The sequence below is a fragment of the Pseudomonas sp. IT-P218 genome, from assembly GCF_949767605.1.
Lineage (GTDB): Bacteria > Pseudomonadota > Gammaproteobacteria > Pseudomonadales > Pseudomonadaceae > Aquipseudomonas > Aquipseudomonas putida_AE.
In genome coordinates this window covers 1-43,809 of record NZ_CATKQQ010000017.1, presented here as the reverse complement: position 1 = coordinate 43,809, position 43,809 = coordinate 1, and the positions used below count along the sequence as shown (strand labels likewise).

The 43,809-nt window shown below is 58.9% G+C and carries 42 protein-coding genes and 4 pseudogenes; 20 read left to right on the top strand and 26 right to left on the bottom strand.

The window, feature by feature from the left end; all coding sequences use genetic code 11:
- Positions 1-278 precede the first annotated feature (278 nt).
- Positions 279-1,727 (top strand): MFS transporter, encoded by a 1,449-nt coding sequence (locus ACM6I6_RS13415; protein ID WP_414920027.1) that lies wholly within the window; start codon positions 279-281, stop codon positions 1,725-1,727.
- A gap of 6 nt (positions 1,728-1,733) precedes the next feature.
- On the opposite strand, the gene ACM6I6_RS13410 is transcribed toward ACM6I6_RS13415, so the two are convergent.
- The 6 genes and pseudogenes from ACM6I6_RS13410 to ACM6I6_RS13385 form a co-directional block, all read right to left on the bottom strand.
- Positions 1,734-2,660, bottom strand: coding sequence for a transporter (locus tag ACM6I6_RS13410; RefSeq protein WP_414920026.1), 927 nt, complete (start codon positions 2,658-2,660; stop codon positions 1,734-1,736).
- A 205-nt stretch (positions 2,661-2,865) separates the two neighbouring features.
- Positions 2,866-3,012: pseudogene (locus ACM6I6_RS13405) on the bottom strand (helix-turn-helix domain-containing protein); the annotation flags it as partial.
- A gap of 2 nt (positions 3,013-3,014) precedes the next feature.
- The gene (locus ACM6I6_RS13400) at positions 3,015-3,383 is read right to left on the bottom strand and encodes a DUF86 domain-containing protein (RefSeq protein ID WP_323607663.1); all 369 of its coding nucleotides are present in this window, start codon (positions 3,381-3,383) and stop codon (positions 3,015-3,017) included.
- Positions 3,380-3,670, bottom strand: a complete 291-nt coding sequence (locus ACM6I6_RS13395; protein ID WP_323607664.1) for a nucleotidyltransferase family protein — start codon at positions 3,668-3,670, stop codon at positions 3,380-3,382. The genes ACM6I6_RS13400 and ACM6I6_RS13395 overlap by 4 nt, the downstream gene beginning before the upstream one ends.
- A gap of 253 nt (positions 3,671-3,923) precedes the next feature.
- Entirely contained in the window at positions 3,924-5,276 is a 1,353-nt protein-coding gene (gene gudD / locus ACM6I6_RS13390) for a glucarate dehydratase (RefSeq protein WP_414920025.1), read from the bottom strand.
- A gap of 42 nt (positions 5,277-5,318) precedes the next feature.
- On the bottom strand, positions 5,319-6,686 hold the full coding sequence (locus ACM6I6_RS13385) for an MFS transporter (protein WP_274076365.1): 1,368 nt from the start codon (positions 6,684-6,686) through the stop codon (positions 5,319-5,321).
- 398 nt (positions 6,687-7,084) lie between these two features.
- Here ACM6I6_RS13385 and ACM6I6_RS13380 point away from each other — a divergent pair, with 398 nt between their 5' ends.
- Positions 7,085-7,795 (top strand): FadR/GntR family transcriptional regulator, encoded by a 711-nt coding sequence (locus ACM6I6_RS13380; protein WP_274076466.1) that lies wholly within the window; start codon positions 7,085-7,087, stop codon positions 7,793-7,795.
- A gap of 173 nt (positions 7,796-7,968) precedes the next feature.
- Here the strand turns inward: ACM6I6_RS13380 and ACM6I6_RS13375 are convergent, their stop codons facing one another.
- The 3 genes from ACM6I6_RS13375 to ACM6I6_RS13365 all read right to left on the bottom strand — a co-directional run bounded on the left by ACM6I6_RS13375 (position 7,969) and on the right by ACM6I6_RS13365 (position 11,220).
- On the bottom strand, positions 7,969-9,264 hold the full coding sequence (locus ACM6I6_RS13375; RefSeq protein ID WP_414920024.1) for an OprD family porin: 1,296 nt from the start codon (positions 9,262-9,264) through the stop codon (positions 7,969-7,971).
- 129 nt (positions 9,265-9,393) lie between these two features.
- Positions 9,394-9,849: a type II 3-dehydroquinate dehydratase gene (locus ACM6I6_RS13370; protein WP_323607667.1), complete on the bottom strand. Its 456-nt coding sequence runs from the start codon at positions 9,847-9,849 to the stop codon at positions 9,394-9,396.
- Positions 9,850-9,864: 15 nt separating this feature from the next.
- Positions 9,865-11,220 (bottom strand): MFS transporter, encoded by a 1,356-nt coding sequence (locus ACM6I6_RS13365; protein WP_274076368.1) that lies wholly within the window; start codon positions 11,218-11,220, stop codon positions 9,865-9,867.
- Between the two features lie 158 nt (positions 11,221-11,378).
- Between ACM6I6_RS13365 and ACM6I6_RS13360 the strand changes: the two genes are divergently transcribed.
- Entirely contained in the window at positions 11,379-12,263 is an 885-nt protein-coding gene (locus tag ACM6I6_RS13360) for a LysR family transcriptional regulator (RefSeq protein ID WP_274076369.1), read from the top strand.
- A 36-nt stretch (positions 12,264-12,299) separates the two neighbouring features.
- Here ACM6I6_RS13360 and pcaG read toward each other — a convergent pair whose 3' ends face one another.
- The 3 genes from pcaG to pcaQ all read right to left on the bottom strand — a co-directional run bounded on the left by pcaG (position 12,300) and on the right by pcaQ (position 14,685).
- Positions 12,300-12,902, bottom strand: a complete 603-nt coding sequence (pcaG, locus tag ACM6I6_RS13355; protein WP_414920023.1) for a protocatechuate 3,4-dioxygenase subunit alpha — start codon at positions 12,900-12,902, stop codon at positions 12,300-12,302.
- Positions 12,903-12,914: 12 nt separating this feature from the next.
- Positions 12,915-13,634 carry a protocatechuate 3,4-dioxygenase subunit beta gene (pcaH, locus tag ACM6I6_RS13350; RefSeq protein ID WP_414920022.1) on the bottom strand — a complete coding sequence of 240 codons (720 nt, stop codon included), beginning with the start codon at positions 13,632-13,634 and terminating at the stop codon, positions 12,915-12,917.
- A gap of 121 nt (positions 13,635-13,755) precedes the next feature.
- Complete coding sequence (pcaQ, locus tag ACM6I6_RS13345; RefSeq protein WP_274076372.1) at positions 13,756-14,685, bottom strand: pca operon transcription factor PcaQ; 930 nt, start codon at positions 14,683-14,685, stop codon at positions 13,756-13,758.
- Positions 14,686-14,885: 200 nt separating this feature from the next.
- Between pcaQ and ACM6I6_RS13340 the strand changes: the two genes are divergently transcribed.
- The gene (locus tag ACM6I6_RS13340; protein WP_274076373.1) at positions 14,886-15,788 is read left to right on the top strand and encodes a universal stress protein; all 903 of its coding nucleotides are present in this window, start codon (positions 14,886-14,888) and stop codon (positions 15,786-15,788) included.
- Between the two features lie 85 nt (positions 15,789-15,873).
- Here the strand turns inward: ACM6I6_RS13340 and ACM6I6_RS13335 are convergent.
- Together ACM6I6_RS13335 and ACM6I6_RS13330 are read right to left on the bottom strand one after the other, a co-directional pair.
- Positions 15,874-15,966: pseudogene (locus ACM6I6_RS13335) on the bottom strand (hypothetical protein); the annotation flags it as partial.
- A gap of 33 nt (positions 15,967-15,999) precedes the next feature.
- Positions 16,000-17,337 (bottom strand): MFS transporter, encoded by a 1,338-nt coding sequence (locus tag ACM6I6_RS13330; RefSeq protein WP_406591132.1) that lies wholly within the window; start codon positions 17,335-17,337, stop codon positions 16,000-16,002.
- Between the two features lie 245 nt (positions 17,338-17,582).
- Between ACM6I6_RS13330 and ACM6I6_RS13325 the strand changes: the two genes are divergently transcribed.
- On the top strand, positions 17,583-18,641 hold the full coding sequence (locus ACM6I6_RS13325; protein WP_414920021.1) for a Rieske 2Fe-2S domain-containing protein: 1,059 nt from the start codon (positions 17,583-17,585) through the stop codon (positions 18,639-18,641).
- Positions 18,642-18,715: 74 nt separating this feature from the next.
- Complete coding sequence (locus ACM6I6_RS13320) at positions 18,716-19,666, top strand: PDR/VanB family oxidoreductase (RefSeq protein ID WP_414920020.1); 951 nt, start codon at positions 18,716-18,718, stop codon at positions 19,664-19,666.
- A 9-nt stretch (positions 19,667-19,675) separates the two neighbouring features.
- Here the strand turns inward: ACM6I6_RS13320 and ACM6I6_RS13315 are convergent, their stop codons facing one another.
- The 3 genes from ACM6I6_RS13315 to ACM6I6_RS13305 form a co-directional block, all read right to left on the bottom strand.
- Positions 19,676-20,389, bottom strand: coding sequence for a GntR family transcriptional regulator (locus tag ACM6I6_RS13315; RefSeq protein WP_274076467.1), 714 nt, complete (start codon positions 20,387-20,389; stop codon positions 19,676-19,678).
- An 84-nt stretch (positions 20,390-20,473) separates the two neighbouring features.
- The gene (locus ACM6I6_RS13310; RefSeq protein WP_274076468.1) at positions 20,474-21,664 is read right to left on the bottom strand and encodes an OprD family porin; all 1,191 of its coding nucleotides are present in this window, start codon (positions 21,662-21,664) and stop codon (positions 20,474-20,476) included.
- 126 nt (positions 21,665-21,790) lie between these two features.
- Positions 21,791-23,125 carry an MFS transporter gene (locus tag ACM6I6_RS13305; protein WP_274076392.1) on the bottom strand — a complete coding sequence of 445 codons (1,335 nt, stop codon included), beginning with the start codon at positions 23,123-23,125 and terminating at the stop codon, positions 21,791-21,793.
- Between the two features lie 358 nt (positions 23,126-23,483).
- Between ACM6I6_RS13305 and ACM6I6_RS13300 the strand changes: the two are divergent.
- Positions 23,484-23,675, top strand: a pseudogene (locus ACM6I6_RS13300) (MFS transporter); the annotation flags it as partial.
- On the opposite strand, the gene ACM6I6_RS13295 reads toward ACM6I6_RS13300, so the two are convergent.
- Genes ACM6I6_RS13295 through ACM6I6_RS13285 form a run of 3 tightly spaced genes read right to left on the bottom strand, consistent with a single transcriptional unit; the run spans position 23,675 to position 24,718 of the window.
- Complete coding sequence (locus ACM6I6_RS13295; RefSeq protein ID WP_274076393.1) at positions 23,675-23,857, bottom strand: DUF1289 domain-containing protein; 183 nt, start codon at positions 23,855-23,857, stop codon at positions 23,675-23,677. The pseudogene ACM6I6_RS13300 and the gene ACM6I6_RS13295 sit on opposite strands and share 1 nt — an antisense overlap.
- A 2-nt stretch (positions 23,858-23,859) precedes the next feature.
- The gene (locus tag ACM6I6_RS13290) at positions 23,860-24,231 is read right to left on the bottom strand and encodes a hypothetical protein (RefSeq protein ID WP_323607684.1); all 372 of its coding nucleotides are present in this window, start codon (positions 24,229-24,231) and stop codon (positions 23,860-23,862) included.
- Positions 24,232-24,271: 40 nt separating this feature from the next.
- Complete coding sequence (locus ACM6I6_RS13285) at positions 24,272-24,718, bottom strand: NUDIX hydrolase (RefSeq protein ID WP_323607688.1); 447 nt, start codon at positions 24,716-24,718, stop codon at positions 24,272-24,274.
- 154 nt (positions 24,719-24,872) lie between these two features.
- Here ACM6I6_RS13285 and ACM6I6_RS13280 point away from each other — a divergent pair, with 154 nt between their 5' ends.
- A complete protein-coding gene (locus ACM6I6_RS13280) occupies positions 24,873-25,325 on the top strand; it encodes a VOC family protein (protein ID WP_323607689.1) in 453 nt (150 codons plus the stop codon).
- A 56-nt stretch (positions 25,326-25,381) separates the two neighbouring features.
- Here ACM6I6_RS13280 and ACM6I6_RS13275 read toward each other — a convergent pair whose 3' ends face one another.
- On the bottom strand, positions 25,382-26,092 hold the full coding sequence (locus ACM6I6_RS13275; protein WP_414920019.1) for an ArsR/SmtB family transcription factor: 711 nt from the start codon (positions 26,090-26,092) through the stop codon (positions 25,382-25,384).
- A gap of 73 nt (positions 26,093-26,165) precedes the next feature.
- Between ACM6I6_RS13275 and ACM6I6_RS13270 the strand changes: the two genes are divergently transcribed.
- The 3 genes from ACM6I6_RS13270 (at position 26,166) to ACM6I6_RS13260 (ending at position 30,054) form a co-directional block, all read left to right on the top strand.
- Positions 26,166-27,326, top strand: a complete 1,161-nt coding sequence (locus ACM6I6_RS13270; protein ID WP_414920018.1) for a cytochrome P450 — start codon at positions 26,166-26,168, stop codon at positions 27,324-27,326.
- Positions 27,323-27,676 carry an antibiotic biosynthesis monooxygenase gene (locus ACM6I6_RS13265; protein ID WP_323607691.1) on the top strand — a complete coding sequence of 118 codons (354 nt, stop codon included), beginning with the start codon at positions 27,323-27,325 and terminating at the stop codon, positions 27,674-27,676. Before ACM6I6_RS13270 ends, ACM6I6_RS13265 begins: the two co-directional genes overlap by 4 nt.
- A gap of 458 nt (positions 27,677-28,134) precedes the next feature.
- Positions 28,135-30,054, top strand: a complete 1,920-nt coding sequence (locus ACM6I6_RS13260; RefSeq protein ID WP_414920017.1) for a tyrosine-protein phosphatase — start codon at positions 28,135-28,137, stop codon at positions 30,052-30,054.
- Between the two features lie 45 nt (positions 30,055-30,099).
- On the opposite strand, the gene ACM6I6_RS13255 is transcribed toward ACM6I6_RS13260, so the two are convergent.
- The gene (locus ACM6I6_RS13255; protein ID WP_414920028.1) at positions 30,100-31,041 is read right to left on the bottom strand and encodes a helix-turn-helix transcriptional regulator; all 942 of its coding nucleotides are present in this window, start codon (positions 31,039-31,041) and stop codon (positions 30,100-30,102) included.
- A 258-nt stretch (positions 31,042-31,299) separates the two neighbouring features.
- On the opposite strand from ACM6I6_RS13255, the gene ACM6I6_RS13250 reads away from it, so the two are divergent.
- Positions 31,300-32,514, top strand: a complete 1,215-nt coding sequence (locus tag ACM6I6_RS13250; RefSeq protein WP_414920016.1) for an aldose 1-epimerase family protein — start codon at positions 31,300-31,302, stop codon at positions 32,512-32,514.
- 4 nt (positions 32,515-32,518) lie between these two features.
- Here the strand turns inward: ACM6I6_RS13250 and ACM6I6_RS13245 are convergent.
- Positions 32,519-32,629, bottom strand: a pseudogene (locus ACM6I6_RS13245) (hypothetical protein); the annotation flags it as partial.
- A 252-nt stretch (positions 32,630-32,881) separates the two neighbouring features.
- Between ACM6I6_RS13245 and ACM6I6_RS13240 the strand changes: the two are divergent.
- From ACM6I6_RS13240 to hydA, 7 genes are all read left to right on the top strand, one after another.
- Positions 32,882-33,658 carry a transporter substrate-binding domain-containing protein gene (locus tag ACM6I6_RS13240; protein ID WP_414920015.1) on the top strand — a complete coding sequence of 259 codons (777 nt, stop codon included), beginning with the start codon at positions 32,882-32,884 and terminating at the stop codon, positions 33,656-33,658.
- Positions 33,659-33,722: 64 nt separating this feature from the next.
- Positions 33,723-34,400, top strand: coding sequence for an amino acid ABC transporter permease (locus ACM6I6_RS13235; RefSeq protein WP_027923846.1), 678 nt, complete (start codon positions 33,723-33,725; stop codon positions 34,398-34,400).
- Positions 34,397-35,131 (top strand): amino acid ABC transporter ATP-binding protein, encoded by a 735-nt coding sequence (locus ACM6I6_RS13230; protein ID WP_274076403.1) that lies wholly within the window; start codon positions 34,397-34,399, stop codon positions 35,129-35,131. Before ACM6I6_RS13235 ends, ACM6I6_RS13230 begins: the two co-directional genes overlap by 4 nt.
- A gap of 20 nt (positions 35,132-35,151) precedes the next feature.
- Positions 35,152-36,387 (top strand): cysteine desulfurase-like protein, encoded by a 1,236-nt coding sequence (locus ACM6I6_RS13225; protein ID WP_408600306.1) that lies wholly within the window; start codon positions 35,152-35,154, stop codon positions 36,385-36,387.
- Positions 36,388-36,423: 36 nt separating this feature from the next.
- The gene (locus tag ACM6I6_RS13220) at positions 36,424-37,293 is read left to right on the top strand and encodes a MurR/RpiR family transcriptional regulator (protein ID WP_274076405.1); all 870 of its coding nucleotides are present in this window, start codon (positions 36,424-36,426) and stop codon (positions 37,291-37,293) included.
- A 54-nt stretch (positions 37,294-37,347) separates the two neighbouring features.
- Positions 37,348-38,244 carry an allantoinase PuuE gene (locus ACM6I6_RS13215; protein ID WP_274076406.1) on the top strand — a complete coding sequence of 299 codons (897 nt, stop codon included), beginning with the start codon at positions 37,348-37,350 and terminating at the stop codon, positions 38,242-38,244.
- 51 nt (positions 38,245-38,295) lie between these two features.
- Entirely contained in the window at positions 38,296-39,732 is a 1,437-nt protein-coding gene (hydA, locus tag ACM6I6_RS13210; protein WP_414920014.1) for a dihydropyrimidinase, read from the top strand.
- 50 nt (positions 39,733-39,782) lie between these two features.
- On the opposite strand, the gene ACM6I6_RS13205 is transcribed toward hydA, so the two are convergent.
- The 3 genes from ACM6I6_RS13205 to ACM6I6_RS13195 all read right to left on the bottom strand — a co-directional run bounded on the left by ACM6I6_RS13205 (position 39,783) and on the right by ACM6I6_RS13195 (position 41,796).
- On the bottom strand, positions 39,783-40,160 hold the full coding sequence (locus tag ACM6I6_RS13205; protein WP_323607696.1) for a c-type cytochrome: 378 nt from the start codon (positions 40,158-40,160) through the stop codon (positions 39,783-39,785).
- A 352-nt stretch (positions 40,161-40,512) separates the two neighbouring features.
- Positions 40,513-40,899: a cupin domain-containing protein gene (locus ACM6I6_RS13200; protein ID WP_274076409.1), complete on the bottom strand. Its 387-nt coding sequence runs from the start codon at positions 40,897-40,899 to the stop codon at positions 40,513-40,515.
- Between the two features lie 72 nt (positions 40,900-40,971).
- A complete protein-coding gene (locus tag ACM6I6_RS13195; protein WP_274076410.1) occupies positions 40,972-41,796 on the bottom strand; it encodes an AraC family transcriptional regulator in 825 nt (274 codons plus the stop codon).
- Between the two features lie 258 nt (positions 41,797-42,054).
- Here ACM6I6_RS13195 and ACM6I6_RS13190 point away from each other — a divergent pair, with 258 nt between their 5' ends.
- Complete coding sequence (locus ACM6I6_RS13190) at positions 42,055-43,569, top strand: diguanylate cyclase (RefSeq protein ID WP_414920013.1); 1,515 nt, start codon at positions 42,055-42,057, stop codon at positions 43,567-43,569.
- Positions 43,570-43,809: the final 240 nt, after the last annotated feature.

The window sequence follows — 43,809 nt, the reverse complement described above, 5'->3', positions numbered from 1 at the left end:
TTGTCAGGCGAGGAAGATGTCGGCTGTGCGGGCCTCTTCGCTGGCAAGCCAGCTCCTACAGGTTGTTGGGTGTTGCCGGGAATTGCGTCTGGCGGTGATCACCTTGTAGGAGCTGGCTTGCCAGCGAAGGCGGTTTGTCAGGCGAGGAAGATGTCGGCTGTGCCGGCCTCTTCGCTGGCAAGCCAGCTCCTACAGGTTTGTTGGGTGTGAATGTTGAACTCCCGATCCTGGGGCTGACTCCTAATTCACAACACACTGCACATGACCCAGTTGTGGCGATGACCCACCAACAAGCCGGCGCGATATTCCAAACCGATCTTCCAGCCCGCCTGGACCGCTTGCCGTGGGGCCGCTTTCACACCCTGCTGGTGGTCGCGCTGGGCATCACCTGGTTGCTCGACGGCCTGGAAGTGACCCTGGCCGGCTCGGTGTCCGGCGCGCTGAAAAACAGCCCCGACCTGCGCATGAGCAACTTCGATATTGGCCTGGCCGGTGGCATCTATATAGCCGGCGCCGTGGTCGGTGCCTTGCTGTTCGGCTGGCTGACCGATCGCCTCGGGCGGCGCAAACTGTTCTTCATGACGTTATGGCTGTATGTCGGCGCCACGGCGGCCACGGCGTTTTCCTTCAATCTGGAAAGCTTCCTGCTGTTGCGCTTCCTCACCGGCATGGGGATTGGCGGCGAATACACGGCAATCAATTCGACGATCCAGGAATTCACCCCGGCACGCTATCGCGGCTGGGTCGACCTGATCATCAACGGCACCTTCTGGTTAGGCGCAGCCCTGGGCGCCGGCGGGGCCATTGTCCTGCTCGACCCGCAGGTGGTCGGCGGCGACCTGGGCTGGCGCCTGTGCTTCGGCATCGGTGCCGCGCTGGGCCTGGTGATCCTGGTGATGCGCCTGTGGCTGCCGGAAAGCCCGCGCTGGCTGGTGATCCATGGTCGGCACGATGAGGCGCGACAGATCGTCGAAGGCATCGAAGCGCGTCTGCGCGAAGAAGGCCATGAACTGCCGGCCGTGACCGCTCAACCCCTGCGCCTGCACGCGCGGGACCATACGCCGCTGGCGGAGATCTTCCATACCCTGTTCGTCAGCTTCAGGCGCAGGGCGCTGGTGGGGATGACCCTGATGGCTGCGCAGGCGTTCTTCTACAACGCGATCTTCTTCACCTATGCGCTGGTGCTGACCGATTTTTACCAGGTGCCCGCCGAGCAGGTTGGTTGGTACGTATTGCCCCTGGCACTGGGCAATTTCTGCGGGCCGCTGCTGTTGGGGCGACTGTTCGACGTGATCGGCCGACGGGTGATGATCAGCTTCACCTACGCGACGTCCGGGATCCTGCTAGCGCTCAGTGGTTATGCCTTCGAGCAGGGCTGGCTGGATGTCACCCAGCAAGCCGCGGCATGGATGGTGATCTTCTTTTTCGCCTCGGCAGCGGCCAGTTCGGCCTACCTGACCGTGGCAGAAACCTTCCCCCTGGAAATCCGCGCCTTGGCCATCGCTGTGTTCTACGCGTTTGGCACTGGCCTGGGCGGCATCATCGGGCCGATGCTGTTTGGCCAACTGATCCAGACCCAGCAACGCGGCAGTCTGTTGATCGGTTATCTGATCGGCGCGGCGTTGATGTGTGTGGCGGCGCTGGTGCAAGGGGTTTGGGGCGTGGCGGCGGAGCGGCGGGCGTTGGAGCAGGTGGCCCGGCCGTTGTCCCAGGCTGCGGACCCATGAACAGAATCAAAGCCCACCGCCGAAGCGATACTGCCAGATCATGCCAACAGCATCGAATTCGCTGCCGGTGCGGGTATATCCGCCATTACTTGCATTGAGCTTGATCGAATGGTTGCGGTTCAACGGCAGCGTGAGGGTGCACCCGTAGCGGGAGTTTTCCTGATAATCGTGGTTACTGACCCCATCAACCGAGCTTTTACCACCTTCGAACCAGGTCGCATCCAGCGAAGCCCAGACACCGTTGTCAAATGCATAGATAAGATGCCCCTGTACCTGGTAGATCGGGTCCTGGGACAGTACGCGGTCGCCGAGTAATTGGTCATTGTCGGTGAAAAACGTGCCCGCGCCCGACAGTTCCAAGGTCACTTGCCCCACACGCTTGGAAACCCCGAGTTCAGGCTTGAACGACCAGCGATTGTTGCCCAGGTTAATCAGCCTGCTGTCGTCGTATTGGCCCAGTGGCGCCGTGACCGCCAGGCTGGCGCCGATGATCACATCCTGTTGGTAGCTGGGGAACTCGGCCAGGGACATCGCCGGGGCACCATATAGGTTGACCGAAAAACGAAACCTGGGGTCGATCAACCCGGTGACATCACGCTTCCTGGGCTCACCGGCAAGCAGCGCAGAGCCGGTCAATTTCGCCTCGGGCACGACGACATCGAACTTCCCCGAACGACCCCAGACGTCCAGGGACCGGGCAAAGGCGAACACGACCGTCTCGATCTTGAGCTTGGCATCTTCCAGCGGAATCGAGGGATTGGCCGTCACGTTGCCATGCAGATCGCTGTAGCCGAGGAGCAAAAAATTGATACCGACCGGCGTATTGGCATAGGACCTGGGCTCGAGATCCTCTGCCACTGCACCGGTGGCGAGCATGGCGAGCGAAGCGGATGTGAACCGAATCAACCTGACGACGTAGAGAGTGTGTTTCATCCACATTCGCTCGCTTGCTGTGAGGACCTCCGGGGTTCTATGAGTTGTAGCGCATCTGCATATGTTTGGCACATACAGCGGCCACCAGCACTGCACGGTCGCACTTGCAGTTTGATCGTATATCCCAGGTCGATCGGTGCCTGGGCATTCCGTTTATTGGATGGGAGGTAATAGCGAATCGGGATAGAATCTGGAAGAAGACCGATTACTGCAAGGGGTCGTCAAAGAACGCGGAATTTAGAGTACGCTCAGCGTGCGCAGTGGCGGGTACCCAGCGATGCAGCGTAGGAACGGACACGCCATGTTTCTTGGACACGTCCTTGTTCGGAACGCCACTTGCCAGCAAATTTTTATTTAAATGTTGCTTTTGTTGTCTGCGTCTTCGAGAACGCTGGGGAGCTGCGTCAACAATTCCGGCAACGCGGTTTTAACCGTCTCCCATACGACATCCAGGTTGATATCGAAGTACCCGTGAGCAATACGGTTGCGCATCCCACGCATGCTGCGCCATGGCACTTGCGAGTGTTCTAGAATGAACTCTGCGTAACCATCCATTACCTTTGTCGCCGCCTCTCCTATGATGATGAGGCTCATAATGATGGCTTGTTGCGTACGCTTGTCTTCAAGGAACTCGACTTTGTCCAAACCCTCTATGAAGCCACAGGCATCCACTGCGGCCTGTTGCATATGTCCGAGGTAATCAACCAGGCGATTCTCATTCATACTGGCTTGGCCTCTGCGAGGACCTGGCCTCGAAACTTCGACGGCAAATCGCTGGGAGTCAACAAATCAACATGGATGCCAAGCAGTGACTCCAATTCAACTTGTAAGCCACCCAGGTCAAACAGTGTTGCGCCGGGTAATGCATCGACCAGTAGGTCGAGGTCACTGCCATCCAGATCGGTACCGCGCAGCACCGACCCGAAGATACGTGGATTAGTCACGCGAAAGCGGCTCACCATTTCTCGGACGGCACTTCGCTTTAGGTCAAGCGCGAGTGAAGGGCGCATAGGGGCTTTTCCTTATCGAAACTCAATGAAGGCTAGGGGATCGAGAATAGTGTTTCAACAACTATTTTCGAGAACCTCAAGCCTTGGTTTCGGCGTGCCACTTGCGTCGTGGATTGGCCTCACGGAAACCCATGATTATATGAACGAGGAATCCGTATGCCGCGCCGCCCCGATCCTTTGCGCCCACTGAGCGCGCCGCTTGGTTAATGAACGATGCAGGGGAGGGACACTGCTGGTGCCCCCCCCCCATGAATCAGCGCACCAGGCAAGGCTGCTTGTTGTTGAAGCTCCACCCAGGCATCAGGAACTGCATGGCGACGCTGTCGTCCCGGGCGCCGAGGCCCATGCCTTTGTAGAGTTCGTGCGCCTTGGCCACGGCGTCCATGTCGATGTCCACGCCCAGGCCATGCCGGGTCGGAACCTTGACGTAGCCACCTTCGATTTTCAGCGGCTCTCGGGTCAGGCGCTGGCCGTCCTGCCAGATCCAGTGCGTGTCGATCGCGGTGATCTCTCCCGGTGCGGCGGCGGCAACTTGGGTGAACATGGCCAGGGAGATATCGAAGTGGTTGTTGGAATGAGAACCCCAGGTCAGGCCCCAGTCGTGACACATCTGGGCGACACGGACCGAGCCCTGCATCGTCCAGAAATGCGGATCGGCAAGCGGGATATCGACCGATTGCAGTTGAATGGCATGGCCCATTTCGCGCCAGTCGGTGGCGATCATGTTGGTGGCGGTCTTCAGGCCCGTGGCACGGCGGAATTCGGCCATGACCTCGCGGCCCGAGTAGCCGTTTTCCGCACCGCACGGGTCTTCGGCATAGGCGAGGGCGTGGTGCTGGTCCCGGCACAGGCGGATGGCTTCCTTGAGCGACCAGGCGCCATTGGGGTCAAGGGTAATGCGGGCGTCAGGAAAACGTTCGGCCAGCGCGGTGACCGCTTCGATTTCTTCATCGCCGCGCAGCACACCGCCCTTGAGCTTGAAGTCGTTGAAGCCGTATCGGGCCTTTGCGGCTTCGGCAAGGCGCACGACCGCTTCGGCGCTCATCGCTTTCTCATGGCGTAGCCGCAACCACTCGTCTTCAGCGTCGGATTCGTTGCGGTAGGCCAGGTCCGTGACAGTGCGGTCGCCGATGTAGAACAGGTAGCCGAGCATTTTCACTGCATCGCGTTGCTGCCCTTCGCCCAGCAATGCAGCCACCGGAACCTCGAGGAACTGACCCAGCAGGTCGAGCAGCGCGGCTTCCATCGCGGTCACCGCGTGAATGGTGATGCGCAGGTCGAAGGTCTGCAGGCCGCGACCCGCCGCATCACGGGAAGCAAAGGTGCTGCGCATCTGATTGAGGATGCGTTGGTACTGGCCGATGGGCTGGCCGATCACCAGGCTGCGAGCGTCTTCCAGGGTTTCGCGGATGCGTTCGCCGCCCGGTACTTCGCCCACGCCGGTGTGACCGGCACTGTCCTTGAGAATGACAATGTTGCGGGTGAAGAACGGCCCGTGGGCACCGCTCAGGTTGAGCAACATGCTGTCGTGCCCCGCGACGGGTACGACCTGAAAACTGGTGACGACAGGGGACTGGGTGGTGTTGGCAGTCTGTTCAGCGTTCATGGCAAATTCCTGCGTAATAAGGTCGGTCAGCGATCAATGGGTTCAGTGAGCTTTGCTCAGGGTCGCACCCGTTGCAGCGGCGTTTGGCGGCGTCAGCAGGGACGATGCTTTCGGCGAAGTCCTGGCGAAGAACACCAGGATCGCGGCGAGTACCGAAGTGCCGGCCAGCCCATAGAGGCCGCCCTGGATCGACCCGGTTGTCTGTTCCAGGAAGCCGAAGGTCGTGGGGGCGACGAAACCACCCAGGTTGCCAATCGAGTTGATCAGCGCGATGACGGCGGCGGCGATGCGGGCATCCAGGTAGCCCTGGGGGATTGGCCAGAACAGCGAAGACGCTGACTTGAAGCCGATTGCCGCGAAACAGATGGCGACGAAAGCGAAGATCGGCCCGCCGGTGGTGGACAGGAACATGCCAGCCGCTGCAATCAGCAGGGCAGTGGCGACCCATGCTTGCTGGAACTTGAACTTGCTCGACAGGGCGGCAAACGAGTACATGGCGATGATCGAGATCAACCAGGGAATCGAGTTGAAAAACCCGACCTGCACATCGCTCAGGTCGCCCATTTTCTTGATGATGCTGGGCAGCCAGAAGGTCGCTGCGTAGATCGTCAATTGAATGCAGAAGTACAAGGCGCAAAACAGCAGGATCTGACGATCCTTGAGGAGCTTGCCAATGGTCGGTTTCACGGTGGTCAGCGCTTCACGCTCGCGTTGCTCCTGATCGATGGCACCGACCAGTGCGTCTTGCTCTTCACGGGTCATCCACTTGGCATCATGAGGTTTGGAGTCAAGCCAGAACCAGACGAAAAAGCCCAAAAATACCGAGGCCAGGCCTTCGATGGCGAACATCCATTGCCAGCCGTGAAAACCGAAACCTTCGATCTGCAGCAGGGCACCCGACAGCGGGCCTGAAATCAGCGAGGCAACGGCCGAGCCACTGAGGAAGATGGCGATGGCCTTGCCGCGCTCGACGCCTGGCAACCAGCGGGTGAAGTAATAGATCACGCCAGGGAAGAAGCCTGCTTCGGCGACGCCCAGCAGAAAACGCAGGATGTAGAAGTGGGTTTCGTTCTGGATGAAGGCCATCAGCGTGGCGACGATGCCCCAGGTGAACATGATGCGGGTCAGCCAGATACGGGCACCGACTTTTTGCAGCAGCATGTTGGAAGGTACTTCGAACAGCGCATAGCCAATGAAGAACAGGCCTGCTCCCAGGCCATAGGCGGCAGCGCCTATACCGAGGTCATGTTCCATGTGGGTGCGCACGAAACCGATATTGACCCGGTCGATGTAGTTGAGGATGAACATGATCACGAACAGCGGGAGTACATGCCTCTTCACTTTGCTCACGGCGCGCGCGAGAACCGAATCACTTTCTGGAACCACAGATGCATTGCTTGAATTGTTCACAATTCAAATCTCCCACTGATTATTTTTATGCGGGTTTTAGCGTCACACCGGCGGCTTGTTGGGATCTTTGATGCGCCTTGTGTTGATAGACATCATACAAGTGGATTTTCTACTTCGCAATGCGAGGGTTTGCGTTTTTGTCGTCGTACTGCGCGATGAGAAATAGCTTACTGTGCATTTTGACTAGTATTGGCTAGTGTTTATGCCATGAATTGAGTTTGTGCGGTGAGGTTTTTTACGTCGATCAGAGGAGAAGGCTGTCACTCGGTTTTCGGTTGATAGGTGTGTTGTCATACAAGCTAGGGCCGTGTTGGCCCAACGAAGTACGTGCACAGTTCGCCAGGGAGTCACGGGTGGGTGTTAAGCTCTCAAGAGCGAAATTCTGTGGACTCAAATCTATGCAAATTGAAAGCGGAACCCCTGTCCGTAGACGATCCGCCAACCTGGCCCAGGGTGTGGTCGAAGCACTGACCCAGCGTATTTTGCTCGGACAATTGAAACCGGGCGAAAAGCTGCCCTCGGAATCCACCATCGTTCTCGAGCATGGCGTAAGCCGCACCGTTGTCCGGGAGGCGATCTCCAAGCTGCAAGCTTCGGGGTTGGTCGAGACACGACACGGCATCGGCACGTTTGTGCTGGAGCAGCAATCGCAGCCAGGGCTACGCCTGCATGTGGATACGGTCGCCAGTGTCAGGAGCATGCTGGAGTTGAGGCTGGGCCTGGAAGTGCAGGCTGTTGCGCTGGCGGCTGTTCGTCGAACTGACGATCAGCTCGCTCGCATGCGCCAGGCCTTGACTGATTACCAGGCTTCGCTGGCTAACAACGACAGTTGCGTCGAGGAGGACAAGCGCTTTCACCAGATCATTGCCGAAGCCACCGGCAATACTTTTTTCACGGAAATCATGCAGCACCTGGGCAACGCCATGATTCCTCGTAACCAGGTGAAGGTCGACGAGCGTGGAAGCGCTGACTTTTCACAATTGGGGCATCTGGCGAGTCTGGAGCACGAAGCGATTTTCAACGCGATCAAGCGCCAGGATCCCGATGCAGCTCGGGCTGCGATGGTGCTGCACTTGACCAATAGTCGGGATCGGTTTTCGGGAAACTGAAAAATTGTTGCGCCAGATGGCGAAATTCAGCACGGCGTTCAGGTCCGTGCCAGCGGCTGAATGACGGCTTCCCGGCAAAGGTGGGATTCTGACCGCAAAGGTGAAAGGGGATCAGACAGCTGCGTGCGGTCCATAGCGTTTCGGATGCACGCAGCTTGCTCAACTCGACAGCACTACAGCAACGAAATCGGGTAGCTGATAAACAGTCGGTTTTCGTCAAACTCATTGGTGCTGAACGTTTTGCGAATGCTGGAGTTTCGCCATTTCACGGTCAGGTTTTTCAAGGCACCCGACTGCACGACGTAAGCCAGTTCCGATTCCCGGCCCCATTCCTTGCCATCGGTTATAGCGCCCGAGTGCACGTTGTCGCCACTCAAGTAACGATTCATCAGGGTCAGGCCAGGGACGCCGACCGTGACGAAGTTGAAATCGTGACGGACCTGCCAGGAGCGCTCCTGGGCGTTATCGAAACTGGAGTTGTAGCTGTCGTTGGCCAAGGTACCGCCGCTGGCACCGTTGACCCGCATCCACGCGGTATCGCCGGTGAGCTTTTGCAGGCCGACGTAAAACGTATTGCCGCCCAGTTTTGCCGAGAACAGGCCGAAGGCGGTCTTGTTGTCCATGTCGCCAGCCAGATGGGCACCGTCTTCCTTGCCGGTGAAAAAGCCCATGTTGGCGCCGAGCGTCCAGTCGCCCACGGGTTGGCTGTGGCTCAGGCTGAAGTACTGTTGCTGATAGATGTCCTTGAGTTCGTCGTACCAGAGCCCAACGGTCGTGCGCTTGTCGTTGAAGGTGTATTCACCGCCACCGAAGTTGAATCGATCGGAGGTGAACGCCGCTTTGCCGTTCATGGACATGTCTTCCATGCTCGCATCATTGCGCGGGCTGTTCTGTCTGATCTGACCGCCATACAACGTCAGCCCGCCGATTTCCTGGGAGGTGACCTGCGCGCCACGAAAGGTCTGCGGCAACGAACGACCATCATCGGAACGCAGGATCGGCAGGGTGCTGGCCCATTCGCCGACTTTTACCACCGTTTTTGAAACCTTGGCCTTGGCGGCAACCCCCAGCCGTCCGAAGTTGTCAGCGGGGCGCCCATCATCATGAACCGGCAAAAGCTGAGTGCCGGAGGTGCCTTTGCCGCCGTCGAGCTTCTGCGAATAAAGCCCCAGCACATCAACGCCGAACCCTACCGGCCCAGGGGTGTAGCCGGAGCGTGCATCGAGGATAAAGTTTTGCGTCCATTCCTCCGCCTTGTTCTGCGGTGCGGCACTGTTCGGGTAGGCGGGATTGACGAAGTTGCGATTGATGTAGGCATTGCGCAGATTGAGCGTGGCAGTCGAGCCTTCGATGAATCCGCTGTTTTCATCGGCGTGAGCGACAGTCGCCGAGCCGGCACTGAGTGCCAGGGCCAGGCCGATCAAAGAGTAAGGTGCGGGCACGTTGCGGCTGAAACGGGTGTGGCGCATGGGGGATGTCTCGCGGTGAATTATTATTTTTTTCAGGGTTTTTTGCAGTTGGCGACTGAATTTCAGGCGCAAGCGGCCCTGGCAACAATCTGCCAAGGGACCGCCGTGTGAGCGTCTGGGGAAGGGGTGTCAGTGGTTGGCAACCTGACGACGCAGCAAGTCGTCAATGGCCCGGATGGCGAGGGGATATCCATCGGCGCCCATGCCGCAGATCACCGCATTGACCACACCCGACATGATCGAGTGGCGATGCAGTTCGTCCCGTGCATGGATGTTCGACAGGTGCAGCTCAATCAGTGGTGCGTCGAGCAACTTCAGCGCATCCAGGACCGGAATCGAGTGAAACGAAAGGCCGGCCGGGTTGATGATCACGGCAGCGCCTTGCTCGAAGGCCTCTTGAATCCAGTCGACCATTACGCCTTCGTGGTTGGTCTGGCGAAAGTCGATGACCAGATCAAGCTCTTCGGCCAGCCTCTCACTGCGTTGGCGGATTTGTTCGAGCGTGGTGTGGCCGTAGATGTGCGGCTCACGACGACCCAGCAGGTTGAGGTTTGGGCCGTTGAGGATGAAGACGGTGCGGTTCATGGTCGTCCTGCTGCGTTATTTGGAAAGAATGGCGGTAGCGCGAGTGTCGATCTCGTCGTCTTTGGCGACAGCGTTCAGGTCGATGCCGCGGGTTTCCGGGCCGATGACGATCATGGCCAGCGAGATCAGGTTAATCACCGCACACAGCGTCACCAGAGGCCATGGCGAGTTGTTCGACTGGCTCATCAGATAGACCGCGATCATTGGCATAGGGCCGCCGATCACCAGGTTGGCGCCGGTGTAGGCCAGAGCCGAGCCGGAGTAGCGCACCTGGGTCGGGAAGGCTTCGGCGAAGGCCACCGGCTGGATGCCGCTCTGGAACTGGGTGAAGCCCAGGAACAGCCCCATGATTGCCATGATGGCGGGAACGTTCAGTGTGTTGAGGATCGGGAAGTACACGAACAGGATCAGCAAGGTCATGCACGAACCAAATGCCAACGCCTTTTTACGGCCCCAGCGATCGGACAGATAACCACCGGCCAGCGCACCGAAAATCGCACACATGTTAGCCACCATCAGCGACATGAAGCCTGTCGACTGGCTGAAGCCCAGATGCTTGGTCAGGTAGCTGAGGGAGAAAATCACGATCAGGTAGAACAGTGCAGCGGGCGAGCAGAAGAAAAACATCAGGCGCAGGATGGTTTTGTAATGGCTGCCCAGTGCGGATTTGAGCGGGCTCTTTTCCTGTTTGACCGGGGTCTTTTTCAACGCGACGAAGGCCGGGGTTTCATCGACTTTCAGGCGGATGAAGATCGCGACCACCACCAGTACGAAGCTCATGAGGAAGGGAATTCGCCAGCCAAAGCTTTCGAACTGCTCGCTTGAAAGCGTCGCCGCCAGGCCCATCAACACGCCGTTGGCCAATATCTGACTGAGCGGTGAGCACAGGCCGAGCATGCCGGAATAGCGGCCGCGGCGATCGGGGGTGGCGTGTTCCAGCGCCATCAGTTGCGCACCGGTGGACTCCCCACCCAGCGCGAAGCCCTGGATGATCCGCAGCAACACCAGCAGGATCGGCGCCCAGATGCCAACCTGACCGTAGGTGGGCAACAGGCCCATCAATACCGACGCCAGGCCCATCATGCTCACGGTGGCCAACATCAGGTTGCGCCGGCCCAGTTTGTCACCGAGGTAGCCGCAGGTAATGGCGCCCAATGGCCGAGCGGCCAGGCCGACACCGAAGGTTGCCAGCGACGCGAGCAGGCCGGCTGTCGGCTCCATGGCCGGGAAAAACAGCTTGGGCAGGATCGTCGCCGACACCGCGCCATACAGCGTGAAGTCAAACCATTCCAGGGCGGTGCCGATCGTTGCGGCGGTCACCGCTTTGCGAGGCATGCGCGAATCATGAGTCTCTTGATGGGGTGTGCTCATAAAGGTGCTCGTCATTGTTTTTATGGTGTCGGGATACCCATACGATTTCGATGCAGCTGCAAGGAATCGTCGAAGTGAGTAGACGTTAGCGCATCCCGCTTGCAAAATAATTATCGAAATCACGATAAATAGATAAGTCAGCCTTATGGGTAGCGATTATGGAACTGCGTCACCTGAAAGCCTTTGTGATCGCCGCCGACCTGCAGCACTTCAGCCGCGCGGCTGAACAACTGGGTATCGCGCAACCGGCCCTGAGCCAATTGATGCGCACGCTTGAGGCGGAGTTGGGGTTGGCATTGTTCCGGCGGGAAAACCGCGGCGTGGCGTTGACCGCTGCCGGCGAGGCGTTCCTGCCCCATGCCCGGCAGTCCATCGAGGCCAGCGAGCTGGCGATTGCCGCCGCCCGGCGTGCCCGGCGCGGTGAAGTCGGCGAAATCAATATCGGTTATCACTCGGCCCTGTTCGAGGCCAATTTGCCGCAATTGCTGCGCCATTACTTCAGCACGTTTCCCGAAGTCAAAGTGTCCCTGGTGGACGCCGGTATTCGCGCGCAGTTCGACATGTTGCTCGACCACAAGCTTGACCTGGCCTTTGCCAGGGTGTTCAAGGATCACCTGCCGGACCGGCTGCGCACCCATCACTTCAGCCAATCCAGGCTCGTCCTGCTGATCCCGGACAACCATGAACTGGCGGACAGTTTTACCGGTGAACTGGCGACACTGCGGCATGAGAAGTTCGTGTTCTTGCAGGACAGCGCCGGCATTGGCCTGACCTCCCACACGCTCCAGGCCTGCCGGCAAAACCAGCTGCACCCCGAGAACATCATGCATGTGCCATCGCTGATGAGCATTCCCGGGCTGGTGGCCGCGGGTATCGGCCTGAGCATCGTGCCCGAAACAATGACCCGGCTGACCATGCCCGGCATACGGATCGTGCCCCTGGCGCAACCGGAAATGGTCAGTGAACTGTCGCTGATTTCACGGATTGATGAACGATCGAGCGCGGTTTTGCATTTTATCGAAGAGGCCCATGGGTGGGGGTGACCTTTCCCATGGGGCGGTGTTCACTGTCATGCGTCGTCAGAAGTCGAAGAACACGGTTTCCGCTTCGCCTTGGACATGGATATCGAAGCGGTACGCCAGCTGGCCATCGACCGTGCAGCGCCGGGCGATCAGGGATTCGCGCCGATGGGGTTGTTCGATCAGGTTCAGCACGGGATCCACGGCATTCGCCTCGGGTTCGTCGTCGAAGTACAGTCGGGTCTGCAAGTGAATGTTGATGCCCCGGGCAAACAGCGCCACGTTGACATGCGCAGCCATGACCACGCCCGAGGCGTTTTTCACCACGCCAGGCTTCACGGTCTTGATCGTCCATTCACCGACATCGGTCGTCGCGGTGCGGCCAAAACAATTGAAGGGTTTTTCCAGGTCGAAAGCGCTGTCGTAGACGCCTTCGTGATTGGCCTGCCAGCACTCCAGGAAGGCGTCGCGAATCAGGTGGCCATTGCCGTCATACACGTGGCCCAGCAATAAAATGTGCTCACCTGGCGCGCCGGGTCTGGCCATTTCATTCCAGATTTCCTGCTCACGCGGCGCGTTGCCGGCAGCTTCCAGCGCCAGGCCGATATGGACATAGGGGCCGGCGGTTTGCGACGGGGTTTCAGGCAGCAGTTGAACGGGCATGTGCAGGCCTCCTCAGCAGTTTTCGAAGTGGGTCTTGCGCTGACCGCGCAGGACGATATCAAAACGATAAGCCAGGCAATCCATGGGATTGGCCATGCCCATGTCCAGCCGGGCGATCAGACTCTGCACCGCGTCCTGATTGGCGATCGACTTGACGATCGGGCACATGGGGATCAGCGGATCACCTTCGAAATACAGCTGGGTAATCAGGCGCGTGGCAATCGACGGGCCACTGATGGAGACATGGATATGCGCAGGGCGCCAGTCGTTGGGGCCGTTGCGCCATGGGTAGGGGCCGGGTTTGACGGTGCGGAAGCTGTAGTTGCCATCGCGGTCGGTCAACGCTCGGCCAACGCCGCCGAAGTTCGGGTCAAGCGGGGCCAGGTAGCTGTCTTTCTTGTGCCGGTAACGACCACCGGCATTGGCCTGCCACATCTCTACCAGGGTGTGGGGAATCGGCTTGCCGTACTGATCGCAAACCCGGCCCGCCAGGATGATGCGTTCGCCGATGGGCAGGCCGCCATGATTGAAATTCAACAGCAGATCGTTATCGTGCCGGCCCATTTGCAGATGGGAACAATCCGGGCCGCTGGTTTCGGATAAGGATTGCGGGATGCTCACCAGTGCCTGGCGGGGAGAGCGCAGGATCGAAGTCTTGTAGTCAGGCGTCAGGGCCTTGGGATGCCAATTACGGTCACGAATGACGAAGCGGCTGTCGTGCGCATCAGACATGTCGTTTTTTCCTGTTGTTATGGGTGGACAGAAGCCGGTACTGCGTTGGCAGCGTTCCCAGTTTCCGCTTGTACAACCCATCGCAAAATTGAAAAAATCGACCTTATGCATATCCAGATGGTTATGGATATTTGCCCTCACGATAGTCCTGCCCGACCTCGCGCAGTGCCTCCACACACCACTGCGCCGCTGGCGCCAGTGCCAATGCGGGATTGGTGCAGAACCCCACGGAACCACCAGGCTCACGCATCCCCAGGTCCAGCTCCACCAGCTCGCCTTGCCTCAAGTCCTGCCTGACAGCGTCCAAAGGCGCGACCCAGATGGCCTGGCTGCTTTGTACGTAGCGCCGACTCAGGGCCACCGACAGGGTTTCCAGGCGTTGGCGTGATGGGGTTATCCCGTGTTGCACAAACAGGCTGTCGGCGAATTTGCGGATCGTCGTTCCCGCCGACGGCAGTACCAACGGATAGTCCTCGAGATTTTTCTGCCCCGGCAGATCGGTGAGCACCGGATGGCCGCTACGCACCACCAAGGTCATGGATTCGCTGTAGAGGTGCTCGAACGCCAGCCCGAGAATCAGTGGGCTATCGGTCATCCTGCCCACTACAAGGTCCAGCTCACCGACACGCAACCGCGACAGCAGGTAGGCACTTGGGCCGGTCACGACACTGACCACCAACGCCGGGTGGCGCTCGTGCAGACGGCACACCACTTCAGGCACCAACAGGCTTTCGACGGTGGACAGCACACCAAGCTGCACGCTGATGGGCTCATGCACACCAGAGCGCAAACTGTTGACCCCGTCACGCAACGATTGCACGCTCGGCCCTGCGTAGCGCAAAAAGGCCACACCGGCCTCGGTCAACGTCGAGCCCTTTTTACCCCGTTCAAACAGCGTGGCATCCAACAGGTTTTCAAGCTCCTTCAGGGTCTTGGAAAGCGCCGGCTGGCTGATTGCCAACTTGTCGCAGGCACGCGCCAGGCTGCCCTGGCGCGCCACCTCGAGAAAACACAGCAGATGACGGAATTTGATGCGGGTATCGATGTTCAATCGGTTCTCTGCCTTTGTGGTTTGGCCTCTATTATTGTTGGATTAGCAGCGTTTGTGTGGGTTGTCACCCGTGCCATTACGCAATTCAGGCGTATATTGGTGGTGTCGATCCAGACATTCGAGACGATAGTCAATCGTCGGTGGTGTGACACGCGATCGCGCAGGGGGGCCAGATTTCCCGGAGCGTTTGGAGGTGTTACGTGAGCCAGTATCAACGACTCTTACTGATAGCCGGTCCAGCCATGCGCCACACCCCGGCGTTGGAGCGAGCTGTCGCCATTGCCGAAGCCACAGGCGCGGCCCTGCATATCACGGTGTTTATCGAAGACTCCAACCTCCTGGGCTTGAGGAGCGCGGGTGCACGTTTTCGTGAAGCCTGCCAGCAAGAGAACGAAATATGGTTGAAGGATGAGGCCGATCTATTCCGCGAGCGCGGGGTCAAGGTGAGTACCGAAGTGCTTGTTACGCGAACCGCGCTGCAAGAAATACTTCTGCACGTGGCAGAAATGCAGCCGGATCTGCTTATCAAGGACGTGCAGCACGAGTCAGCGCTCAAGCGCGTTTTCATTACGCCTCTGGATTGGCACCTGTTGCGTGAATGTCCGGTGGCTGTGCATCTGGTCAGCGAAGTCAGGTGTCCACTTCCGCGGGTGGTAGTGGCGGCGGTCGATCCATCACAACCCGAGACTCAGATCACTGGCATCAACGAACGCATCATCCAGGCGGCAAACGGATTGGCGATGCAATGCAGTGCGCAACTGCATCTTTTGCATGCCTACGATCCATCGTCGACCCATATATCCGACGCAGGCGCCGGTGCCGTGACGATGCCCGGTTTCAGCAGCGAAGTGCGCAAGTCACTGCAAAAGAAATTTATCGCATTGGCCGACCACTACGGTGTGCCCACTGAGCGGCAACACTTCGTTGAAGGTCCACCAGGCAAAGCGCTGGCCGACTTTGCAGCGCATCACCGGGCCGATGTGATCGTCATGGGAAATGCCCACCGCAAGGGGCTGGGTAAATGGGTGGGCAGTACGACGGAGCATGTGCTGTATCAAGTGCCCTGTAACATTTTCGCCGTTACCGGGTCTGCGGATGAGTGAATGGATTCGCTATGAAATGACTCGCAAAGAGCGCCTCAGCGACTGGGGCGGGATTTTTCGTGGGCTATTCTGCTCGCTGTGCAATTCACAGCTTGTAGCCTATCTGCCGCAACAGGTTCTTGCGCCACAGGATGTCTTCGTCGCCCTCAATGTCAGTGGCACAGAAACCATCCCAGCCCACGCTGGCCAGCCCGCTGCTGGATTTGAGTTTTCAGGCCGCAGCCCTCACACCTGCGCCTTTGCCCTCTACCGGAACGTCATGCAGGGAAATCCGTGATGTCTCAGGCAATGCCAGTCCCCCCGCCAGCGCCAGCAAGGCAATCGCGATCAGGTAGAACGCCGGCGACAGGTTGCTGCCGGTGGTGCTGATCAGCCACGTGGCCACCAACGGCGCGGTGCCGCCGAAAATCGTGTAGGCCATGTTGTAGGTGATTGCCGAGGCGGTGTAGCGAGTGCGGGTCGGGAAGGTTTCCGAGAGCAGGGCCGCGGTGACCACGCCACACAACACCGCGCCGACCGCCAGGAGCATCACGCCGGCGACGGATGCTGCGAATGAGCCGGAGCTGGCCATCAGGAACGCCGGGTACACGGCCACGATCAGCAGCGCGCACGCGGTCATCACCGTCATTCGCCGCCCGACCCGGTCCGAATACAGCCCGGCCAGCGGGCAGATCGCTGCGGCGAACAGCAAGGCGATCAGTGACACCAGCAAGGCTGTTGCGCGACTCAGGCCACCCGCGACCTGCAGGTAGGTCGCGAAGTAGGTGGTGAACATGTAGAACGACAGCGCTGTGAGCGACACGAAGGCGCCCAGGCAACAGATGGCCGCGCCATGGTTGCGCAAGGTTTCCTTGAGTGGGGAGTGGGCGACGGCATGTTCCTCGGTCACCGCCTGGAAGGCCGGTGTCTCATCGAGCTTCCAGCGCAGGTACAAACCCACCAGGCCCAGCGGCGCGGCAATCAGGAACGGCAGGCGCCAGCCCCAGCTGCCCATCGCTTCGGCGGATAAAGACGCCTCGAGTGCGTAGGCCACCACGGCTGCCGCGGCGAAGGCGGAGAACGTCGATACCGGGATGAAGCTGCCGTACCAGGCGCGTTTATCGCTCGGTGCATGTTCCATCAGGTAGGCGCAGGCACCGGCGTATTCACCGCCGGCGGAAAAGCCCTGGGCGCAACGGATCAACGACAGAAGAATCGGCGCCGTGACCCCGATCGCGGCATAAGTGGGCAGCAGGCCGATCAGGGTCGTCGCACCGGCCATCAGCAGAATCGTCATCGCCAGGGTGCGCTTACGGCCGATCCGGTCGCCCAGCATGCCGAAGAAAATCCCGCCGAGGGGTCGAAACGCAAACGCCACGGCAAACACCGCAAAGGTCTTGAGCAGCGCGGCGCTGGCATCGCCGCTGGGGAAAAACTGCTGGGCGATGGTCGTGGCCAGGAAGCCGTAGACGGCGAAGTCGAACCACTCGACGAAATTGCCGATGCCGGCAGCCACGATCACTCTTCTCAGGGTTTTCGGGCTGACTTGTTCCGTAGTTGTGCTCGTCATGCTTGACCTCGACAGTTCGTCAGTAAGCTAACGATTATCGAGGCAGGCGCTGCAGCGGTTGGCTTCAAAAGTGTCATCCACGTAGTCAGGACCGACTTCGCCGGCATCAAGTGTGCGAAAGGTTGAAATCACTACTTTGGCTTTAATGGATCCATTAATATTCAAATAGCAGCAAAAAGCTTGACGTATGTCAGGATTATCCGATCAAATGGATCCATAAAAACAAGCCTGTCCGGAGAATCCCTATGTATCCGAAAAACATCTGGTATGTCGCCTGCACCCCTGAAGAGATCGCTTCCAAGCCCCTGGGGCGGCAGATATGCGGTGAGAAAATCGTTTTCTATCGTGGGCAGGAAGGGCGGGTGGCCGCCGTCGAGGATTTTTGCCCACACCGCGGCGCCCCCCTTTCGCTGGGGTATGTCGAGAACGGCAACCTGGTCTGTGGCTACCACGGGCTGGTCATGGGCTGTGATGGTAAGACCGTCGAAATGCCGGGGCAGCGCGTACGGGGTTTTCCGTGCAACAAGACTTACGCCGTTGAAGAGCGATACGGTTTCATCTGGGTCTGGCCGGGTGAGCAGGACAAGGCTGACCCTGCGCTGATCCATCATCTGGAATGGGCGGTCAGCGATGAATGGGCCTACGGTGGCGGGCTGTTCCACATCAATTGCGACTATCGACTGATGATCGATAACCTGATGGACCTCACCCACGAAACCTACGTGCACGCCTCGAGCATCGGCCAGAAAGAGATCGATGAAGCGGCGCCGGTCACCACCGTCGAGGGTGACGAGGTGGTTACCGCCCGGCACATGGAAAACATCATGGCGCCGCCGTTCTGGCGCATGGCCCTGCGGGGCAACAACCTGGCCGACGATGTGCCGGTGGACCGCTGGCAGATCTGCCGCTTCAGTCCGCCCAGCCACGTGCTGATCGAGGTGGGCGTGGCCCACGCCGGCAAGGGCGGTTACAACGCCGAGCCGCAACACAAGGCCGCGAGCATCGTGGTCGACTTCATTACCCCGGAAACCGAGACGTCGATCTGGTACTTCTGGGGCATGGCGCGCAATTTCAATCCGCACGACGAAGAACTGACCGCGACCATCCGCGAGGGCCAGGGCAAGATCTTCAGCGAAGACCTCGACATGCTCGAACAGCAGCAGAAGAACCTGCTGGCCAATCCCCAGCGCAACCTGCTCAAGCTCAATATCGATGCCGGTGGTGTGCAGTCCCGGCGCGTGCTGGAGCGCATCATCGCCCGTGAGCGCGCGCCGGCTGTCGAGCTGATTGCCACGGCCAACTAGCTCGAGCGCTACGCCAGTCCACTCCCATTGATCCTGTTCACGGCCACTGCGGTGGCCGGTCTTGAAGGTGCGCCATGATTGAAGTCGTCGTGACATCCCGCAACAACGAAGCGCTGGATATCTGCAGCTACGAGTTGGCCTGCGCACAAGGCGGGCAATTGCCCGGTTTCAGTGCCGGGGCCCACATTGACGTGCACTTGCCTGGCGGGCTGATCCGCCAGTACTCGCTGTGCAATCACCCGCAAGAGCGCCATCGCTACCTGATCGGCGTGCTCAAGGACACCGCCTCGCGCGGCGGTTCCCAGAGCCTGCATGAGCAGATCAACAGCGGCGACCGGCTGTTCATCAGTGAGCCTCGCAACCTGTTCCCGCTGGTGGCCGAGGGGCGGCGTAGCCTGTTGTTCGCCGGCGGCATCGGCATCACCCCGATCCTGTGCATGGCCGAGCATCTGGCCCACAGCGGCGCCGATTTCGAACTGCATTACTGTGCCCGCTCCAGTGAGCGTGCGGCGTTTGTCGAGCGACTCAAAAGTGCCTCCTTTGCCGATCGCGTGCACCTGCATTTCGACGAAGAGGCCGATTCGCGCCTGGATGCCGCCAGGGTACTGGCCCATCCGCGGCCTGACCTGCACCTGTATGTCTGCGGGCCTTCAGGCTTCATGCAGCATGTGCTCGACAGCGCCAAGGCCCAGGGCTGGAGCGACGAGCACTTGCACCGTGAATACTTCGCCGCGGTGCCGGTGGATACCAGTGCCGATGGGTCGTTCCAGGTCAAGCTGGCCGGCAGCGGGCAGGTGTTCGACATTCCGGCCGACAAGACGGTGGTCCAGGTGCTGGAAAGTCACGGCGTCGAGATTGCGCTTTCCTGCGAGCAGGGCATCTGCGGAACTTGCCTGACGCGTGTGCTGGAAGGGGTGCCGGAGCACCGTGACCTGTTCCTCACCGAAGAAGAGCAAGCAGCCAATGATCAGTTCACGCCTTGCTGTTCGAGGTCCAAGTCCAAGCTGTTGGTGCTGGACCTCTGATCCCGCCGATCACTCGCCGCGGGCGATCACTTTCATCCGGTCGCTGTTGCTGATCGCCCCGAAGACCTCGGCGTAACGCAGTGTCGCATTGGCGTGTTCGCGCATGATGGCTTCTGCGCGTGCGCCCTGGCGGCTGACCAGCGCGTCGAACACCGAGTGGTGTTGCATGTGCGCGAAGTTGAAGCGCCGGTATTCGCGCGCCAGGTCCTGGCGATCGATCGCCAGCGCCGACACTGAAGCGAAGGGGCGATGGTCGTTGCGCGCCAGGGCTTCGGCAATCGCCGGGTTGGCGCTGCTGTCGACGATCACCTGGTGAAAGCGCATGTTGAGGTCATGGAACGCCTCGAGGTCTTCTTCCGTCACGTAGCCCTTGTCGAACAGCGCATCGCCTTGCACCAGGCATTCGCGAAGCGCCGCCTGTGCTTCTTCACTTAAGCCGCGTTCGGCGCTCTGTCGCGCCGCCAGACCTTCCAGTACCCCACGCACCTCCACGGCGCCGGCGATATCGTCGGCACTCACCGAGCGCACCTGATAACCCCGGCCGCCATGGCGCACCAGCAAGCCTTCCTGCTCCAGGGTCAGGAACGCCATGCGCACCGGCATGCGCGAGACGCCGAAGCGTTCCGCCGTCGGGATCTCCATCAGCCGTTCGCCGGCCGCCAGCTCGCCTGAGGCAATCATTTTGCGCAGTGCGACCAGCACCATTTGACCCGGTTTGCTCATGCAGGCGACTTCCAGAAGTTGGTTCGCCATAGTAACGCAAGGAGGGGAGAGATACAGGGGCGACGAGCGCCCCTGGCGGGAGGATCAGAGGGAGAGGGGGTAACTGACGATGACGCGGGTCTGATCGAAGTCGCTGTTGAAACTGCGCCGGTTGGTGGCGTTGTTGACCCGCACGCTGAGGTTTTTCAGCGGGCCGCTTTGCAGGGTGTAGCTGACCTCGGTGTCGCGCTCCCATTCCTTGCCATTGCTGCCGGCCTTGGTGGTGGCGTTGTCGCCGTGACCGTAGCGGGTCATCAGCAGCAGGCCGGGGAGGCCGACGGCGACGAAGTTGTAGTCATAACGCGCTTGCCAGGAACGCTCGTCGGCGTTGCTGAAGTTGCCGTTGAACATGTCGTTGCCCAAGGTGCGCCCGCTGCTGCCATACACGGACATCCAGCCGGTATCGCCGCTGACCTTCTGCAGCCCCAGGTACAGGGTATGGCCACCCAGGTTGGCCGAGAACAGCCCGTAGGCGGTATGGCTTTGCACATTGCCGATCAGGGCGCTGCCGTCATCCTTGTCGATGAAGTAGCCCAGGTTCGCACCGAGGGTCCAGTCACCGACTTTCTGTTTATGCAGCAGGTTCAGATAGCTTTGCTGATAGATGTCTTCGAGCTGCGAATACCAGGCGCCGATCTGGGTCTGTTGTTCGTTGAAGCGGTATTCGGCGCCCGCATAGTTGAAGGCGTCCGACATGACGGTGGGCGCAGCCCAGGCCGAGAGGTCTTGCATGTTCGAGGAGTTGCGCAGGCTCACCGAGGTGTATTGACCGCCCTGCAGGCTCAGGCCGGGAAGCTCCCGGGACACCAGCATGGCGCCCTGGAAGGTCTGCGGCAGCAGGCGTCCGTCGTCGTAGCGCAGCAGGGGAATGTCCGGCATGAGCTCGCCAAGCATCAGCTCGGTGTCGGAAATACGCATTTTTGCCGCCAGGCCCGCGCGCCCGTAGTCGTCGGCGGCGCGACCATCGTCGTGCACCGGCAGCAGCTCCGAACCACTGCGTTGCGGGCCGCTGTCGAGCTTGACGCCCAGCATCGCGATACCGTCGAGGCCAAAGCCGACAACCCCCGGGGTATAACCGGAACTGAACTTGAGGATCGCGCCCTGGGCCCATTCTTCGATCTTGCTCTTGTTGGCGCCGGGATCGTTGAAGTCGCGATTGAAATAGTAGTTTCGCAGCGTCAGGCTGGTCTTGGAATCTTCGAAAAAACCGCTGCTTTCAGCGTGCGCCGAAGGCATCAGGGCAAGCGCTATTGCACCGCCGAGCAGGGCCCGGGGCGGGAGAGGGAAGCAAGTCATTATTGTTGTTTTCCTGGAGGATGGAGTCAGTAGCGAGGGCAGGGCCTCGCTACTGCTTTGTAATGGTCAGGCCTGACTGGGTTGGGCAGCCGGTTGCGCCGGTGCCTTGGGCCGCAGTTGCAGCAACACGGCAGCGGCAATCACGAAGACCACCGCAAACACCCCATACAGGTGCAGTGGCTGCCAACCGCTGTCGAGCAACAGGCCGGCGACGGTGGGCGACAGGATCGCGCCGATGCGCCCGATACCGATGCCCCAACCGACCCCCGTGGTGCGCACGGAAGCGTCGTAGACAATCGGCGACAGCGCGTACAAGCCCGCCACGCAACCGTTGGCGAATAGTCCGATCAGCAGGCCCAGGCCGAGTGCCATGGATACCGATGAAGCGGAGCCGACAAACAGCACCAGCAGGCCCGCGGTAATCAGCATGAACAGCGACAGCACCCGGGTCAGCCGCCAGCGCGAGGCCAGGCCGCCGATCAACGCGGCGCCGAAGATACCGCCGACGCTCAGCAGCACGCCGCCGCTGATGCCTTGCTGTGCCGACAGCCCTGCCGAGACCAGCAGCTTCGGCGTCCAGCTCATCACGAAGTAGAAGCCGAACATCACCAGGAAGAACAACAGCCAGATCAACAGGGTGGTGCGCCGTGAATCCGGCGAGAGCAACTGCGCCAGGCGGCCACGGCCTGAAGTCGGTGCCGAGAGGGCCACGGGCAGTTCGCGCAATGCGGGCTGGCCGAGGCGGGCGGCCAGGCGATTGATGCGGACCAGGGCATTTGCGGGGCGACGGGCGATCAGGAAGTCCAGGGATTCAGGCAAATACAGCAGCACCAAAGGAATCACCGCCAGGGTCACGGCGCCCCCGAAGATGAACACCGAACGCCAGCCAAAGTGCGTCAACAACCACACCGACAACAGCCCGCCCAAGGTCGCGCCCAAGGCATAACCGGTGGATTGCAGGCTCACCGCCAGCCCGCGCCAGCGCTTGTTGGCATATTCGCTGGCAATCACGTTGCTGCTGGCCAGGATTCCGCCGATCCCCAGCCCGGTCAACCCGCGCAGCAGCGCCAGTTGCAGCGGCGTCTGGCTGAGGGCCGACAACAGCATGCCGGCACCGGAAAGCAGCAGGCAAAACAGGATCAATGGCCGACGTCCATAACGATCCGCCCACGGCGCAATGAACAGCGAGCCTGCCGCCATGCCAAACAATCCGGCACTCAACAGCAAACCGATCTGCGCGCCATTCAAGCCCCATTCGGCAGACACCGAGGAAGCCGTGAAGGCCATCACCAGCACGTCGAAGCCATCGATCATGTTCAGGACAATGCAGATACCCACGGCCAGCCACTGGAAGCGCGCCATCGGGCGCTCATCTACCACGCTCTTCAGGTCGACACTCATGGCTGCCCCTCGAGACGAGGCTGGGTAAAGGTAAAGCGAGAAAGGCACACGAAGCTGGGTGCAAGCCGAAGCCCGAACCCGATTGAGAAGTCATTCATCCCGACACCCTTGTTATTTTTATGAGCGGGCAGGCGCTGTACCTGACACCGTGCAGTGCCAGTCAATCAATTTATGGATCCATTGAAAAGTGTGATTTTTTGGGGTTTTCACTTTTTTACTTTATTTATTCGATTAAATCCTTTTAAAACAAATAGTTAACTGTTTTCATAAACCGTTCGATTATCGGTCGATAATTATATTTCGTAGTAAAGGATCCAATGCGGAAGGATGTGAATCAGATCGCACGCGCCAGGATGGCTTGCGCGCGACCAATCTGGGCGTCGCGCTCGGATTGTTCCTGATGGCCAGCGCCACTTCATTGCCGGTATTTTTACTGGCGTGGTCAGTCATCGGAATCGGCATGGCGCTTGGTTTGTATGAAGCTTTATTCGCCTGTCTGGGGGCACTGCACGCGGAGCGCGCAGGCGGTGATTCGAAAGCAATGACCGTTCACCCACGTGCCTTCTTCAGCCCTTTCAAACGGACTTTCGCCCTTTGCACAGCGGCCATTTTTTCAGGCCGCTTCATGCGTTTCCACTGCCTGATGTCATCCTTGCTGCGCCCGCAGCTTACACACAGATCGCCGCTCAACTGGCAAATCGATATGCAGGGATTTTCGATTTCCTTGGCCATCGTCAATGACCCCTGGACGCGCCGAATTGCGCCAGGCGCTTGTTCCAATCACCACCATGGGTGCGTTGGCACTCCTCCTCGGAGTCGAAGCGGACAGTGTGATCTGATGGCTTGAGATCAATGTCTGCCTCCTTCAGTGCGATGGCCGTCAGCTCAAGAATCCGCACTTTCGCGCTCGCCTCGGCAAGTTTCTTGTCGGCCAGCGTTTCAAACACCCAGGTCACCCTCAGCGTTCGCGCAAGGTCGCTCAAGTCGGCCGTATGGGTGAGCCAGGTAAAGCCTTTGATTTCAGCTTTTGCTGTTTCGCAGGCGTCGGTCAGCGTCGCTATCAAGCGGCGCTCGATCCGTGCCAGTTCTCGTTTGCCCATGGGCATGGCGGCTCCTTTGTGGAAAAAAGTCTCGTTGCAAAGAGGCCTACTCAAGTAGCGACAGCGACTTGAGCAGATCCTGAAGGCCCTCAGGTACCAGAGGGGAGGCGAGGCTGAAATCCGTGCTGTCGCACCATCTGGCGATGAACGATGCCCCGTCGCTTTCGTGTCCTGTCAGTTCTTTTGCTTCGTAGACGCGTTCGTCATCGAATGTCGCGTCATAGACCTGAACGATTTCGTGCCCCGGCTTACCGGCATAGGTGAAGAGGCTTTCCAGTGTACCCAGCAGACGCACGCCATGAACCGACAAACCCAGCTCTTCCTGCACTTCCCTGACAATGGCATCGGCACTTCTTTCGCCAAACTCGATACCGCCACCGATGGGGCGGTAAAGGGTTCGTTGGTTTTCGTTGTCGTGGAACTGGTTGACCAGGATCTTGCCGTGATGATGAAAGATACAGAGGGCGAGAGGGCGGATGCGATGTTCGGACAACGGTGGAACTCCTTTGGGGTGTTGGACAAGTCCGTTTTGAAGTGGCAGTGATCGATGTAAGGAACCCGCGCATCAATCATGGTACAACCGGCCCTGGCAGAGAACGATAACGTTTTGCTGCCTGAGGTGTTCTACAACGACAAGGAGTCCCTTCATGAAGATGAACCCATTGGTTCCAGAGATGATTGTCTCTGACGTGCAACGCAGCCTGGCATTCTACTGCCAGGTACTTGGCTTTCAGGTTGAATACGAAAGACCTGAGCACAAGTTCGCTTTCCTGTCTTTCCAGGGCAGTCAATTGATGCTCGAAGAGGATGACTTGCAGGCGTCTCCCTGGCGGGTTGGTCCTCTGGAATCACCCTATGGCCGAGGGATGAATCTTTCGATCCGCTGCGCGGATGCCAACGCCTTGGCCAAGGCCATCGAAGGCGCCGGCATTGCACTGCGCAGACCCATTGAAGAGTGCTGGTACCGCGACAACGAGCGCGAGCATGGAGAGCTCAATTTCCTGGTGCTGGATCCGGATGGCTATCTGTTGCGATTCAATCAAAGCCTGGGTGTCAGGGCTGTCGACACTGGTCCCTTGCCCAACCGCAACCCGCTGTAGGAGCAAGCTTGCTCGCGATGGAGTCAGGGACAACGCATGAATCCAGCAAACATGCGTTATTCCTGGTTCTCAACGGTGATCCCAAATCGGCCAGACAGCTCCTTTCGCCCTTTGGGCGTCAATGCAAGTGCCCGGCTATCAAGGTCCTGGATAACCCACTTGCGGTTTAGAGCTGTCTGTAGCAAAGCCGCTCCCAGTGCTCCACCCAGATGAGGGCGCCGCATGCTCCAGTCCAGGCATGGGCAAGCGAAACGACGTCGCTGTACCCTTACTTTCGCGATTTCCATACCGAGACCAACCATCGCTGCTTCGCCGCTGTCAGTCAGCTGATACACAGGGTCACCCGCGTCAGACACCATCAACCACCCTGAATCAATGAAATGATCATGCAGATGAACCGCCAAGGTTCCGGCCATGTGGTCATAACAGGTACGCGCAAACTGCAATCGGTTAGGGGCGGTTGAAACAAACCTGGCGTTCGCGGATTGGCTAACCACCATGAGGGCTTCAAGCGCTTGCGCCACTTGTTTGTCCGCCAGACTGTAGTAGCGATGCCGTCCCTGCGTGTGCAGCTTGAGCAACCCGTCCTCCTTGAGTCTTGCCAAATGCGCGCTCGCGGTGGAGGTACTTACGTCGGCGATTACGGCCATTTCGGTACTGGTTCGCGCGTGTCCATCCATCAGCGAGCAAAGCATTTTCGTCCTCGCAGGTTCCGCAATAGCGCCGGCGATCCGGGAAAGGGCAAGCTCATTGCCTTGGCAATCCATATTTCGTTCCTGAGCGAATCGTCAGCGTGAAGGGTGTCCGATAGTAACTGTTCTTTGTTAACAGGACTCCAAAATGACGCCATTAGAAGCAGCCACCCATGACGATCCTTATGGTTACTACTCGCATCTCAGGCAACAGAAGGAACTGTTCTTCGATGCAGATCTTGGTTTATGGATTGCGAGTGGGGCCACAGCGGTCGAGGCCATTCTGGGGAATCCCGATTGTCGAGTGCGTCCACTCCACGAGCCAATTCCTCCTGCCATTGCACAGGGCGCCGCCGGACTTGTTTTCGGTCGGTTGATGCGCATGAACGAAGGGGCACGACACCGGTGTCCCAGGATGGCATTTGAGCCCGCCCTGGCCTCTATCGAGATGGAAGGCGTCGCCGACATTGTGTCACGGCTGGTCGCGACACTTGATAAGTCGCTCGAAACTACGGACGAGTTGATGTTCACGTTGCCGGTTTGCGTCATTGCCTCCTTGATAGGTCTGCCATCCTCGCGAATGCAAGATGTCGCGAAGCTGACACGGGATTTTGTCGCCTGCCTATCGCCGTTAAGCGATGAAACGCAACTCGATAAGGCCCATTCCGGAGCCATTCTACTTGGCCAGGTTTTCAGCGCGCTGCTGAATGACCCTGAAAGTGATAGCGCCTTGTTGACTCGAATTCGCAGCGAAAGCAAGGCAGCGAAATGGGAAGATCAGGAAACCTTGATTGCTAACCTGATCGGCTTGATGTCACAGACCTGTGAAGCCACCGCAGGCTTGATTGGCAATACCCTCGTAGCGCTCCATCGTAATCCTGACCTGATTGAAGACGGGCAACCGACGCCGATGCTCGTCGCAGAACTGGTGGCCGAGGTAGCGCGCTACGACTCGCCAGTGCAAAACACCCGGCGATTCGTTGCGAAGCGATGCACGATTGGCGATAGCGTCCTGGAAGCGGGGGATACCGTTCTAGTGCTACTCGCTTCAGCCAATCGAGATCCCTGCCTGAACCCCGACCCCGATAGCTTCCTGCTCAAGCGAAGTAAAAGACGAACCTTCAGTTTCGGCTCAGGACGACATGAATGCCCAGGTCAGCAACTGGCGTTGGCGATCGCCTCTGAAGCGATATTGCTGTGGTTGCAACGCCAATCTTTCCCCTCTGCTCGATCGTATCGGTGGAGTTATTTGCCGTCCCTTAATGGGCGCATTCCTAAATTCCATCCCACTCAGGAAGCTCAGCAATGATCGCCGTTATCTTTGAAGCCTGGCCACGCGAAGAGCAATACCAGCGCTACCTTGACCTGGCTGCTGAACTGAAACCTTTGCTGGCAGAGTTGGATGGCTTCATTTGCGTGGAGCGTTTCCAAAGCCTGAGTGAGCCAGGAAAGGTGCTGTCGCTGTCATTCTGGCGTGACGAAGAAGCTATCCAACGGTGGCGCGGTCTTGAACTGCATCGTGCGGCCCAATTGGCAGGCCGTCAGCAGGTTTTCAACGATTATCATCTGCGCATTGCCCATGTCGTACGAGACTACAGTCTTGACGATCGTGCTCAAGCGCCGAGTGATAGTAGGCAAGCTCATGAGAGGACTGCATGATCGCGGTTTTCATGGGGCTGGTTGTTCGTTTGGCAGTTTTCTGCGGAAAGTAAATCGGCCGGTTGAATCTGCGCACCATGAAAGCCGTTGGCCCATAATCTCAGTGTTTCGTTGTCTTGCTCGAATCAAACCCTTGGGTGGCATCGATTATTTCGCCGCAAGCCTGGCTCAAGCTGTCGTTGGCTGAGGCCGGGCGATTTGGTAGTTTCCCCATTCATCACCCATGAGGCATCAGGATGACGCTCATATTAAGGCAAGCCTGCGTTACCGATATTCCGTCGATATACCGGGGCGAGCAGGATTCATAGCTGCCTACGGCTGGCGATAACCCCTCGGACAAAAAACGAACCCGGCGGACCAATCACGCACCGATTTTCGTCCGAGCGCAATCTGTCATATTCGGTATTACTTCATTGCAGATAGTAGCCAGCCCATCGCTTGATCAATGAGGCTGAACTGTGTTTCCACGTCTTCTGTGTTCGCTGTCCGTTTTGACTCTGTCCATCGCCACCGCCCAAGCCGCCGAGACTAACGTCCTCGAGACTCCCCACCTGCGCAGCATTGACAACTTCCGTGATCTCGCGGGGGTTACCACCGCCTACTCCACGGCCCGGGATGGCACGATGCGCAGCGGGGTGTTCTATCGTTCCAACGCCCTGACCCCGTCTGCCGCGGATCTGGCTACGCTGAATTCCTTGGGCATCAAGGCCGTCTACGACCTGCGCACCCCCAGTGAGATTGCCGGCACACCCGACACGATGCTCACCGGGGCGAGCTACGAAAACATCGACATCATCGGCAGCACCACATCCGGTTCGAACATCACCACGGTCTCGTTCAAAAGTGCAGCCGATGCCATCGCGATGATGGAGCAGACCAACCGGGCGTTTGTCAGTGACGCCGGGATGCGCAGCCAGTTCACCAGGCTGTTCAATGAACTGGCCAGTGTCGACGGTGCCGCGTTGTTCCATTGCACCGCCGGCAAGGACCGAACCGGTTGGACCGCCGCCGTGTTGCTGAGCATTGCCGGGGTCGACAGTGCCACCATCATGAGTAATTACCTGGCCACCAACGACTACACCGCCGCGCGCGTAGCGGCGACCCTGGCGAGTATGCCGCCGGCGATGGCGGCCATTTATGCGCCGCTGCTCGGCGTCGAGTCCAGCTACTTGCAAGCCGGCCTGGACGAGGTGACCGCGCAGTACGGCAGCATGGACAACTACCTCAAGCAAGGCCTGGGTCTTTCCCAGGAGACGATCTATGTGCTGCGCGGCAAGATGGTCTACTTCAACAGTCTGCCCGGCCAGGCGGGTCTGCTTGGCAACGCCGCCGCCGGCGCGCAGCTTTTGCAACAGCTGCAGAACAGCAGCCTCTCGGGCACTTACAGCGACTACAACTACTATCTGCAGTCGGCCATCGATGCGGGCGACCTGGCGGGCGTCCAGTCCACGGTCGGCGGTCAGGTGCACGCCGACGCGGCGAGTTACCTGCTGCGTCAGGGCGCGATGATCGAACAGGCGGCTGCGCCGTTTGCCAGTGGCACGGACCTCAAGGTCGGCCAGTACCGCTTGTGGTCCACCGCATTGGCGGGCTACCTGGGCACCGATGGTTCGTCCCAAGCCTCCAGCAGCAACGAGCACAGCCAAGGCATGATGGTCGGCCTGACCCAGCGCTTCTCCGAACAACTGAGCGCCCATGCCGGCTTCGGCTACAGCAAGGGCACCGTCGGCGGCGCGGGTGGCGAGGCGGATACCGACTTCAGCTTTTTCAGCATGGGCGCACGCTTCGCGCCGGACGGTCTGGAACGCGGGTTGTTCGTCGACGCCGACGCCAGCGCCGGCTACATCGACTACGACAGCAAGCGCGACCTCGGCGGCGGCCTCGGCACCGCCAAGGGCGAAAGCCATGGCAATCTCACTGGAGCAACCCTGGCACTGGGCTACCGTGTACCGGTCAGCGGCGTGACGCTCGAACCGAGCCTCGGCGTGCGCGTCAGCCATCTGAACCTGTCGGGTTTCCAGGAGAAAGGCAGTGAGCTGGCCCTCGACGTCGACAGCATTGACGAAACTCGCCGCAGTGCCGTGGCCAACCTCAACGCGGCATTCGCCCCGATCGGCATGGGCGCCTGGCAACTGGTGCCGGGTGTCCAGGTGGGCTATGAGCATGTGCTTGGCGATCATCAGGTCGACAGCGAAGGGCACTTGCTGGGCCTGGATATCGAACAGCGCGCCGCGTTCGATAACCGCGACCAGTTCACCGCAGGGGTCAACCTCATGGCCAATCTCGGCGCGTTGAGCGTGGGTGCCGAAGTGGGTGCGAGCGGTGGCGGGGACAGCCACGGCTTCAGCGGCGGGCTCAAGGCCAGTTATCTGTTCTAGGGAAACACTTCGGGTTCGGGCCGCTATTGATTGGCGGCCGCAGCCTTAATGCCTCGCTCGCGTGCGCAGTCCTGATTTCAGTTCTGCGGGGCTGATGCCATAGGCGCTCTGGAAATACTGGCAAAACCTGCCGACATTGCTGAAGCCCAATCGCAGCGCCACTTCAGTCACGGAAGGCGAATCGCGTTGGGCGAGCGCTTCGTGGGCGCGCTGCAAACGCACCTGCCGCTGGTACGCCACAATCGAGCTCCCCACGAATCGCCGGAAACCTTCCTGCAGTGCTCGCTGGCTGACATGGGTCAATCGGGCCAGATCCGTTCCGCTGAGCAGTTGCTCGGGGTGCGCCTGAATGTGCTCAACCGCCAGCTTCACATGCCGTGGCGCGATCAACGGAGCAGGCTGCCTCAGGGCTTGGGTGAAATTATGCGGCCAGGATTCCAGCACCGCGTCCAACAACATCTCTCGCAGCCGCGATGGCATCAATGTTCCGGTGTTGATCAGCACATCGAACTCGGCGCCGGTGGCCAGATCGATCAATGCCTTGAGGCCCTGGAAAATCGAGACCTTCAAATCAACCACAGGCTCGAACACCAACCGTTCAACAATTGGCTTGCCCAATAGCGTCGACAGTCGTTCTGTGAGCATCGCACGCTTTATCGACATCCCGTGCTGCGCATGATTGTCGATAAAACGCATCGAACGAATATCTGATTTGTCGATTGCCAGCCCGACCTGTGAATCACCGATCGACTCGCAGAGGTGATTGAAGATGATTTTGCCGGCGGTAGGAATGACGAAGGTGATTTCGTCCTGGGGATCGGGAAAGACCACCGAGAAGTCGCCACGGTAATGCATGCGGCGAAAGCTGACACCCTCGTGCCGGCCGTAGACGCCGCCGATGATGATGTTCGAGGGCAAGGGCGGGGTATCGGAATAGCGATTGCCGAACATTTTCGCGAACAGCGCGCCGAAGTCATCGCTGCACATGTCGTTGGACCTGAGGATGATTTGCTGGCGGGACGGAGTTGAGGACACCTTGGCTGGCACCTTGTAGTGAGGCTTTATGTCGGAGTGAAGTGCGCGAGAGCAGGGAGCGTAGCGTGCAGGGGTGACAGGTTTGTGACGGCCCGGTGCCCAAGGCAGACCTGAAAAACGCGCTGTTCCGACTTTATGTCGCTTTTTAAGCTTGCTGAAACGTTTCTTCAAGTCTATAAAAATGCCACAACTCCAAGAAAGGCTGCTGCCATGACCCCGCTCAAACTCCTTGTTGCCCTCAGCGCACTGTCCGCTGCCTCCCACGCCATGGCCTGGGACTACGTTCTGCTCGACACTGACAAAGCCGCCCAAAACTGGCAGATCACCAGCCAGCAACTCGGCGTAAAAACCGACAAACCCTTCAGCGTCACCCTGCGCACCTTGCATGGCGGGCGGCAGGAGGGCGTCAGCATCGTCGACATCGATAACGGCACGATGAAACTCTCGGTAGTGCCGACTCGCGGAATGAACGTCTTGCAGGCCTCGGTAGGCGATGTGAGGATGGGCTGGGATTCGCCGGTCAAGGAAGTGGTCAATCCGTCCTTCATCGAACTCAATGGCCGCGGTGGTCTGGGCTGGTTGGAAGGCTTCAATGAGCTGGTCACCCGCTGCGGATACGAATGGGTCGGCCACCCAGGCGTCGACAACGGCGAACTGCTGACCCTGCACGGTCGGGCCGCCAATATTCCTGCGAACAAAGTCACCCTGCACATCGATGAAAAACCACCGTACGCCATCACCCTGCGCGGCGAACTCAAGGAGCAGGCGTTCAAGAAGGTCGACTTCTCCGTCGCGACCGAACTGGTCACCGAACCCGGCAGCGTAGTGTTCGCCCTCAACGACACCCTGACCAACAACGGTGACTATCCGAAGGAATACCAGGCGCTGTATCACAGTAACTTCAGCACCCCGTTCCTGGAGCAGGGCGCTCGTTTCGCCGCGCCGGTGAAACAGGTGTCGCCGTTCAACGACAAGGCCAAGGGTGATCTGCCCGACTGGCAAACCTACCGCGCACCGACCAAGGACTACGACGAAACGGTTTACAACGTGGTGCCGTATGCCGATGCCAAGGGCGATACGTTGACCGTGTTGCATGACAAGACCGGCAGCCTGGGCGTTTCGGTCGGCTTCAATACTCAGACACTGCCGGTGTTTTCCCTGTGGAAAAACACCGATACCCAAGGCCAGGGCTATGTCACGGGGCTGGAGCCGGGGACAAGTTTTTCCTACAACCGCCGTTATCAGCGGCCACTGAACCTGGTACCCACAATCGGGCCGAAGGAACACAAGCAGTTCCGCATCAGCTACAGCTTGTTGGCGGATAAGGCGGCTGTGGATAAGGCCTTGAAGCAGGTGAGCGATATTCAGGGTGGGCGGGAGACTGAGGTGCGGCAGACGCCGTTGGTTGATCTGACCAAGGGGTAGGCATTGTCGGCCGACATTGCAGCCCCTCGGCCAAATGTTCGCGTCTGATCCCGTCGGCTTGTTCAAGGTCCGCCAGTGTACTCGCGACCTTGAGCAGTCGATCGGCTGCTCGCCAGCAGACGCTCATAAAGTCGAAACCCGTGAAGAGGCCTCCATCGAGGCATTCTCACACCACAGCTTTGGCTTCAGCCTTGATAGCTGATTCCCTTTGGACGTGGCGCTCAAGGCAAACTGAAAATGGTAGCGGAGCAAAAAATTCACTGACATACGGTGTTGAATTAAATAATTCATTGATTTACTCTCGATCCCACGTTGTACGAGATCAACCGCTGTTAGCACCTAAAAAAACAAACAATCGGGAGCAAACATGAAAGCGAAAGTGATGTTGGGATTGTTCATGACCGCCGCAGTTTCACTGCCAGCCTGGGCCGCGGACTGGACCGTAGGTGCTAACGTTGGCAACGTGCCCTGGGAGTTTCAGGATTCCAAAGGTGAGTTCGTCGGCTTCGAAGTCGATGTTGTAAAAGAGGTGGCCAAGCGCGCCGGAAAAAGCGTCGAGTTCGTCAATATTCCCTTCAACGGCCTGTTCAGTGCCGTGCAATCCAAACGTGTTGAAATCGCTATCTCTTCAATCACTATTACCCCTAAACGTTTGGAGTCGGTAGCCTTTGCGCAGCCTTACTTCGACAGCGACCAGTCGCTCACCGCACTGACCACTTCCAAGGTCAAGAGCCTGGCCGACATGAACGACAAGGTGGTGGGTGTCGACACTGGCTCTACCGGTGACATGTGGATCGGCCAACACAAGGACGAGTACAAGTTCGCCGATGTCTCGCGCTATGAAGGGCTATCGCCGGCCATGCTCGACCTGGCTTCCGGACGAATCGATGGCTACCTCAGCGACATCCCGGCGGTGCTCTACTACATCAAGGACAAACCGCAATATGCCATCGTGGCGCGTATTCCCACGGGTGAACGATACTCGCTGATGCACGCCAAAGGTTGGGCGATGAGCGATCAGGTCAACGACATCATCAGCAAGATGAAAGAAGACGGCACCCTGGGGAAAATCCACAAACAGTGGTTCGGCGCCGACGCCGATCAAGACTCTAGCACCATGAAAGTGACCGCCGTCCTCAAGTAAGCCCTGCTGATGATGCATGTAAGTGGCGACGCCTGTTCGCCACTTGTATTGACCGAGGTATCCCATGGATCTTTTGCAGACATTCTTCAACTGGAACGTGCTCGTCGATTCGCTTCCGCTGATGATGCGCGGTTTGGGCGTGACCATTTTGCTTGGGGTGGTGAGCATTGCCCTGGGCCTGGTGGGCGGGCTATTGCTGGCATTGCTGCGGTTGTACTCCTACGCACCTGTTCGAGCGCTTGCACGTATCTACATCGATATCATGCGCTCCATTCCACTGCTGGTTTTACTGGTACTCATCTACTACGCGCTGCCTTTTGTCGGCATTCGTCTGTCGTCTTTTGCGGCCGCTGCCAGTGCGCTCTCGCTTGTCTCATGCGCCTACAGCGCGGAGATTTTTCGTTCGGGCATCGAGGCCATTCCCCGTGGCCAATTCGAAGCATCGGCCTCTCAAGGCATGAGTTTCTTCAACACCATGCGCGACGTGGTTTTGCCGCAGGCTATCCGCATCGTGATGCCGCCCATGACCAGCAATTGCATCAACGTGATGAAAGACACGGCGCTCGCCTCAGTCGTAGCGATGCCTGACTTGCTGAAGCAGGCGACCCAGGCGCAGGCACTGGCAGCTAACCCGACACCGCTGGTTGGGGCAGCCTTGCTGTACCTCTTGCTGCTGCTGCCGCTGGTGCAGATGGTCAGCTGGGTTGAGCGTCGTAACGCCTCTGGAGGAAAAACCGCATGAGCACGTTGATCGACATCGAAAAGCTCGACAAGTACTACGGCAATTTCAAAGCGTTGAGCGATATCAACCTGCAGGTTGAAGAAGGTGAAGTGGTGGTCATTCTTGGCCCGTCCGGCTCGGGTAAATCGACCTTGATCCGTTGCATCAACCTGCTTGAGAACTACCAGCAAGGCCATATCCGCGTGGCCGGCGAGCGTGTTGAAAACGGTCCGCGACTGGCCGCCATCCGCAGCGAAGTGGGTATGGTGTTTCAGAGCTTCAACCTCTATCCACATCTCACTGTTCTCGACAACGTATCACTGGCGCCGATCCGTGTTCGCGGGCTGAGCCGGCGTGATGCGCACGCCAGGGCCAAGGAGCTATTGGTGAAGGTCGGCATGGGCGATCACGCACATAAATACCCGAGCCAATTGTCTGGCGGCCAACAGCAGCGTGTTGCCATTGCCCGCACCATGGCCATGGAGCCTCGCGCAATCCTGTTCGACGAACCGACTTCGGCACTGGACCCGGAAATGGTCGGCGAAGTACTCGATGTCATGCAGAACCTTGCTCGCTCCGGCGTCACGATGGTCGTGGTGACTCACGAAATGGGCTTTGCCCGACGGGTCGCCGACCGGGTGATCTTCATGGAAAGTGGCCGCATTGTTGAGCAGAACATCCCTGAACCGTTTTTTACCGCACCTAAGGAACCTCGTACAAAAGCGTTCCTTCAGGCCATCCTGCACCACTGAATCCGGCTGGAGAAAGTAGAGTGAATCCTCTCGATATCGATTATGTTCGCAAGCAGTTTCCAGGTCTGGCCGATGGTTATGCCTACATGGATAACGCCGGTGGTTCGATGGTACTGAACACGGTGGCCGAGCGGGTCTGTGATTACCTGCTGAACAACAGTGTGCAACTGGGTGCTTCCTACCAACCTTCCGTTGCCGCTGGCGAGCGAGTGATGCAGGCGCGCCACTCGGTCATGCAGTTGATCAACGCCGAGCACCCCGAAGAAGTGATCATGGGCGGCTCGACCACCCACTTGTTGCAAATACTGTGTCGCGCCATTGCCCCGTCAATCGTCCCAGGTGATGAAATTATCGTCACCAATTGCGATCATGAGGCCAACATCGGTCCATGGGTCAAACTGTGCGAAAGCCGTGGTGCGACCTTGCGCGTGTGGAAGGTCAATCTCGACAGTTGTGAGCTGGAGCTGGATGACCTGCAGGTCTTGCTCAATGACAAAACCCGTTATGTGGCCATGACCCACACCTCGAATATTCTCGGCTCGGTCAATCCAGTCGCCGAGGTTGCGCGGCGTGTCCATGCGGTGGGTGCGAAACTGTGCGTTGACGCCGTCGCTTATGCGCCACACCGTCTGGTGGATGTGCAGGCGAGCGGCGCCGATTTCTACGTCTATAGCTTCTATAAAACGTTCGGCCCGCACTTTGCCGTGCTCTGGGGTCGTCGCTATCTGTTGCTGGAATTGCCGAGCCTTAACCACTTCTTTATCGGTCAGGATGTGGTGCCTTACAAATTGCAGCCGGGCAACGTCAACTACGAGTTGTCCTTCGGTTGCATTGGCATTACCGACTATTTGCTCGACATCAGCACCCGGCTTGGAGCGCAAGGCAGCGAGCGCAAGTGCATGCAGGCTGCGTTCGATGCCTTCGAGGTGCAGGAGGATTTGCTCGCCGAGCGTCTGCTGGCATTCTTGCGCCAGCGCGAGGGCGTTCGGATCATCGGCAAAGCGAATACCCACAATCGAGTACCAACGATCAGTTTCGTGGTCGAGGGCGTTCAGTCAGAGGCTGTTGTGCGCAGGGTCGATGAGCACCGCATTGGCATTCGTTTTGGTGACTTCTATGCGCGGCGACTTATCGAAGCCCTTGGGCTAGGCCAGTTTGGCGGGGTAGTGCGGGTGTCGTTGGCGCATTACAACACGCTGGAAGAAGTCGACCGCCTCATCACTGCGCTTGATCAAGCAATCACCGCGTTGCGTTGACAGGCGCACACACTTCCAATTTTACGAGCCTTCACTATGGCCTTACCTGAAACCCTTGCAGAGCTGCGTGACTGTATAGCGGCCCAGCACGAACAACTGACCGGTCGTCTGCGCGATGCGGCCCGATTCCTGATCGACAACCCGCATGAGATCGCACTCAACACGGTGGCCGAACTGGGTAAGCGCTCGAGCATCGCGCCTTCCGCTTATATTCGGCTGGCCCAGGCCCTTGGCTTTGCAGGTTTCAAGGATTTGCAGCGGCTGTTCCGTGCACCGCTGCAACAGGCAGCCGACACTCACAGCGAGCGTATTCGGCACTACGGCGGTGAGACGTTGCTGGAGGACCCGAGTGACGTCGGCGGGATTCTGCGTGAGTTCAGCCAGGCCAATATCGTTTCCCTGGAACACCTGGCCGAAGGCGGCGAGCAGGCCAATATCGAAGCCGCCATCGCCCACCTGCAAGTCGCGCGCACGACGTTCGTCATCGGCATGCGCCGTGCCTTTCCGGTGGCGGCGTATCTGAGCTACGCATTGAGTCGTGTCGGCCGGCGAGCCGTGCACATCAGCGGTGCTGGCGGCACGTTGCCGGAGCAGGTCAGCGCCATTGCCGATGATGATTTGTTGATAGCCGTCAGCTTTCCGCCGTACGCCAAGGACACCGTCGAGGCTTGTCGTCAGGCGCGGGAAGCAGGCGTGACGCTGGTGGCGATCACTGACAGCGTTCTGAGCCCTATCGGGCAAATGGCCGATACGGTGATTGAGGTCAACGACGCCGAATTACTGGGCTTTCGCTCGCTCACCGCTTCGTTCTGTATTGCCCAAACCCTGGCCATGGGACTGGCCTTCAGCGAGTGGCAATCGGACAGCACCTTCAACCATGACCGGCTGAAAGATATCGACTGCTAAGTCGCGACTTTCGCCACGCACTTATAAAACCCGTCACTTCAGGAGAATATCCCGATGGTTTCACCTGCACGCGATTTAGTGGGTTACGGTAGACAACGCCCACAAGGCACCTGGCCGAATGGCGCACGTTTGGCCATCAGTTTGGTGATCAACTACGAAGAAGGCTCCGAACGCTCGCTCGCCATGGGCGACCCGGACCAGGAATCCATGACCGAATGGGGCAGCTATTCAATACCCGACGGCACACGCAATCTGGCGATGGAATCGATGTACGAGTACGGTTCTCGCGTCGGGATCTGGCGAATCCTGGATATTCTCGACCAGCAATCGGTTCGCGCGACTTTTCATGCTTGCGCAGTGGCCTTTGAGCAGAACCCTGATGTTGCACGCGCTGCAGTTGCAGGTGGTCATGAAATTTGCAGTCACGGCTATCGCTGGGAGGAAGTGTTTCGCCTGACCGAAGAACAGGAGCGTGAACACATGCGCCTGGCCATCGAATCATTCGAACGCACCTGCGGCAAGCGTCCGGTCGGCTGGTATTGCCGCTATGGCGCCAGCGTCAATACCCGTCGGCTGGTCGCTGAAGAGGGCGGTTTTCTCTACGACTCCGATGCCTACAACGACGATGTTCCCTACTTTGTCGAGGTCGAGGGCAAGCGTCACCTCGTGGTGCCTTATACCGCTGACGTGAACGATTTCCGCTACTGGAATTCTCCGGGGTTGTCGCAGGCATCGGACTTTTTCGAATACATGAAAGAAAGCTTTGAGGTCCTTTACGAGGAGTCGGCTGAAGGGCCACGCATGATGTCGATCGGGCTGCATCCACGCATGGTGGGCCGTCCCGGGCGGGTCAGGGCTATCAAGCAATTCATCGAGTATGCCCGGCAACACGGCGGTGTCTGGTTTGCTACGCGCGAAGAAATCGCCCGTGCCTGGCTTGAACGAACTTGATTGAAGACACGCGCCGCCTGACCGGCTGGTTACTTCTGCAAGAGGCCTGATATGCAACCTTTTGATACGGTGATTCGCAACGCCCGCGTGGTAACCGCCTCAGACACGTTCACCAGCGATATCGGTATTCGTGATGGGCGCATCGTCTCCCTTGGCCTGGACCTGCCGCAAGGTCTCCAGGAAATCGACGCGGCAGGCCGGCATGTCACCCCCGGTGGCATCGACAGCCATGTGCACCTCGACCAGCCGACTGGCGACGGCTCGGTGATGGCCGATGACTTCTTCAGCGGCACGGTCTCGGCGGCCTGCGGCGGCACCACCACCGTCATCCCGTTCGCCTGCCAGCAGAAGGGCGAAAGCCTGCGCTCTGCCGTCGATGACTACCATCGCCGGGCGGGTAACAAGCCGGTGATCGATTATGCCTTCCACCTGATCGTCACCGACCCCACCCCGCAGGTGCTGCGTGAAGAACTGCCGGCCCTGATTGCGGAAGGCTATACATCGTTCAAGATCTACATGACCTACGATGCGCTGAAGCTGGGCGACCGGGAGATTCTCGAGACGTTGTCGGTCGCGCGCCGTGAGGGCGCCATGGTAATGCTCCACGCCGAGAACAGCGATTGCATCGCCTGGCTTACCGAGCGACTACTGGCGGCCGGGCTGACTGCGCCGCGCTACCACAGCGCGTCGCGGCCGATGCTGGTGGAGCGCGAAGCGACCCATCGTGCCATCGCCCTTGCCGAGCTGGTGGACGTGCCGATCCTGATCGTGCACGTGTCGGGTCGCGAGGCCGTGGAGCAGATTCGCTGGGCCCAGAGCCAGGGGTTGAAGGTGTACGCCGAAACCTGCCCGCAGTACCTGTTCCTGACCGCCGACTCTCTGGGGTGTGACGACAGCTTCGAAGGAGCCAAGTGCATCTGCAGCCCGCCGCCGCGAGATGCGGCAAACCAGCAGGTGATCTGGGATGGCCTGGAGAACGGCTCGTTCGAGATTTTCTCGTCAGACCACGCACCCTTTCGCTTCGATGGCCCGAATGGCAAGAAGGCCCACGGAGAAGAGGTGTCGTTCGACCAGATCGCCAACGGCATTCCCGGTGTCGAAACCCGCATGGCGCTGCTCTGGTCCGAAGGCGTGCGCACTGGGCGCATCACCGCGCAAAGCTTTGTCGCGCTGACCTCCACCAATGCCGCCAGGATGTATGGGTTGTATCCGCGCAAGGGCAGCATCGCCATTGGTGCCGATGCCGACCTGGTGATCTGGAACGAAGGTGAGTCGGTGCACCTGTGCAATGAAATGCTGCACCACAACGTCGATTACACGCCTTACGCCGGCATGACGCTGAGCGCCTGGCCGGCCATGACCCTGTCTCGCGGTGAGGTGGTCTGGGACGGCGCGCCGCGCGGTGAGGCGGGTCGCGGCCGGTTTCTGCCGTGCGAGCGCCCGGCGCCCGCGCAACTGCGCCGACGCAAGACTGAGTTGCAATGGTGAGTGCGGTCGCGCAGGTGGCCAGCCGAAGCAGTGGCGCGGCACTTTAAAGATCATCGTTTTTGTGAAATCACATCGCCCATGTATTGATTCAAATCGCGCAGATCCTTAACGCTCCATGCATGCGGCGATAGCTTTACACCATTCTCGCGCAAGGTTCTTGGAATCAAGTCGCCATTTGGGCGAAGTATTATCGAAGAGACAATCACGCCCGGATAATCATTCAATCGTTTCTTGAAAGCGGAGGTTGTCAGATCAGGCGTAGGCGGATTGCTTTTATTGGCCAGCGGGCCTGTTGCCTTGATATCTGTTCCGTGGCACATGCTGCATCGCTGTAGATAGAGATTTTTTCCATTGGCATTCTCCGCGAAGGCCAGTGAAGTTTGCGTCAGCGATAAAATTCCCAGCGAAGCGATGAATACTATTTTCATTGTTTTTATCTTCCTTGATGGGTTCAGCGTCGATTGGACGCGATTTGGTGCGCGGGAAAGATATCAGCCGTCGCGTCGGCACCCAAGCGCACTGATCGACCCTTGGCCGGGGTCGATCAGGGGAGTTTCTCAGAAACTCCAAGTGAGCATACCCGGGATGAAAGTCATTTCATGCCTGCTCTCAGGCCCCATTGTGTGTCCCGGGCCGAGCGGCCAATGGCGAGCGGGGCGTCAAGATGGCCAAGGCAACCGCCACGATGAAGAGCGCCGGCACGTCACCTGCCAGGTGCTGGCATCGTAAAGTGCGATGCCAGGTATCTGGATTTATCGTTTGTCTTGTGAACACGAATAATCAAATCCAGACGTCGTTCAAAGCCGTCCGCTCACCCCCTTCGTGACCGGTATTCAGAACCCCTCGCGGCTCGATCATCATGATTTTCGCTTCTCCGTGCGCTGCTGTCCTGTGCTCCACGCCACGTGGCACGACATACAATTCGCCCGGGTGTACATGAATGCAGCCCTGCGGTAGATCGATGCGCAAAATGCCTTCGAGCACCAGGAATGCTTCATCCGTCTGTGGGTGCGAGTGCCAGACGAATTCACCTTCGATTCGCACGACCTTGAATTGGTAGTCGTTCATTTCTGCGACGACCCTTGGGCTCCACTGTTGCTCGATCAGCGAAGCCTTTTGGGCCAGGTTCACAGGGTGTGATGCGCGTTGCTGAGTGAAGTCGGACATGACGGATCCTCTGTAGTTGAAGCCGTCAGCCTATCGAACCAAAAGCATGCAGTTCTTGTACGATCCTGCAAGTCAGCGGGTGGAACGCAAGCGTTCAAGCCAGCGCAAAGGCGACACGCCGTAGCTGCGAGTGAAGTGCCGGGTCATGTGGCTCTGATCGTGAAAGCCTGCGGCCAGGGCGGCATCGACCAGGGTGAAGCCATCGAGGATCAGCCGACGAAAACTGTCCAGGCGCCGAAGCGTGACAAAACGGTAGGGACTGGTGCCGTACAGTGCCCGGAAGTCCCGTGACAGACTCCACTGTTCGCGTCCACTGGCCTGTTCCAGCATCTCCAGTGTAATGCCCTGGTGAAGGTGCTCCATGATGAACGCCCTCGCGCGCTCGGCCGAGCGGTAATCGAGGCGTTTGCGGCCGCGTGGCTTGCCACCGACCGCACGCAACGCCATCGCCAGGTCGTATAAGGCGTCCTGCTCCTCAAGAATTTCCAGAGGATGATCCAGTGCCTGCACGAAGGCTTCACTGGCGCGGTACAGACGCAGGTCGCATGACAGTCCGCCAGCAATGAAGGGCAACGGCTCACCGCCGAGAACATTTTGAATAAGCGCCGGATCGATGTAGGCCATGCGGTAGCGAAAACCCGCATCAGTGCCCGCCATGCCGTCATGGACTTCGTCAGGGTGCAGCACAAGTGTGTTGCCCGGCACGCCGTGGCACAGCGCACCCTTGTAGTGAAAACTCTGCACGCCAGCGAGGGTGCGGCCGATCGAGTAGGTATCGTGGCGATGTGGGTCGTAGCCATGGCTGCCGAACCACGCTTCGATGCGCTCCACGCTGCCAGGTTGAGCGCTACGTATGACCCAATCCGAGGTGGCTGGCCGACCTGCTTTTCCGTTCATGATCAGACTTTTCCGCTGGTGCGTCATCTTGAAGGGTATACGGCATCTAACTTGCGGAACTATACCGCTGCCTCAGTTCAATTGTCCTTTGAGCGTTCGTTACGGGTCGAAATCAGCTTCGTTGAGCAGTGCCTCATAATCACTTGCTGCAGCGTTTCACCTCTACTTGTATCCTTGTTCAAGGACGAATGGCTGCCGCTATCGGCTTGGCCCAATAGTCGCTGGAACGGAAAAGCGGACTTTCCATAAGGTAGTAACGTGAAGCGTGATACCCATCTTGTTGTGCTTTTGCTGTTGGTTATCGGTTGCTCCCTGGCGTCACTGACTGTCTGGAAGGTAGTTGCCTCTCGAGATAAAGCTCTGGAGGAAGTGGATGTCCATGGCTTGAACCTGACCCAGGCACTTGCGACTTACTCCGAAGGCATTGTCCGGCAAAGCTCGCTGCTGTTGCTCGGGCTTGTCGAACGCCTGGAAACCGAAGGCAGCGGCCCTGCGCAGATTGAGCGGCTCAGTGCATTGGTCGATCGCCAGGTGCCGCTGATGCCACAGCTCAGTGGTATCACGGTCTACGATAATCAGGGACGCTGGTTGATGTCTTCCAACCGGCCGATTCCAGCCGGGGCGAACAGCACTGATCGTGCCTATTTCATTCATCACCGCGACGATCCCTCCCGCGAGATCTTTATCGGTCCGCCCATCCAGAGCCGTACCAATCACGAATGGGTGATCACCGTCAGCCGTCGTTTCAATGGTCCTCGCGGCGAATTTGCCGGCGTAGTGGCGGTCACCCTGGGGGTGGAAAACTTCCTGCGCCTGTTTGGCAAGATCGACGTCGGGCAGGAGGGCGCTATCGGCTTGTCCTACACCGACGGTACGCTGCTGGTTCGTTATCCTTTTCGCGAACAGGACATGGGGCGCAACTTTTCCAGGTCACCCATCTTCGCCAAGTACCTCGTCGATCGATCAGTCGGCACCGCGTCGTTTACCTCCAGCCTGGACGGTGTGGAGCGGCTATACGCCTTTCGCAAGAGTGATCAGTTGCCGCTGGTCACGACCGTGGCACTCGGCAAGCACGAAGTTCTCGCCGCGTGGCGAACGGAGGCATTGCTGTCCGCGGTGGTGGTGACGGGGCTGCTGGGACTGACCGGTCTCATCGGTTGGTTCCTGATCCTGGATATCCGTCGGCGTACCCGGGCCGAGGATCAGTTGCGCGGGGCCCAGCAGCAGTTGCTCTCATCGAATCGGCAACTTGAGCTGATTGCGATGAAGGATGCCCTTACCGGTCTGGCAAATCGGCGCTGCTTCGATGAGAGCCTTGCCATGGAAGCCCGGCGAGCACAGCGTGAGGGAACGACGCTGGCATTGCTCATGATTGATATCGACTACTTCAAGCGCTTCAACGACTCGCTCGGGCATGTGGCTGGAGACGCCTGCCTGCAGACGGTTGGCAGGATTTTCGAGGCGTGCGTAAGGCGACCATCCGATCTGGTGGCACGTTATGGCGGAGAGGAGATCGGCATCATCATGCCTGACACCGACAGTGACGGTGCCGCGGCGGTGGCGCAACTTATCCTTGACCGTTTGCAGCATGAGGATATAACGCACCACTCCAGCCCGTTCGGACGGCTGACGGTGAGCATCGGGATTGCTGCAGCCACGGGGTCCCAGCTGGACCCTCTGCAAGGCTTGATCGAGGTGGCAGACCAGGCGCTTTATAACGCCAAGGCGCTGGGGCGTAACCGGTTTGTGAGGGGGGGGAGGATGACAGGTTAAGCGGGCGTCAGGCCGTTACTCCCGTAGGAGCTGCCGTAGGCTGCGATCTTTTGATCTGGCTTTTAAAAGATCGCAGCCTCGTTGCACTTGGCAGCTCAGGTTTTGCGGATGTATGTCGGGTTTGCGGCGCGACACACATCTGTCGGAGCCGGCTTGCTGGCGATGCGAGGGTGAAGCTGCTGCCGTCTTCGCTGGCAAGCCAGCTCCTACAGGTTTTGCGGGTGTATGTCGGGTTTGCGG

Excerpts from the sequence above, each read along its gene's own strand:
- ACM6I6_RS13415 (WP_414920027.1), top strand. The coding sequence starts at position 279 with ATGACCCACCAACAAGCCGGCGCGATATTCCAAACCGATCTTCCAGCC.
- ACM6I6_RS13410 (WP_414920026.1), bottom strand. The coding sequence starts at position 2,660 with ATGAAACACACTCTCTACGTCGTCAGGTTGATTCGGTTCACATCCGCT.
- ACM6I6_RS13400 (WP_323607663.1), bottom strand. The coding sequence starts at position 3,383 with ATGAATGAGAATCGCCTGGTTGATTACCTCGGACATATGCAACAGGCC.
- ACM6I6_RS13395 (WP_323607664.1), bottom strand. The coding sequence starts at position 3,670 with ATGCGCCCTTCACTCGCGCTTGACCTAAAGCGAAGTGCCGTCCGAGAA.
- gudD (WP_414920025.1), bottom strand. The coding sequence starts at position 5,276 with ATGAACGCTGAACAGACTGCCAACACCACCCAGTCCCCTGTCGTCACC.
- ACM6I6_RS13380 (WP_274076466.1), top strand. The coding sequence starts at position 7,085 with ATGCAAATTGAAAGCGGAACCCCTGTCCGTAGACGATCCGCCAACCTG.
- ACM6I6_RS13375 (WP_414920024.1), bottom strand. The coding sequence starts at position 9,264 with ATGCGCCACACCCGTTTCAGCCGCAACGTGCCCGCACCTTACTCTTTG.
- ACM6I6_RS13370 (WP_323607667.1), bottom strand. The coding sequence starts at position 9,849 with ATGAACCGCACCGTCTTCATCCTCAACGGCCCAAACCTCAACCTGCTG.
- ACM6I6_RS13365 (WP_274076368.1), bottom strand. The coding sequence starts at position 11,220 with ATGAGCACACCCCATCAAGAGACTCATGATTCGCGCATGCCTCGCAAA.
- ACM6I6_RS13360 (WP_274076369.1), top strand. The coding sequence starts at position 11,379 with ATGGAACTGCGTCACCTGAAAGCCTTTGTGATCGCCGCCGACCTGCAG.
- pcaG (WP_414920023.1), bottom strand. The coding sequence starts at position 12,902 with ATGCCCGTTCAACTGCTGCCTGAAACCCCGTCGCAAACCGCCGGCCCC.
- pcaH (WP_414920022.1), bottom strand. The coding sequence starts at position 13,634 with ATGTCTGATGCGCACGACAGCCGCTTCGTCATTCGTGACCGTAATTGG.
- ACM6I6_RS13330 (WP_406591132.1), bottom strand. The coding sequence starts at position 17,337 with ATGACGAGCACAACTACGGAACAAGTCAGCCCGAAAACCCTGAGAAGA.
- ACM6I6_RS13325 (WP_414920021.1), top strand. The coding sequence starts at position 17,583 with ATGTATCCGAAAAACATCTGGTATGTCGCCTGCACCCCTGAAGAGATC.
- ACM6I6_RS13320 (WP_414920020.1), top strand. The coding sequence starts at position 18,716 with ATGATTGAAGTCGTCGTGACATCCCGCAACAACGAAGCGCTGGATATC.
- ACM6I6_RS13315 (WP_274076467.1), bottom strand. The coding sequence starts at position 20,389 with ATGAGCAAACCGGGTCAAATGGTGCTGGTCGCACTGCGCAAAATGATT.
- ACM6I6_RS13310 (WP_274076468.1), bottom strand. The coding sequence starts at position 21,664 with ATGCCTTCGGCGCACGCTGAAAGCAGCGGTTTTTTCGAAGATTCCAAG.
- ACM6I6_RS13305 (WP_274076392.1), bottom strand. The coding sequence starts at position 23,125 with ATGAGTGTCGACCTGAAGAGCGTGGTAGATGAGCGCCCGATGGCGCGC.
- ACM6I6_RS13295 (WP_274076393.1), bottom strand. The coding sequence starts at position 23,857 with ATGGCCAAGGAAATCGAAAATCCCTGCATATCGATTTGCCAGTTGAGC.
- ACM6I6_RS13290 (WP_323607684.1), bottom strand. The coding sequence starts at position 24,231 with ATGCCCATGGGCAAACGAGAACTGGCACGGATCGAGCGCCGCTTGATA.
- ACM6I6_RS13280 (WP_323607689.1), top strand. The coding sequence starts at position 24,873 with ATGAAGATGAACCCATTGGTTCCAGAGATGATTGTCTCTGACGTGCAA.
- ACM6I6_RS13275 (WP_414920019.1), bottom strand. The coding sequence starts at position 26,092 with ATGGATTGCCAAGGCAATGAGCTTGCCCTTTCCCGGATCGCCGGCGCT.
- ACM6I6_RS13270 (WP_414920018.1), top strand. The coding sequence starts at position 26,166 with ATGACGCCATTAGAAGCAGCCACCCATGACGATCCTTATGGTTACTAC.
- ACM6I6_RS13265 (WP_323607691.1), top strand. The coding sequence starts at position 27,323 with ATGATCGCCGTTATCTTTGAAGCCTGGCCACGCGAAGAGCAATACCAG.
- ACM6I6_RS13255 (WP_414920028.1), bottom strand. The coding sequence starts at position 31,041 with ATGTGCAGCGATGACTTCGGCGCGCTGTTCGCGAAAATGTTCGGCAAT.
- ACM6I6_RS13250 (WP_414920016.1), top strand. The coding sequence starts at position 31,300 with ATGACCCCGCTCAAACTCCTTGTTGCCCTCAGCGCACTGTCCGCTGCC.
- ACM6I6_RS13240 (WP_414920015.1), top strand. The coding sequence starts at position 32,882 with ATGAAAGCGAAAGTGATGTTGGGATTGTTCATGACCGCCGCAGTTTCA.
- ACM6I6_RS13235 (WP_027923846.1), top strand. The coding sequence starts at position 33,723 with ATGGATCTTTTGCAGACATTCTTCAACTGGAACGTGCTCGTCGATTCG.
- ACM6I6_RS13230 (WP_274076403.1), top strand. The coding sequence starts at position 34,397 with ATGAGCACGTTGATCGACATCGAAAAGCTCGACAAGTACTACGGCAAT.
- ACM6I6_RS13220 (WP_274076405.1), top strand. The coding sequence starts at position 36,424 with ATGGCCTTACCTGAAACCCTTGCAGAGCTGCGTGACTGTATAGCGGCC.
- ACM6I6_RS13215 (WP_274076406.1), top strand. The coding sequence starts at position 37,348 with ATGGTTTCACCTGCACGCGATTTAGTGGGTTACGGTAGACAACGCCCA.
- hydA (WP_414920014.1), top strand. The coding sequence starts at position 38,296 with ATGCAACCTTTTGATACGGTGATTCGCAACGCCCGCGTGGTAACCGCC.
- ACM6I6_RS13205 (WP_323607696.1), bottom strand. The coding sequence starts at position 40,160 with ATGAAAATAGTATTCATCGCTTCGCTGGGAATTTTATCGCTGACGCAA.
- ACM6I6_RS13200 (WP_274076409.1), bottom strand. The coding sequence starts at position 40,899 with ATGTCCGACTTCACTCAGCAACGCGCATCACACCCTGTGAACCTGGCC.
- ACM6I6_RS13195 (WP_274076410.1), bottom strand. The coding sequence starts at position 41,796 with ATGAACGGAAAAGCAGGTCGGCCAGCCACCTCGGATTGGGTCATACGT.